This window comes from Ruegeria sp. CDSB086 (assembly GCF_059611065.1).
In genome coordinates, this window is sequence record NZ_JBXWOV010000001.1 from 620,876 (window position 1) to 677,686 (window position 56,811).

The window sequence follows — 56,811 nt, forward strand, 5'->3', positions numbered from 1 at the left end:
TTGCCTTCACCATCGACCACCAGCAGTTTTTCGATCCGGCGGGCTTTCATAAGGCTCTTGGCCTCTTCCAGATCTGCAGGTTCCTGCAGCATCGCCAGATTGTCCGATGTCATCATCACGTGAACCGGCGTCTCGTCCGAGGTCGCAAAGCGCATGTCGCGATTGGTCAGGATACCCACGACGCGACCGCTTTCATCGACGACCGGAAAGCCGGTAAAGTTATAGCGCTGCACCAGCGCCTTCGCGTCCGCCAGCGTCTGGTTCACGCTCAGCGTGACCGGGTTGTATACGATACCCGACTCAAACCGCTTCACGCGACGAATCTCTCGGGCTTGCTCTTCGACCGTCAGGTTCTTGTGAACAACGCCGATACCGCCTGCCTGCGCCATTGCGATGGCCATGCGCGCCTCGGTCACCGTGTCCATGGCCGAGCTGAGCAGCGGGATGTTCATCGTAATTTCACGCGTTACACGCGTGGCCGTATCCGCCGTCGCCGGCAGCACCGACGAGGACGCCGGAACCAATAAAACATCGTCAAAGGTAAGTGCCTCACGAATCTGCATCTGTTAACCCCATGCAAAAGCCCGTTTGGCGGTGACCCTATTACATGGATTTAACCTAAGGAAAAGCCCCTGACCTAAACTAGTTTCCCTTCGCTGGCCGATACCGCGGCAAAAAACGACGCAAGACGTTCAAAACGTGCCGCTGAATGGCCTTTCCCTTTGCGCACAAACCCATATCTTGCCGGGCATACGTGCGAATACAAAAGGCAGGCCAAAAATGACCACCGACCCCCTTGTTGTCTTTACTCCGTCAGGCAAACGCGGGCACTTCCCCGTGGGTACCCCGGTTCTGACCGCTGCACGGCAGTTGGGTGTGGATCTGGATTCGGTCTGCGGCGGCCGTGGGATATGTTCGAAATGTCAGATCACGCCCAGCTATGGCGAGTTTCCTAAACACGGCGTAACCGCATCCGAGAACGCGCTGAGCGAATGGAACGCGGTCGAACAGCGTTATGATGACAAACGCGGCTTGAAATCGGGCCGTCGTCTGGGCTGTCAGGCGACAGTTCAGGGAGACATCGTGATCGATGTCCCACCCGAAAGCCAGGTCCACCGTCAGGTTGTTCGCAAGGCCGCCACCGCGCGGGCCATTACGATGGACCCGGCAACCCGGCTGTATTTCGTAGTGGTAGAAGAGCCCGACATGCACTCGCCAACAGGCGATCTGGAACGGCTGGAACGCGCGCTGCGCGAGCAGTGGAACATTGACGCCATCACCGCCGATCTTTCGCTGATGTCCAAGCTGCAGCCCGTCCTGCGCAAGGGCAAATGGGAGGTCACTGTTGCCCTCCAAAAAGGCCACAAGGATGAAGCGGCGCGCGTGGTCGAAATCTGGCCCGGATTGCATGAACATGGGCTTTATGGTCTGGCCATCGACCTCGGCTCGACCACAATTGCGGCGCACCTGACCGATCTGGAGACCGGCGAGGTCAAAGCGTCCTCGGGCCTGATGAACCCGCAGATCCGCTTTGGCGAAGACCTTATGAGCCGCGTTTCATACTCGATGATGAACCCCGGTGGTGATCAGGAGATGACCAGGGCCGTACGAGAGGCGATAAACGATTTGACCACCTCAATTTCTGAGGAAGCCGGGATTAGTTCCGAGCTGATCGTTGAAACCGTTTTCGTCTGTAACCCGGTGATGCACCACCTGTTGCTGGGTCTGGATCCCGTCGAGCTGGGACAGGCGCCTTTTGCCTTGGCGACATCAGAAAGCATGTCCCTGCCCGCGCGCGAGATGGATTTGACCAAGATGAATCCCCGCGCACAGGTCTACATCTTGCCGTGCATTGCGGGCCACGTCGGCGCCGACTGCGCCGCGGTGGCACTGTCGGAGGAACCGGGAAAGTCCGAAGACCTTGTGCTTATCGTGGACGTGGGCACCAACGCTGAAATCCTGCTGGGCAATACCAGCCGCGTCTTGGCGTGTTCCTCACCCACCGGCCCGGCATTCGAAGGCGCGCAGATCAGTTCCGGCCAGCGTGCCGCGCCCGGGGCGATTGAGCGCATCGAAATCGACCCTGTCACCAAGGAACCGCGCTTTCGCGTGATCGGGTCCGAAAAATGGTCCGACGAGGAAGGCTTCGATCAAGAGATTGCCACAAGCGGCATCACCGGCATCTGCGGCTCGGGCATTATCGAAGCGGTCGCCGAAATGCGCATCGCCGGATTGCTGGACGAAAGCGGCCTGATCGGGTCTGCAGATCAGACCGGCACGCCCCGTTGTGTACCCGAAGGTCGCACCCACGCCTATCTGATCCACGACGCCAGCGCCGAGGGCGGTCCGCGCATCACGGTCACGCAGGGCGATATCCGCGCCATCCAACTGGCCAAATCCGCGCTCTATGCCGGTGCACGCCTGTTGATGGATGAAATGAACGTCGACACGGTGGATCGCGTTGTGCTGGCCGGGGCGTTCGGCGCGCATATTTCGACCAAGCACGCGATGGTTCTGGGTATGATCCCCGATGCGCCCTTGAACAAAGTCTCAAGTGCAGGCAACGCGGCTGGCACCGGTGCGCGGATTGCCTTGTGCAACATTGGTGCCCGGTCCGAGATTGAGCGTGTCGTGCGTGAGATCACCAAGGTCGAAACGGCCATTGAGCCGAAATTTCAGGACCATTTCGTTGCCGCCAATGCCATCCCGCACAAGACGGATCCGTTCCCGGAATTGTCGCAAGTGGTCACTCTGCCCTCGCCCTCCTTCAATGCCGGTGGTGGAGAAGAAGGCTCTGGTCGCAGACGGCGCAGGCGGTCATAGTCACCCCTGACATAAGGGAGGCGACATGCAGATCGCAAACGAGGAACAGGCGGAATATTGGGGGAAATCCCCGTCTGGAGCAAAATGGCTGACCTATGAGGACCAGCTGGATCAACTGATGGCCCCGGTCCTTGATCTGGTGCTAGAACGTGCCGGATTAAAACCCGGCATGCGTGTTCTGGATATCGGCTGTGGTACGGGTGCAAGCGCGATCGCCGCCGCACATTCCGTGGGGCCAGAAGGCCACGTTCTGGCTGCAGATGTCTCGCAGCCATTTCTGGACCGCGCATCGGCACGGGCATCCGATGCCGGATCGCAAAACATCACCTTCCAGTTCGCCGACGCCCAGACCTACGCCTTTGAAGCAGCGGACCGAGACACCATGATCTCGCGATTTGGGGTCATGTTTTTTGAGGATACGGTTGCCGCCTTTACCAACATGACCCGCGCGCTAAAGCCCGGCGGCACGATGACCTTTGCCGCCTGGGGGCCATTGCCCGGAAACCCATGGTTCAGAATGCCCCATATCGCGGCCTCGGAACGGCTGGGCACGCCGCCCAAGGTCGACCGGAATGCACCGGGCCCCTTGGCGTTTCATGATCGTGAGCGTGTTACCGGGTTGCTGGAAAAGGCAGGTCTAAGCAATATTCGCGCCGATTCTGTTAACCTTATGTTGGACTTTCAAGGCTCTTTGCTGGATTGCGCCGCCTTGTGTACCCGTGTTGGCCCCGCCGCCCGTGTTATTACCCATTTCGACGGTAAACCCGAAGACGTGACTGCGATCCAACACGCCGTCGCCGAAGCGTTTCACCCCTTTGCCAAAAATGGTGCGGTGCACATCCCGGCTGATATCAACCTATTTCAGGCGCGTCGCCCGGAGTAAATGACCACAGACGTAACCACGCCCAAAGCGCTGATTTCTAAGCTTTTCCGATGACAAACTGAGTTCTGGAGCGGGTAGCGGGAATCGAACCCGCGCGTTCAGCTTGGGAAGCTGACAGGCTACCATTACATCATACCCGCCGCGTTTTTCACCGATATCACCAGAGGCTTATCGACTTCAAGAACCCATCATCGGAAAAGCGGCATCGCCTTGTTCCGTCCTGACACACCCCAACCTTCGAACAGGACAACGCACCTGGCTCCGTGAAATAGAAAAATCTTCTGCCTCAACGCCAGTTGCGCTTGCAGATCGACCAGATCCTCGAAATTTTCTTTTTTCCCAAACGCTTGCTTAAGTCAGCGTCTGCCTGTGTTGGGCGATGATGTTGGCTCATCTTCGTACGTGACGACTATCGCGATATCGCCACTAATCTAGCGATCTTGTCAGGTTCCGGCGGCGATCAGCACCAATACGAAAAAAGGCCGGACACATGGTCCGGCCTTTTTTCTCTAGAAGTGATTGGATCATGCGCGACGACGACGCCCGCCACCACGACGGCCACCAACAGCGCCCGCTGCGCCGGCCTCTTCCGGGGATTTGTTGAACCGAATCCACTCGCCACCATGCGGGTCATTATTGGTCAGCAGATTGGCGGCACGGATGGCCTCCATTTCCTTACCGGCGCGCGGCTTGGTCGAGCCCAGACCGAATAGCTGACAGAAAGTTTCGTCGTCCATGTCCGCAGGCAGAATGATCCCCTTGGCTTCGACCTCGGCCTTTTTCTCGGCCAGCTTTTTGGGACCCACAGGCAGCGCCACCGGGTTCATGATTGCCGACGTCATGCCTGCGCCCATTGCCATCGGGAGGAACGCATTGTTGATCCCGTGGCGGTTTGGCAGACCAAAGGAAACGTTCGAAGCACCACAAGTCGTGTTTACGCCCAGTTCTTCGCGCAGGCGACGGACCAGCGCAAAAACCTGCTGACCCGCGGTTGCCATCGCGCCGATGGGCATCACCAGCGGGTCAACAACGATGTCATGCGCAGGGATACCGAAATCGGCGGCCCGCTCAACAATCTTCTTGGCCACTTCGAAGCGCACATCGGGATCTTCGGAAATACCGGTGTCATCGTTCGAGATCGCAACAACCGGCACGTTGTATTTTTTGACCAGCGGCAGAACCAGTTCCAGACGATCTTCTTCACCGGTGACCGAGTTCAGCAACGGGCGGCCCTCGGCAGCTTCAAGACCAGCTTCCAAAGCGCCGGGAACGGACGAGTCGACACATAGCGGTACGTCAACCAGACCCTGCACCAGCTCGACGATCTTGCGCATCAGTGGCGGTTCGGTCTCGTTCGGGTTGGGGTTCGAATTGTAGACAACGCCTGCGTTGATATCCAGAACGGTTGCGCCAGCGGCAACCTGCGCCAACGCGTCTTTCTCGACGGTCGAGAAATCGCCGGCTTCCAACTCGGCCGCCAGTTTCTTACGGCCCGTCGGATTGATCCGCTCACCGATCACGCAGAACGGTTCGTCAAAGCCCAGAACGGCAGTTTTTGTTTTTGATTCTACGACTGTACGCGTCATGTCCGTTCCTTAGGAGTTTGCAGGCTTTGCCGAAGCGCCGCCGTTATTGATGGCCCAGTTGGCGTTGGTCTTGATGCCGCCAAGCGGGAAGAAGTGTACATTGGTGATGTTGAAATCCGGGTTGGCCGCTTTGTGGTTGGCCAGCTCGGTGATCACATCGGTCGGCTCATAGGGCAGCAGCAGCTTGGACACATCCATCGCACGCTTTTGCAGGACCTTCAGCGACGGACCAACACCGCAGGCGATGGCAAACTTGATCAGTGTCTGCAGCTTGGCCGGACCAGCGATACCAATATGGATCGGAATATCGATACCAGCTTCTTTCAAACTGTCGGCCCATTCGATGATCGGTTTGGCTTCAAACGCAAACTGTGTTGCCAGCGCCATTTCGGCATCCGTGGTCTCGCTGAATTTCTGCTTCCAGCGCAGCGCGTCGTCGACATTCTTCGTCGAGCCGTCGGGGTCGATATCCTTGTTGCCCTCAGGGTGACCCGCGACGTGCAGGCGCTTGAAGCCCGCCTTGTCAAACAAACCACTTTCCAGCAACTGCATCGAGCTGTCGTAATCGCCGTGCGGGTTGGTAACACCACCGGCCAGCAGCAATGCCTGATCAACGCCCGCCTCGCCCTGATACATGGAAATCCAGTTTTCCAGCGTGGCGGCGTCCTTGATGATCCGCGCAGGGAAGTGCGGCATCACCGGATAACCTTCGTCAGCGATCCGCTTGGCGGTCTTGACCATATCCTCGATCGGCGTGCCTTCGATATGGGCAATGTACACACGCGTGCCTTCGGGCAGCAACGCGCGGAAATCTTCGACCTTTTCGGCGGTGCGCGGCATCACCTCAATCGAATAGCCTTGCAAAAAGGCTTCGACGGTCGGGTTTACAGGGCCGTTTTCGACCGCATCACGTTTCTTGAAGTTCAGCAAAGCCATTGCGGCCTCCCATAGATGTCTCGGGCTCATGCCCAACCGTCATTGGCGATCAGGGCTTTGATGCGGTCCTGATCGTATTCCGTTTCCAAACGCGTGGCTTCGGCCTCGGCAATCTCGGACGGGTCGCCGTCGACTGCGAAGGGGGCCGCCTTGCGCCATTCGGCCAGATAGGCATCGCTGTCCTTGGCGTTCACCTTCATGGCCGCGCGGTCGATGGCTTGTTCGAACCGTTCCTCTAATTGCCGCTTTGCGCCACGACGGCCTTTGCCGACGATGACTTGGGCGGGAATATCGCGCCAGTAAACAATGGTGACGTCAGGCATTGCGTTTGATTCCTCCTAACCAGATGGACCGGTTTTAAACGTCTATGTGGGGGCAAGTCGGTCGATTTTCGACACACGGCGCATTTCCAGCGACGTTTTTGCCCGCGATGGGATACCGGGGTTGTAACGAAGACTGAACCAAACGCGCATATCAAAATTCTCATCACTTTAATGAGCGTCTTGCACGACGCAATCGCCCGACCTATGGTCGGGGTAACACGAAAATCGGAGGGCGTTTAATATGGCGCCCAAGCGTCCCAAAGGTGCGGGCGCGTTCCCGAAGGCGGTCGAAAGCCCCGCGCCGGCAAGACCCGATCCAGATGCGTTGTATGCGGCGCTGGATTTGGGAACCAATAGTTGCCGCATGTTGATAGCCCAGCCTAAGGGCAGCGGCTTCCATGTGGTCGACAGCTTTTCCAAATCCGTGCAGTTGGGCGCGGGTTTGGAACGGACCGGACGTTTGTCTCGGTCTTCGATGGCGCGCACCATTCAGGCACTGCGCATCTGTCAGCAAAAGCTGAAACGCAACAAGGTCAGGCGCATGCGTCTGGTCGCGACCGAGGCGTGCAGGCGTGCCAAAAACTCACGCGAATTTATCCGGCAGGTAAAACGCGAAACCGGACTGACGCTTGAGATCATCCAGCCCGAGGAAGAGGCGCGCTTGGCCGTGATCTCCTGCGCGCCGTTGGTGTCCACCAAGACCGATCAATTGCTGGTCGTGGATATTGGTGGCGGATCAACCGAACTGGTTTGGATCGACATCTCATCCGTACCGCGCCGGGACCGCCCCGCCGCGATCATGCGGTTGCACCATGGGTTTCACACGACTGACAGCCCCTTCCCTGCGGCAAAAGTCGTCGACTGGATCAGCGTACCCCTGGGTGTTGCAACCCTGCGCGATCAGTTCAACGACGTCGAAGATGACTCCGCTCGCTTTGCCCTGATGAGCTGGTTTTTTGAAGAAAACCTTGCCGATTTCGCGCCTTACAAGGACGAGCAAGCCCGCCTCGGGTTCCAGATCGTCGGTACCAGTGGCACGGTTACAACCGTTGCGGCCTCGCACCTTGGGCTCAAGCGCTACGACCGGACCAAGGTCGATGGTTTGCGCATGACCAGCGATCAGATTGACAAAGTCATACGAGGGTATCTAGAACTCGGCCCTCAGGGTCGGCGCCGGGATCCGCGTATCGGCGATGACCGGCAGGCCCTGATTATGTCCGGCTCGGCCATTTTGCAGGCGCTGTTAAGATGCTGGCCCACCGACCGCCTTTCCGTGGCGGACCGGGGGCTGCGCGAAGGCTTGCTCTATGCGCAGATGAGCGCGGACGGCGTACTGGAAGACGGACCGTTCTGATGGCGAAGACACCAAGTGGCAAAAACAATTCGGGGCGCGGGCAGCGTGACCTGAAGGTCAAGGTAAAGACTGCACGCGGGCGTAAGCTCAGCTCGACCCGTTGGCTCGAGCGGCAGTTGAACGACCCCTATGTGAAACGTGCGCAGGTCGAAGGGTACCGTGGGCGCGCAGCGTTTAAGATATTGGAGCTGGACGAAAAGTACCGGTTCCTCGTGCCGGGTGCACGTGTCGTCGACCTGGGCTGTGCGCCGGGTGGATGGTTGCAAGTCGCGGTCAAACGAGTGAATGCGCTGGGCGAACGTTCCGGCAAACGGATAGGCACAGTTCTGGGTGTCGACCTGCAAGAGGTCGAACCGGTCGCAGGTGCCGAGGCACATGTGCTGGACTTCATGGAAGACGATGCCGACGACAAGGTCAAAGAGTGGCTGGGCGGCAAGGCTGACGTGGTGATGTCCGACATGGCCGCGTCGTCATCTGGGCACAAGCAAACCGACCACATGCGCATCATGGCTCTGTGCGAAACGGCGGCCTATTTCGCCTTTGACGTACTGGAAGAAGGCGGCACGTTTGTTGCCAAGGTTCTGGCCGGTGGCGCCGAAGGCGATCTGCAAAAGCTGCTGAAGCAGAAATTCGACAAAGTTGCGAATGTGAAACCACCCGCGTCGCGTTCGGACAGTTCCGAGAAGTTCGTTGTCGCAACCGGGTTCCGGGGCTAGATCAGTCGTCCAGCGAAATCCGATCCTCTGTCAGCACCTGTTCGCGCAGTGAAGCGGCGGCAATACCTTGTATCAACAACGCTTGGCCGTGATTGATGTATTCCGGTGGTCGGGCCCGCAATTCCTCGATCCGTTGCGACAAAGCCAGTGGCTTTTTGAGCTTGGACGTGTGGACCGGTTTGAGAAACATGTGTCACCTATAAGCTGGGGCAATTCTTGCCTCAGCTTGATCGGTAACTATGAAATTTGCCGGGAAAATGACGGAAACCGGGCCAAGCCGTGCCGTTTCAGCGGCCCAGTTGTTCCTTCAACTGCAATAGGTTCGGGTCCTCTGGGATGATCTCTAATCCCTGGGCCAGAACATCGCGTGCGGCCTGAGGTCCACGATTGATCTGCGCCAGTTGCACCAGCATTGGCCAGGCTTCGGCGCGTTGCGGGTCAAGGGTAACCACCTCTTGAAACGCCCGCTCAGCCGCTAGCGCGTTGCGGAACGTCAGGGCCATCCCGCCAAGCACGAGATGCGTTTCAGGAAAATCCAGACGGTTGGAAATCGCCGACTGCCACTCGGACATGCCCCGCCCCGACAATTGCTGCTGTTCCGCAGTCAGGGCCTGCGGCGGAATGTTCAGAAACTCCTTTGCTGCCGAAATGCGGACATTCCGTAACGGGTCGGACAGCAGCGGCTCAAGCCGTTGAACTTGATCGGGCAAACTGGCCTGACGCTGCAGCGGAGCCGCATTTGCCCGAACCAAAGCGTCTTCGTCCACCAACAGCTCTGCAGTTCTGGCCGCCACATCTGCGGACCCAAAAGATTGCAGCAGATAGGCAGCCGTGGCGCGCACAATGCCGGGTTGATTAGGGTCGGTTGCGATGTCCAGAAGTTCCTCCGGCCCATCCGCACGACCAAGCGTTGCTGCCTGAAAGGCCGATCCAAAATGCGGTTCTCGATGCGCGCTGTCAGGAAACCAGCCTTCGATCTGTTGGGCCGCCCATGCCTGATCCTGATCCGAATGGCAATCGGTGCAGGCGTCCTGCCCAAGCCCCAAATCGGGACGAGGTACACGGAAACTGTGATCGCGCCTGCCGTCGACGCCCATATAAACACGCTCGATCATGTGGCAGGACTTGCACTGCGCACCCTCGCTATTCTCTGGGTGATTGTGATGTTCCGGCGCGTCGTACTCTTTGGCAGCAAGAGTTGGAAACTTGGGATTCGCGGCAGGCGAGTGACACTGCGTACACACCCCGTTTCCATCTGCCCTCAGACTCGCGCTATGCGGCTCGTGACAATCCATGCAACCCACGCCGCGGTCATACATCTTGGATTGCAGGAACGAGCCGTACACATAGACTTCATCCAAAATCTGACCGTCCGGGTGGTACAATCCCGGACGCAGGACCGCCAGATTGTAGGCGTCATGATAGGGCGTTCCGGGCAGCGGGTTGCCATCTCCATGCGCCTCACGACGAGAATGACACCCGGCGCATTGCTGAATCTCGGCCTCGGTCTGGCCCTTACCCCAATCCATCAAGAACCCGGTATCGCCCAGACCCTGCGGCAGGCTTTGCCCCCCGACCCACTCGATATGCGCAGAACCCGGGCCATGGCAGCTTTCGCACCCTACCCCGATCTCGGCCTGTACCGAGTCGTACGTTCTGGTTTCAGCGTTGTACTGTTTCTCAAAACCGGTCGCGTGACATTCCGCACACCGTGCATTCCAGTTCTTGTAGGGTCCGGTCCAGTGCAACCCGTCATCTGGGGGTAAATCCTGATCGGGATAGAGGTGAAACCACTGCTTGTTCTCGGTATCCCAAACAACATCGAAACTCTGCAACCGGCCGGGTTCTGTTTCGAACAAGTATTGCTGCAACGGCTCAATGCCGACGACGGAATGTACGCCGTATTCGGTGGTCACTCCGTCTTTTTCCGTGACTTTTGCGCTCAGCGCGCCTTCGGTGTCGGTGAATTCAACGGACATCCCGTCATGGTCGAACCGCGTTCCGTCAAAATCGGCAACAACAGCCCCGTCTTCAACCTCGGTCCAAGCCAGCGCGTGGTGGGAATTAGACCATGCCGCCGCCTCGTCCTTGTGACATTCAGCACATTGATCCGACCCGACATAGGCCGGAGCCTGGCCAAAGGCGGCCACAGGAACAAACAGCCCTACACACAACGCCAGAAATTTCACTGAGAACCCCGATCCTGATTGTCTTCCAGATCCATCAAAGCGCCGTTGTACTCGGCGCCAAGGATCAGAATTGCAGCGCACAGGTACAAAAAGATCAGCGCTGCCATGACGCCAGCCAAACCTGCATACGTGGCGCTGTAGCTGGCGAATTGCGCGATGTAGATCGAGAACCCCCACCCGCCGGCCGCCCACAAGGCCAACGTCAGAACAACGCCAGGCAGAATTTGCATCAGCTTGTGCCGCCGCGTGGGCAGAATTAGATGCGCTAACAGGACAGTGCCAGCCGGAACCGCAACCGTGAAGGTCCAGCGCAACCTGTCCACCGACAACCAGTCCGACACGTTCACATCAGTCTTTTCGCTTACCAATTGAGTGTATGCGGGCAAAACAACTTCGACCGCGGCAATGGCCAAAATGGCAACGCCACCAACGATCACGAGCCCCAGGCACAGCAATCGGGTTTTCCAGAACGGCCAGACGTCCCTGTCGTGATATGCTTGGTTCATGGCCGCGCGAACCGCCAGGACACCGTTTGAGGCAAAGAAGATCGCTAACAGACCACCCAGCGTTATAACGCCCGAGCCGGATTCCTGCAGGACGGCCCGCAATTCAGCCACGATTGGCCCCGCGACGTCTTTGGGCCACGCCCCGAACACAAGCTCGATCAGTTCATCGGTGACATAGCCCTGGGACAACGACCCCGCCAAAGCCACTGTGAACAACACAAATGGAAACAAGGCCATCATCAGAGACATGGCGACGTGGCTGCTCATCACGAACCCGTTTTTGTTGTTGAACCGCACTACGGCCAGCCACAGGGCTTGAACCGGTCTACCAACGAAAGGAATCACACGTGCGCTCATGCGCTCAGCCTAACCCGCCTCTCCTTTGCTCTGAAATGGCAAATCCCTTCAGAACGTAAATTATCTCGCCCAAATATTTGGGCACATTGCAGAATCTCGCCCAGCGGTGCAGGATCATCTTCCAGAGCGACCACCAATCGTTGTAACGTGCCACGCGGCATCACAGGCGGGCTAAGCAATGACTTTGGAACCTGATCAGAACACGGGCAGCCCGCGACTGAGGCTATCGGTTGTCCGGGACACGACAATTGTTGCCACATTGATTGTGCTGGGACTTTACGCGGGCTCAGCATTCTTGATCCCGCTGACTATGGCTTTGTTAATCAATGTTTTGATTATCGCGCTGAGCGACCGGGTAATCTCGATGGCCCGGGTGCCCGTCTGGCTGGCCAACATCGCCGCAGTCACAGTTGTTTTGGCTGGCTTGTTCGTGATCATGTACATCCTTGGCAGTCAGGCGACGCAGTTCGCCCGATCCATCAGCACGTATGAAACCCAATTCGACGGCGCCGTGAACCGGGTCACGGGGCTGGTTGGCAATGACGTCACCACGTTTATCCGTGACAATCTGGTCAGTATCGACATGTCCTATGTCGCGCGTGTGTTGCTCAGCAGTGCAACATCGTTGCTGAACCAGTTTTTCCTGATCAGCCTGTACGTGGCCTTCCTGATGGCCGAGCGTCTGGCGTTTCGCAAAAAGATACAACTGGCGGCGGGCAATCCCGAAACCGGGGCGGAATTCACCACAATTCTGGATGCGATCACCGACAGCCTGCAGCGCTATGTCGGGGTAAAAACCTTCATCAGCCTGGTCACGGCGGGCATCAGTTACTCGGTCTTCAAGGCGCTTGGGCTTGAATACGCCGAAACATGGGCCGTGCTGACTTTTGCGCTGAACTTCATCCCGTCTATCGGTTCGATCATCGCCGTAATCTTTCCGGCCATGATTGCCCTCGTTCAATATGAAACGATCGGGCCTTTCCTGATCATCGTGTTCGGTTGCGGCACCATCCAGTTTCTGATCGGCAATTTTGTTGACCCTGCCTTGCTGGGCCGGTCGCTGAACATGTCTACGTTTCTGGTGATCCTCGCGCTAACGTTCTGGACAACCGTTTGGGGGCTGATCGGTGCATTCCTGAGTGTTCCTTTGACTGTCTGCATTCTGATCATCTTCAGCCACATTCCTGCCCTTAGGCCAGTGGCTATTCTGATGTCTCTTGATGGCCGCCTTGGTGATGACAACGCACCCGCACGGACCCAATAATCTGTGCAAAACCCGATCTTCATAGGGTCCGAGATCTATCGCCATTCGACCTATGGTTCAAAACACCCGCTGGCTATCCCGCGCGTCTCCACCGTCATGGACCTGTGCCGCGCGCTGGGCTGGATCAATTCGGAAAATTACAGGGTCAGCCCCCGCGCAAAACCCGGCGCGCTGCACCGCTTTCACACGCCGGACTACATAGATGCGCTGCAGGCCGCGGAAAGAGCTCAAAGCGTCTCGGATGATGTACGCTCGACCTATGCGCTGGGCACGCTGTCCAACCCGGTATTCCCAGAGATGTACAGACGCCCCGCCACTGCGGCCGGAGGATCAATGTTGGGCGCTGAACTGATCCGCGATGGCGGCATCGTTTACAACCCTGCGGGCGGAACACATCACGGCCTGCCCGACCGTGCCAATGGGTTTTGTTATCTGAACGACCCGGTTTTGGCGATCCTGACACTGTTGCGAATGGGCCTGGACCGGATTGTCTACGTCGATATCGACGCCCATCACTGCGACGGGGTCGAGGCCGCCTTTCAGGGTTTGGAAACGGTTCGGATGATTTCCATTCATGAAGGCCGACGGTGGCCGTTCACCGGCAAGCTTGATGATGATGCAGGCGGCGCGGCGTTTAACCTTCCGGTGTCCAGAAACCTCAACGATGATGAATTTGGCGCCATTCTCGACCAGCTGATCCTGCCCGCGGCTGAGGCCTTCAAACCGCAAGCCCTTGTCCTGCAATGCGGCGCCGATGCGGTTGCCGAGGACCCGCTGTCGCGCCTGGCGCTGTCCAACAATTCTCACTGGAAAGCCGTCGCCGCACTGAAAGGTCTTGCGCCCCGCGTTCTGGTCCTGGGCGGAGGCGGTTATAACCCGTGGTCAGTTGGCCGCTTGTGGACTGGTGTTTGGGCCACCTTGAACGACTTCGACATCCCCGAAATGCTGGAGGCGGACGCGCAAGCCATCCTCGACGCATTGACCTGGAACCGGGCAGCTGGCCGAAATCCTCCGATTCACTGGCTTCGAACGCTGCGCGACGCGCCAAATCACGGACCTATCCGACCAGAACTGAAGGAAGATTTGCGCCGACTGACCGCGCGGATTTCACAGTAGATCGGCGAAATAAAGGCTGCTAACATACCGCTGTTACGACACATTTTCTAATTTCCGCACAAAATCACAAAGTCAGTTTGGAAAATTGACGTCGATTGGACCCACCAAATGAATGCACTTAATCAGATAAATGATCTCAAAGCCCGAATGGGACAATCCATTATCGGACAGACTGACGTGATCGACCGCCTTCTGATCGGGATGTTGGCCAACGGAAACTTGCTGATCGAAGGGCTTCCCGGTTTGGCCAAGACCCGCGCGGTCAAGGCAATGGCCCGCAACCTGGATGCACGTTTCAGCCGGATTCAGTTCACTCCGGATCTGCTGCCATCGGACGTCACCGGGACCGAGGTGTTTCAGCAGACCGATGACGGTGGCACATTCCGGTTCGAGCCAGGCCCCATCTTCGCCAATATCGTTCTCGCGGACGAGATCAACCGCGCCCCCGCCAAAGTTCAGGCTGCGTTGCTTGAAGCGATGGAGGAACGGCAGGTAACGGTCTCGGGAACCACGCATAAAATGGAACCGCTGTTTATTGTGATGGCAACCCAGAACCCGATTGAACAGGAAGGCACCTATCCCTTGCCCGAAGCGCAAATGGACCGGTTCCTGATGCATGTTCAAATCACTTACCCCCCAGTCGAGGATGAGGTTGAGGTGATCCGTCTGGTTCGGGGCGAGGAAATCGCGGCGGGTAAAGGCGCAACCAATGAAGCGCCGCCGACAATCCCGCAGGACGCCGTATTCGCCGCGCGTTCTGAAATCGGTCAGATCCACGTATCCGACGCAATGGACCGCTACATGGCCGATCTGGTGCAAGCCACGCGAACGCCCGGCGCGCTCAGTGAAGAACTGGCCGGTTGGATCGACATCGGTGCCAGCCCGCGCGCCTCGCTTGCCTTGGACAAATGCGGTCGCGCGCATGCTTGGATGAACCAGCGCGATTATGTCGACCCGGCAGATATTCGCGCCATCGCACATGATGTATTCCGCCACCGCATCACCCTGAGCTTCGAGGCACAAGGCAGCGCCAAATCTGCGGATGATGTGATTTCGGAAATCCTGCAGCTTGTTGCGCTGCCCTGAAACCAAAGGAACGCCGCGTGTCCCAGACCGCCGCATATCCCGACGACCCACGCATACACGTTGATGCGGACCACCTGTTAAAGCTGGGCCCAAAGTCCCGCGCGATCAGCCTGCTGCCCCGCCAACCTGTCCGTTCGATCCTAAACGGCCGGCATGCCTCACGCTTGCGCGGGCGCGGTCTGAACTTTGAGGAACTGCGAAATTACTTGCCCGGGGATGATATCCGCACGATCGACTGGAAAGTGACCGCGCGCACCGGAGAGCCCCATGTTAGGGTCTATACCGAGGAACGCGACCGCCCCGCCCTTTTGCTAGTGGACCAGCGCGTTTCGATGTTTTTCGGCACACAAGTCTACATGAAATCGGTCATCGCGGCCGAAGCCGCGGCGATCGCGGCGCACCGCGTGCTGGGGCAAGGTGACCGCGTCGGCGGGATCGTCTTTGGCGATACTGATGTGGCCGAGCACCGACCCCAACGCCGACCCGCTGCACTGACGCAGTTCCTGTCATCGGTGGGCGCGCTGAATTCAAACCTACGTGCAACGCTGCGGGATGAACCAACCGTGGCGTTGGATGATGTTCTGAAACAGGCCGCGCGGATCGCGCATACCAATACTTTGGTGTGTGTCTTTTCCGATTTCGATGGGCTGAACGAGGTGTCAGAGAAACTACTTAGCAGACTTTCCGCCTCGAATGATCTGATATTGTTCAATATTTCCGACCCCAGCTCTCGCGAACTTGCCCCGAACCTTCGGCTTACGGTGTCCGATGGCGACCGTCAGATTGAACTCGACAGCTCGGACCCCGACTTGTCGAACCGAATAAGAACAACGCTGGAAGATCGCCTTGCCCAGCTACAGACGTGGTCGCGCCGCTATGGATTTCCCGTAGTACCGCTGACCACGGCGGAACCAACGCTCGACCAGTTGCTCAAGCTATTTGGTCATCCCGGAGGCCGAAGATGAGCGTCGATGTCGAAGGCAAATCACTGGTTGACCTGCTGGACATGCTGGAACCTGCCCCGGTGCCCGAGCCTATTTCCATGGTGCCCCAAACCTGGGGGTGGAGTGTTTTGGCCTTAATCCTTGCTGGGCTTATCATCCTTGGCGTTTATGCCTTTCTTCGCCACCGACAGTTTAATGCATACCGACGTGAAGCGTTGATCGAATTGGCCGCGTCAGACAACAACGCTGCAAAGATAGCCGAAATACTCCGCCGCACGGCTCTGGTCGCGTATCCACGTCAGAAAGTCGCTGCATTGCATGGAAAAGAATGGACCAACTTACTAAACCAAACCTCTGATAATGTTACCTTTACTGATGGCGCTGGCCGCCAACTTGTGGAAGCACCATACAGAGATGCAAAAGCCGATCCTGATCTGGAAATCCTCGCGCGAAATTGGATCAAATCCCATAAGCGGGAAAGGACAGCCTGATGTTCTCCTTTGCCGCGCCTTGGGTTTTCCTCCTGCTCCCGTTGCCATTTTTAGTGTATCGGCTTGCCCCACCGTATCGCGAAAAAAGCAGCTCGATCCGCATCCCATTCTTTCGCCATGTCGCACAGGCCGCTGGAGTTGAACCCAAGTCAGGATCCGTCATTCCCCGCCGAGCACGGTTTCAGGCCGCCACGATCGCATTGATCTGGCTTCTTTTGGTAGCAGCCATGGCCCGCCCCGAAAAACTTGGTGAACCATTGGTTATCGAAAAGTCGGCGCGCGACGTGGTGCTTGCCTTGGACATTTCAGGATCAATGGACCAGCGGGACTTCACAACAACGGACGGCGCTCCAAAGCAACGACTGGCCGCGGTTAAGGATGTGCTGCGTCAATTTATTGCCGAACGCCAAGGCGACCGGATGGCTTTGATCATCTTTGGTACTCGGGCCTTTGTTCAAGCCCCTTTCACCGAAGATCTGAACAGTTTGAATGGGTTCCTGGATCAAACTCAAGTTGGCATGGCCGGTCCCAATACCGCGTTGGGGGATGCAATTGGTCTGGGCATACGCACCTTTGACTCCAGCGAGGTCGACCAGCGCCTGATGATCGTTTTAAGCGACGGGGCGGATACGTCCAGCCGCATGACGCCGGTAAACGCCGCAGCAATCGCGGCCGAGAAAGGCGTCGTCATCTACACGATCGGCGTTGGTGATCCAGACGCCTCGGGCGAGGACCGGGTGGATCTGGATGCCTTGAAGGACATTGCAGACCGTACGGGCGGCGAATACTTTTTTGCAGACGACGAAGAGGCATTGGCTGACACATACGCACGCATTGACGAACTCAATCCCCGCGTCGTGGAAACACAAAGCTATAGACCACGTGAAAGCCTTGCACATTACCCGCTTGCGTTGGCATTGCTGACAATGCTCGTCACTATGACCGGTCAACTTGTAATCCAGCGGCGCCGAGGTGCAGCATGAGCGACGCGTTGGCGGATTTCCATTTCTTGCGAGCCTCTTGGCTGCTGTTCCTCATCCCTATTGCGATACTCTGGTGGGTGATGCGGCCCAAACCCAATTCGCACTCCCAATCCATAACCGGCATCGCGCCGCACCTTGCCGCCGCCCTGACCCTGGGGGCAGAAAACAAGAAGCGTGTGTACCCGATAGACGTCGCGATGATCGCAGCAATCTTTGTCACCTTAGCCGCGGCCGGACCGACATGGTCACGGGCCCCGAACCCTTTGGTCGCGGACACGGCACCGCTGGTAATAGCACTGAAGGTCACGGACAGTATGGAGGACCCGGACCTGCCACCATCCCGGCTGGATCGGGCCAAGTTCAAAGTGACTGATCTTATCAATGCGCGTGTCGGAGCACAGACGGCGTTGATTGCCTACGCCGGAACCCCACACCGCGTTGCGCCCCTGACCGAGGATGCCAACATCCTGCGCCCGCTTTTGGAGGGCCTCGCGCCAGCAGTCATGCCAAAACAAGGGGATGCAGCCGCAGACGCACTGACCCTTGCCGAAACGATCCTGAACGACAGTGATACACCCGGCGCAGTTTTGTTTGTTCTGGACGATCTGGACCCGTCTCAACTCTCTGCTTTTGAGAACACAACCGTGCCCGTGTTTTTTCTGACAATGCTGCCGAACGGTCAAAACATCGCTCAGTTAAGTGATCTGAGGACCGCGACGGTTGTTCCATTCTCTAACGATGAACGTGATATCAATCGCTTAGAGCGTCAAATTCAATCAGCTTATACTGCGGCGCTGGACGACGATGATCGATTGGACTGGCAGGACAGAGGGTGGTTATTGGCTTGGCCCGCCGCGTTTTTGTCGTTGCTTTGGTTCCGGCGCGGTTGGGTGATCCGTTTGTTGTTGCTGGCAGTGACTTTTGCGGCTCCATCAGGACCCGCAAAAGCCGATGGTTGGCGAGATTGGTTCCTGACCCCGGATCAACAGGGACAGATTGCGATGAACCAGAAACGCTACGTTCAGGCGGCAGAGCTGTTTGGAGACCCATATCACAAGGGGTATGCACAGCTGAAGGCAGGTCAGTACCCCGAAGCCGCGGCAGTCTTTGCCGAACTGGACACGCCTGAGGCCGCCTTTTCCGAGGGAATGGCACGCATTCGAAACCGCGAGTACAGGCCGGCCATAGCAGCGTTTGAAACAGCTTTGGAGCGTCGACCAGACTGGTCCGAAGCGCAGCACAACCTGGAAGTTTCCAAAGCCATCCTCGACTTCGTTGAAACAACCCGGGAGCAGTCGGACACAGGCGAAGAAGCGGGCATCGGGGCCGATGACACAGTCTTTGACAATGAAGCCGGGCGCGGCGAGGACACGACCATTCAGGCCCCGACCGAAGGTGCGCAGGCTATGTCTGCCGATCAGTGGGTCAGCACGATCGACACAGATATGCAGGACTTTCTGCGAAATCGCTTCCTGTTGGAAAATCAGGAGCAGCAGCAATGAGATACCTCATATTCCTCATGCTGTTTTTCCCGCTACAACTGGGCGCGCAGACAGGTGTTCAACCGCAGGTCACAGCCGAGGCACCGACCGATCCGGTTACTGTCGGGCAACCGGCCATCGTACGGATAAAAGTACTTGTCCCCACTTTCATGCCGTCCCCGCCGGTTTTTCCGTCGCTCGAACAAGAAAACATGCTTGTTCGCCTGCCTGAGCGTGCTTCCGGCCCAATCAGCGAAACTGTGGATGGCGAGACCTGGTCCGGTGTTCAACGCAGCTACCGTCTGTATCCGCTTCAGGCTGGGCCGATTGAATTCGGCAAGCAAGAGGTTGTGGTGACCTTTGCCGATCCCGAAACGAATGCTCCAACGACGGTCAGTGTTCCCTTGCCCGAAATGGCCTTGAACGCCGTTGTACCAGAGGGCGCTCGCGATCTGGACCCGCTGATCCTGGCCACGGGGTTCACGGTCGACCAGCAGATCGACGGATCAACCGAAATGGAAAACGGGGCTGCAATCACTCGACGCCTGACTGCCAAAATTGTCGGCACGACGCCCCTTCTGGTGCCTGAATTGATCCCCGGCATACAGGACCCGCTTCTGAGCGCCTATCCGAAAGAGCCGCGTTTTACCGAAAGCGAAGACCGGGGTGTTCTGTCTGGCCAGCGCGTTGATGAGATCGTCTATCTTGCGCAACAAGGTGGCCAGACCCAACTGCAGCCTATCACGATCCGGTGGTACAATCTGGACACCAATCAGGTTGAGAAAATTGATATCGACGCGGTTGATCTAACGCTTGCTCCACCGAAGTGGCAGCCGCCGGATGCGGATACGATTTTCAGGTTGCTTGCCTTGGCGGCCGGTTTGACACTAGCTCTTTGGGCATTTGTACGGTTTCTTGGTCCGCGTGTCACAAGTTGGAAACAGGCGCGGCGCGACAGATATCAAATATCTTCGGACTTTGCGCTGGATGCATTGAGGAAAGCCTTGCAAGCCAATGATATCTCAATGTCTTATTCTGCCTTGGAGTTGTGGAAACTGCGCAGCGATACCCCCGACATGGCAATTGGCCTGGAAGAGCAACTGGCTAGGATCGGGGCCGCAAGATACTCATCCCGCACCGGCTCAAAACCCGAGGCTTGGGCAGCGGCATTGTCCGAACTCAAGGTTATGAAACAGACGGAACACCGCGCTCGGAACCAGCTACCGCCGCTTAACCCGTAGGGTCAGCACTGGCAGGCGGCGATCAACTTGCGCCTATCCTTAAGCCGTACGCGGCCATACCCAAGCTCGATCAATCCCAGCTCTACCAAGTTGTGCAATTTACGGTGTAGCGTAGGCAGCGATACGGCCACCATTTCGGCCAGTTCATCCTGTGACACGACGATCCACCCATCGGATTTTGAGGCCCCTTCATCCAGGTGCAAAAGGCGGAGAACCAACCGTTTTTCCGCCCCGGTCACTGCCAGATTTGCCATGATGCGCAACGCAGTTTGCATGTTCTCATGCGATAAAGCATAGAAATCACGAACATATTCGGGATTGTCACGAACAAGTCGGTCCAGCCGCCGCGACGGAAAAAACAATGCCCGCGTTTTCTGTGTCGCAACAACACTTACCAGTCGGTTGGACTCGGCTAACAACGCAAGATCACCGATCCAGAACCCGCCACCCTGTCTGTGGACAACGAAGTCCTGTCCATCATCCGCAGGTGCAGTGATTTGAACGGAACCCTCTAGAACCGCAAAGACCCCGTTGGCGGGATCTCCGTAGTTATACAGCGCCTCACCCTCATCGAAAGATTTTGCGACCGCACATGCAAGCAAATCCGATTGAAAGCTTGCGCCTCGCGCCCCGAACCACCCTGAGGCAAGCAGTACCTGTCGGTCACGCGGATTTTCAAACATTAGTATTCATCAATCTCATCATATGATAGGTTTCCGAGCATTGTCATAGCCTAAGGTAAGGCTATTCGATTCTCGACGTAATGTGAATTTTTCCTACCGGGAATCAATACGTTGTTGGCGGAAAAGATAATCGCCGCCATCAATTACTTTTAGATCAACGGATCATTAAGATCCGGCCAATTCAGGAGTAGACCATGTCACCACCCCTATTGATTGCAGATAGTTGGCGCGGCACATTGCGCAAATTCGCCGTAGCTTCCGTCGCGGTTGCGCTGGCCCTGCCCGCCTGGGCCCAGGATCAAAAGCCCAATATTCTTGTGATCTGGGGCGACGACATCGGACAATCCAATATCTCGGCCTATACGATGGGCTTGATGGGATACCAAACCCCGAACATCGACCGCGTCGCGAAAGAAGGCATGATCTTTACCGACTATTATGGTGAACAATCCTGCACCGCCGGTCGTTCATCTTACATTATGGGCCAGTCTGTTTTCCGCACGGGCCTGTCAAAAGTTGGCCTGCCGGGCGCTGATCTGGGTATGCAGGTCGAAGACCCGACTATTCCCGGATTGCTGAAGGACCACGGCTATGTGACCGGTCAGTTTGGTAAGAACCACCTTGGCGACAAAGATGAGCATTTACCGACAAACCACGGTTTTGATGAATTTTTCGGAAATCTCTACCACCTGAACGCCGAAGAAGAACCGGAGAATGAAGACTATCCGGGCGATGCGGTTCTGGCCGATGGTCGTACCTTCCGTGAAGCCTATGGCCCGCGGGGCGTGATTAAATCCAAAGCGGACGGAACCATCGAAGACACCGGCCCGTTGACCAAGAAGCGCATGGAAACCGTTGACGATGAAACCGTCGCAGCCGCGATAGACTTCATCAAGCGGGCCAATGAACAAGGCCAGCCCTTCTATGTCTGGTGGAACGGCACGCGCATGCACTTCCGTACCCACGTCAAAGATGAAATGCGCCAACAGGCCAACGAGATCTTTGGAGGCGTTGCTGACGAATACACCGCTGGCATGATCGAACATGACATGCATGTCGGGCAACTGCTGGACCTTCTGGACGAGCTTGGCATCGCGGACAACACCATCGTGCATTACTCGACCGACAATGGTCCGCATATGAACACATGGCCGGATGCTGCTGCGACGCCGTTCTGGGGTGAAAAGAACACCAACTGGGAAGGCGGCTGGCGCGTTCCGTCAATGGTTCGCTGGCCTGGTCAGATCGAAGCGGGCTCGATCACCAATGAGATCGTGCACCACATGGACTGGCTGCCGACATACCTGGCGGTTGCTGGCGACCCGGACATCAAGGAAAAGCTGAAAACTGGCTATAGCTCGTCCGGTATGGGCCGTGACTACAAGGTGCATCTGGATGGATATAACATCCTGCCCATGCTGACCGGCGAAACAACCGAAAGCCCACGCGCCGAGATTTTCTATTTCTCGGATGATGGTGACCTGACGGCTCTGCGCTATGACGACTGGAAGCTGATCTTCCTTGAGCAGAAAGCATGGGCAACCCTGCGCGCTTGGATCGAGCCCTGGACCGAGCTGCGTATTCCTCTGATCGTGAACCTGCGTCGTGACCCTTATGAGCGCGCCTATCGCACCTCCAACACATATTATGACTGGTTGTTGGATCGGGCGTATTTCCTGGTTCCTGCTCAGGAATACGTGGGCAACTTCCTGGCAACCTTCCAGGAATTCCCGCCGCGCCAGAAAGCGGCAAGCTTCAACCTGGATCAGGTCATGGACAAGCTGACGACGCCAACAAACAACTAAGTCGTATCTAAAATCCAATCGGGCCGCCCTTTAAAAGGCGGCCCTTTTCATCTTGAAATTGAACGAGAAATTCATGCGACATTTAATTCTAAGCGCCCTGCTGTCCTGTGTCCCTCTGTCTCTGCTTGCTGACCCTCTGCCCAGTTGGACTGAGACCGAAAGCAAAGAAAGGATCATCGAGTTTGTCGCCGCCGTGACCGACCCGCAGCGCCCTGAATATGTGACGCCAGCAGAAAGGATCGCCGTTTTCGACAATGACGGCACGCTTTGGGCCGAACAACCTGTGTATTTTCAATTGATCTTTGCTATGGATCGGCTGGCTCAGATGGCTAAGGATGACCCTTCGATCCTGACTACGCCCGTTTTGCAGGCCGCTGCGACAGGCGATCTGAAGACGGTCGCGGAAGGTGGTCATGATGCCTTGATCGAGGTGTTGAATGCCTCTCATTCCGGCGTCACGGTCGACGAGTTCCAAAGCGCCGTCGCCGACTGGCTGGAAACCGCCCGGCACCCGGAAACCGAACTGCCCTATGACCAGATGACCTATCAGCCGATGGTCGAGTTACTGCGGTATTTGCGAGACGAAGGGTTCAAGACCTACATTGTCTCCGGCGGTGGAGTGCACTTTATGCGCGTCTTCGCCGAAGACGCCTATGGCATTCCGCCCGAACAGATTCTGGGTACATACATGGACACCACTTATGACAGCGCGGACGGTGGACCGGTCATTACCAAAGCTGATGGCATCGCTTTTGTGGACGACAAGGAAGGCAAACCGATCAACATCGAGCGCACGATCGGCAGACGCCCGATTCTGGCCGGGGGGAATTCGGATGGCGATTTTGCCATGTTGGAATGGACCACCACAGGCGATGGCCCACGGTTGGGTGTTCTGATTCACCATACCGATGCAGAACGTGAATGGGCCTATGACCGGGAAAGCCCAATCGGCAAACTGGTCGATGGATTGGACAAAGGGCCAGACATGGGTTGGGTGATTGTAGATATGGCGCAAGACTGGTCACGCATCTACACTGGGGCAAACTGAACCACCACGGAGCCCGATAACCCCATGTGGACACTGCTTGTTTCCGCCTTCGTCTTTGCGCTTTACACAACAGCAGTTTTCTTTTCTGTACGCGCGGCCCAAACCGCGCGGACACCTCAGGGCGCGGTCGGGTGGGTGGTCTTTCTGATCTCGGCCCCGATGTTTGGCGTGCCGCTTTACCTGTTTTTGGGACACCATAGATTTCGGGGCTACCGTATCGCGCGCAAGGAAAGCCAGCGCGTGGTTCAGGGGATCAAGACTTTCGCCGACTACTCAACGCCCGATGCCGACAAATTGCTTATCAACCCCAAACCGTTCGAGGCGCTGGCGCATATGCCCGTGTCGCGCGGCAACGGGGCAGAGCTGCTAGTGGATGGGCAAGCCACCTTTGATGCGATTTTTGAGGCCATCGACGCAGCCAAGACTTACGTTCTGATCCAGTTCTACATCGTACGCGCCGATGCGTTGGGTCAGAAACTGAAAGACAAGCTGATCGAAGCAGCCAAACGCGGTGTCAGCGTCCGGTTCATGATGGATGCCGTCGGCAGTTACGCCCTACCCAAGGACTACATCGAAGAGATGCGCGAGGCCGGTATCGCCGTTTCGGATCCGCATGAACAACGCGGACCAAAATTCCGTTTCCAGTTGAACTACCGCAACCACCGCAAAACCGTTGTTATCGATGGCGAAACGGGATTCATCGGTGGTCACAACATCGGGGTCGAGTATTTGGGCCAGGACCCGCATTTCGGACATTGGCGCGACACCCATGTCAGGTTGACCGGTCACATTGTCCGGCAATTGCAGTTGATCTTTATCGAAGACTGGCATTGGGCGCATGAAGAAGATCTGATCGACCAGTTGGATTGGGCTGGGTCCGAGGCGGACCAGGACATCAATGCGCTGCTAGTCGCGACAGGCCCCGGCGATGAAACCGAAACCGGGTCGATGATGTTCTTCGCCGCCATCACAGAGGCGCGGAACCGGATCTGGATCGCGTCACCCTATTTCGTACCCGACATCGATATCATGACCGCCCTGAAACACGCGGCTTTGCGCGGTGTCGATGTGCGCATTCTTGTTCCTGATGTCATTGATCACCGCCTGCCGTGGCTGGCGGCTTTTGCCTATTTTGATGAAGTTCGCGCCTGCGGTGCACAAGTCCTGCGCTACACAGACGGCTTCATGCATCAAAAGGTCTTCGTTGTGGATGACTCACTGGCCGCAGTAGGCACGACCAATCTGGACAATCGATCATTTCGGTTAAATTTCGAGGCAATGGCCCTGTTCTTTGATCCCCAGACCACAGCCGCAGTCGATGCGATGCTGCAAAAAGACTTTGCCAAAAGCTATGAGCTGACGCGCTATCTGGAACAGCAACCAGTGCACATACGCCTCGGCGCTCCGCTGGCGCGATTATTCTCACCCATCCTTTAGGCCATGAACCTTTCCTGAAACACCCGGGTCATAAGGGCGACCATGTAGGCCGTGGACAACCCAAAGGCCAACAGGCCTGTAACTGCAGCAAAGGTACCGAAAATCCGCAGATCTTCACCCAAGACGATGTCGCCGTAGCCAAGCGTTGTGAATGAGACCAGCGAGAAATAAAGCGCCGTATTCCAGTCGGGCAATACATCGCCGAAAACCCAGACGATGGCCCAAATCCAGACCTGAATGGTGTGGGTCGCGACGATAAAGGCCAGCGCGGTTGCAATTGGACCGGCCGTTGCCAAAATGGCGCCTCTGGCTTCCCAACGCTCGATCAGCCTGTTGATGGCCAGCGTGCACAGAGTCAGAAGAAAGATTTCGACCAGAAAGCAAAGCCCGAGAAACGTGCTGCCCCAAAGGATCTGCTGTGACAAGGTCATGTTTTCGCATCCTGAATAGTACCGACGACAGATCGCCTCACAATGACCTGCACTTCCGGCTGAGACAACCCGATCACCCATGTTCATAGTGCGGCGAAAGGAACCTATGGCGCGTCAACGCTGGACAGTTGGCGAAACTGTTGCAAATCCTTGTAAAAATGAGGGCGAACATGCTTGTGAAATTTGACAAGGTTCAAAAATCCTATCCCGGTGGTCGGCCGGTCCTGCGCGACGTGTCATTGTCGCTGGATCGCGGCCAAACGCTAGCCCTGACCGGCGAAAGCGGCAGCGGTAAAAGCACCCTGCTGAACCTTGCTGCTGCATTGGACACTGTGGACAGAGGGAAAATCACACTGGACGGCGTAGCCCTGTCGCAACTGGATGATCCGGGCCGGGCCGCCCTGCGCCGCACGTCCTTATCGCTGGTGTTTCAGCAATTTAACTTGATCCCATCTTTGACAGCAGGTCAAAACCTGTCGTTTCATGCCCGGTTGGCCGGATGCCACGACCCCGATTGGTGCGCCCATCTGGCCCAGCGGCTGGGCCTTTCCGATCTGCTTGATCGATATCCCGAGAACCTGTCGGGCGGACAACAACAGCGCGTTGCCATCGGTCGTGCCATGGCCGCCCGGCCCAAATTGCTACTGGCGGATGAACCTACGGGAAACCTGGACGAAACAGCCAGCGCCACCGTTCTTGACCTCATGTTGGCTCTTGTTGCGGATACCGGGGCCGCGCTGCTTTTGGTCACCCATTCGCACGAGATTGCGGCCCGTTTGGATCGGCGTGTGCATCTGTCTGGCGGGCTTATCGCATGACGCTGACCGTCATTCAGGCGCTGGCCTCTCATTGGCGGGCACACCGGCTGCAACTGGCGACCCTGCTGATCGGCCTGGCCCTTGCAACCGGGCTCTGGTCAGCGGTGCAGGCCATCAATGCCGAGGCTCGTGCCAGCTATGACCGGGCCGCTGATCAACTGGCGCTAGGTCGGTTTGACGAATTGCACAACCCCGCCGGTCCAATCCCCCTGTCGCGTTACGTCGAGCTGAGGCGCGCGGGCTGGCAGGTTGCTGCGGTACTGGAAGGCCCATTGCGGGTTCAGGGTCAGACATTGCGGGTCCTTGGCGTAGATATGGTGGCCTATCCCGCCCTGCCCGCCGTCACGCAGATGGAACAAAGCGGCACGCCACCCAACCCTGCCGATATGTTGACCGCGCCGGGGCGACTGCTGACGACCCCGGTTTTGGAGCCGCTATTGGCCGGCCAGACCGGTTTGCCTCCGATCCTGATTAGCGATGCCTTACCGCCCGATCTGATCCTGACTGACATCGGTGTGGCCGAGACGTTACTGAAGAAGCCGGGAGAGATTTCGCACCTGATCATTTTACCGGATCAGCCCGGTTCAATTCCACCGCTGTCGACTATTGCCCCCGAACTGGAGCGGGTCCCGGCACAGGAACAACTGGATACCGCACAACTGACCGACAGTTTTCACCTGAACCTGTCCGCCTTTGGCCTGCTGTCCTTTGCGGTGGGTCTGTTCATCGTGCACGGAACCGTGGGCCTGGCCTTTGCCCAGCGGCGCGGCATGATCCGAACCCTGCGCGCTTTGGGCGTTTCGATGCGGCGGCTGGTTTGGCTGATCATGGCTGAGCTTTCCGTACTGGCGATTGTCGGCGGTATACTCGGTTTGGTGCTTGGATTTTTCCTCGCAGGCGCGCTGTTGCCGGATGTGGCTGCAAGTTTGCGCGGACTTTACGGTGCACCTGTCAGCGGCCAGATCTCATTGCAACCTCAATGGGCACTGTCCGGGTTGGCGATGGCCTTGGGCGGCACTTTTCTGGCCAGCGGACACGCCTTGTATCGCCTGTCGCGAATGCCAATCCTAAGCGGCGCAGGCTTGCAGGCCTGGCGCAGCGCGGCCTCGGGTAGCTGGGTCGTCGCCCTTGCCGGTGTCGCCGCTACTGTCGGGGGCATTCTAGCCATGCTGTTGTTCGGAGGGTTAGTGGCCGGTTTCGTCTTGGTCGCCGGGATGCTGGTCGGATCCGCGTTGGTATTGCCCTATGCCTTGTCGCGCGTCCTGATCCTGTTTCAGCGTTCAGCGAAAGGGCCAATAGCCCAATGGGTCTGGTCGGACATGCGCGCCCAACTGCCGGGCTTATCTTTGGCGCTGATGGCCCTGTTGCTGGCGCTTGCCGCGAATATCGGCGTAGGCACGATGGTTTCCAGCTTTCGGTTGACCTTTACCGGCTGGCTGGACCAGCGCCTTACATCCGAGCTCTACGTCACCGCTGCCACCGATCAGCAGGGTAAGGACATCGCAGAATGGCTGAACCCGCAGGTAGATGCCATCTTGCCGATCCGAAGCGTTGAACTGGCGAAATCGTCGGGGCCTCTGTTTCTCTATGGTATCATCGACGATCAGACTTATCGTGAGAAATGGCCGCTTATCAGCACCTCGGAACGTGTTTGGGACCGGGTCCACGACGGAACCGCTGTGCTGATTAACGAACAACTTGCCCGCCGGGAAAACCTTTGGCCTGGCGACTCTTTGGCCATCACACCCGCCGACACGATGACCATCGCAGGTGTCTATTCGGACTATGGCAACCCAACCGGTCAGGCCATCGTTTCTATGGCCCAACTTGATCAGATCGCGCCCGGCGCTGAGGCGCGCCGATTTGGCATTCGTGTCGCGCCTTATCGGGCCACGGATCTGGCACAGGCCTTGCGCGAGCAGTTCGACCTGCCCCGCCGAGCAGTCGTCCAGCAAGCTGCAATGAAGGCGCAATCCATGCAGGTGTTCGAAAAGACCTTCGTTGTTACCTCAGCCTTGAACATCCTGACGCTAGGGGTTGCAGGGTTCGCCATTCTGACCAGCCTGCTGACGTTGTGGACGCAGCGCCTGCCGCAAATTGCGCCCGTCTGGGCGCTCGGGCTGACACGTGCAGAACTGGCCCGGCTTGAACTTTTGCGCAGCGTGCTGCTGGCCGCTTTGACCGCCTTGCTGGCTCTGCCGCTGGGGTTGGCTTTGGCGTGGACCTTGCTGACTGTCATCAACGTCGAGGCGTTTGGCTGGAGGCTGCCGATGTACCTGTTCCCTGTCGACTGGGTTTATCTGTTGGGTTTGACCCTGCTTGCGGCAACCGTTGCCGCGGCCCTGCCTGCCGCCCGTTTGCTGCGCCTGCCGCCTGCGGATCTACTGAAGGTGTTTGCCAATGAACGTTAGGATATGGCTGATAGTCTTGCTGCTGGCCGTGCCGGGCATTGCCCGCGCACAGGGATACGCAGGCCTGGGCGGTTCGGCTGAAGGGTTCACTGTGCCCCAGCCGGAGTATGCGTTTCAATTCCCGCAGGATCATGGCCCCCACCCGGACTACCGGATCGAGTGGTGGTATCTGACAGCAAACCTGAAAGGTGAAGACGGGCGCGATTACGGTATCCAGTGGACCCTGTTTCGGTCGGCACTGAAACCGCATGAGGTCGAGGGGTGGCAAAGCCCACAGATATGGATGGGCCATGCTGCGGTGACCACGCCCGACAAACACTATTTCGCGGAGCGTCTGTCGCGCGGCGGCATCGGTCAGGCAGGGGTTACGGCAGCGCCATTCGAGGCTTGGATCGACGAATGGCACATGCGCGGGTCAGACCCAAACGCGGTCAGCCTCTCTGCGAACGGTGCGGATTTCGGCTATGACCTAAAGCTCGAAGCCAACGGGCCGTTCGTTTTTCACGGCGAGGACGGATATTCGGTGAAATCCGGCGACGGGCAAGCCAGCTATTACTATTCCCAGCCGTTTTACGAGGTACAAGGCGTTTTGCGGCTGCCAGATGGCGACGTGGCGGTCACCGGGCAAGGCTGGCTGGACCGCGAATGGTCATCACAACCTTTGGCCGCAGATCAAAGCGGCTGGGATTGGTTCTCGCTCAGCTTTGACAATGGCGACAAGATGATGGCTTTTCGGTTACGCGGCGACCGAGGTGATTTCACAGCTGCTACGTGGATCACCGCCAATGGTACGACGACCGCGATCCCCGATGGTTCGGTCACGTTCGAGCCGCTGACGACCGCGCCCGTTGCTGGCCGCGACGTACCTGTCAGATGGCGCGTCACATTGCCTGACCGGGATCTGGACGTCGAGGTATCAGCGCTGACACCCGACGCGTGGATGGCCACCCGGTTTGAATACTGGGAAGGTCCCGTCCAGATCAGCGGCAGCCATTCCGGACGGGGGTATCTTGAGATGACAGGGTACTGATCCGCCCAATTTTCTTAGCGCACCACGTAGACAGAGACGTCTGAATGCCGCACGACCCGTGCAGCATTCGGACCCAGCAGATAATCTTTCAGGTCGGGTTTGTGCGCACCGATCACGATCAGATCGCTACCAGCACTGTCCGCAGTTTTCAGGATTTCCTGATAGGCAGTACCCGTCGCGACCACGTGGCGGATCTTTTCATTCCGATCCGCCCCCAGTGTGGACACACACATCTCGGCCAGTTTGGTATGTGCCTCTTCCAGCGCCTTGTCGTGAAAATCACTTTCGAAAAAGCCAGACACCCAACTTTCTCCGAAATCCGGCAGGACCGTCACCACATCCAGTTGAGCACCTTCCTGATCGGCCAGCTTCGCAGCTTTCTTCAGGACATGCGTATCAAGATCGCCGTTGCTGATATCGACGGCACAGAGAACAGCGTTTGTCATGCGGTCACCTCTTGTCTGGCGGCGCGGCCGCGCTGAAGGAAAGCGATCAGTCCCAGCAAGAGCATTGCCGGAATGTAGATCAACTGTTTCGGTGGCTGGCTAGCCGGCAAGCTGACCGAGGTCAGGCGCACTGCCTCATCCCCGTAGTAGTCGAAGATATCCAAATCATCCGCGACAGGTGTCCCGAACAATGGCTCTTCGAGTTTGACCAACCCGTCTTCTTCAAGCAGCAGCAAGCCCATCGCGTCGACACGCGCTTGCCCGCCCTCTTCGCTGCCAACGGGAACAACAACCGTCGTGTCCGTCATCTCAAGCGTGTCAAAGTCTGGCCCGCTGATGACCATGCGCACCTCGGTACCCGGAGGTGTTTCGCCGATGGTCTCCACAAACGCAGCAGGCTCGACCGAAGTAAACGGCGGCGCGATGCGGTTCATGAAGAAGTCGGGCCTGAACAGCGCGAACGCCACAAGGATCAACGCGATGCTTTCATAGATGCGGCTGCGGGTCAGGAAGTAACCCATTGTGCCGGCTGTGAAGACGAGGATGGCGATTGTCGCAAATATCGCCACGGTTATGCCTTCGACCCACGTCACATCGATCAGCAGCAGGTCCGTGTTGAAGATGAACACGAACGGCAAGGCCACGGTGCGCAGGCTGTAAAAGAACGCAATGAAACCGGTTTTGATTGCGTCACCACCGGATACTGCAGCGGCCGCAAAGCTCGCCAATCCAACCGGCGGGGTCACGTCAGCCATGATCCCAAAGTAAAAGACGAACAGGTGCACTGCGATCAACGGAACGATAAGTCCGCTTTGCGCACCCAGCTCAACAACCACACCAGCCATCAGCGAACTGACCACAATATAGTTTGCGGTGGTCGGCAGGCCCATGCCCAGGATCAGGCTCAGCAGGCCGACCATAATCAGCATCAGGATTAGGTTGCCGCCTGACAGGAACTCAACCAGGTCGGCCATCACTTGTCCGACACCAGTCAGCGTCACAGTGCCCACGATGACGCCGGCTGTTGCCGTTGCCAGCGCGATACCAATCATGTTCCGCGCGCCGTCGATCATGCCCTGCCAAAGGTCAGCGACACCATCAATGAACGTGTTGTAGACGTTGCTTTGCCCGCGGAATATCGCCTTGAGCGGCTTCTGCGTCAGCAGGATCACGAAGAGCAGCGTCGTGGCCCAGAAAGCCGACAGACCCGGTGACTTCTGCTCGATCATCAAGAAGTAGACCAGCACGATAATCGGCAACAGGTAGTGCAGCCCAGCTTTGTAGATGTCGGCAATGATCGGCAAGGTCACTTCCTTGGCGTTTGGATCGTCCGGCTCAAGATCCGGCACCTGAGCGGCCAGATACAGCAGTGCCACATAGATGGCACAGATGATCAGGCTGAGGACCAGCCCAGCCGATGACGGCACCCAGTTTGTCACCGCTTCGACCGGGAATTGAGAACCGTAGCACAGCCCGGCAAAGACCAGGAAGAAGGACAACATACCGACAACTGTGCGCGCCAGCTTTACGTCGCGGTCGCCCAGCGTGGGCATGTTCCGCTTCACGGCCTCAAGGTGCACGATGTAGACCAGCGCGATGTATGAAATCGCGGCAGGCAGGAAGGCGTGGGTGATCACCTCGACATAAGAAATGCCAACATATTCCACCATCAAGAAGGCCGCAGCCCCCATCACTGGCGGCATGATCTGTCCGTTCACGGATGAGGCAACCTCGACCGATCCGGCCTGTTCGCTGCTAAACCCAACGCGTTTCATCAGCGGTATGGTGAATGTACCGGTTGTCACAACGTTGGCGATGGACGAACCCGAGATCAGGCCGGTCGCGGCCGAACCGACAACAGCGGCTTTGGCTGGGCCACCGCGCAGGTGCCCCAAGGCACCGAAAGCCATCTTGATAAAGTAGTTCCCTGCCCCGGCCTTATCCAGCAAGGCCCCGAACAGAACGAACAGGAAAACGAATTTGGTCGAAACCCCAAGCGCGATGCCAAACACGCCCTCGGACGTGATCCACATATGGCTCATCGCCTTTTTCAGGCTTGCGCCTTTCCAGCGAATAACCTCGGGAACCCAATCAGAGGATCCGAAAAACACATATACCAGAAAGATCGTCGCAATGATCGCCATTGCGGGGCCAAGCGCACGACGCGCGGCCTCGAACAACAACAGCAGACCAACCAGGGCGACCCATTTGTCAGTGTCATCCGCAAGACCGCCTGCATCGACGATCTTGTTGTAAAAGAAATAGCCATACAGCGCGACAAACGCGCCCAGCAGCCCCATGATCCAATCCTGAACCGGGATATAGTTGCGCGGGCTTGATTTCAGCGCCGGATAGGCTGCAAAGGCCAGAAACAACGCAAAGGCCAGGTGAAACTGCCGCGCGTTGTTCACAACGCTGCCGGGCAGCACATAGTTCGCAAGTGGCGAGGCCAGAACGACCTGAAAGATCGACCAGATCGCGGCCACCACGGCCAGGAATATCCCGACATTACCGACCGGATTACGTCCACCCGCATCGGATGAGGCCACAAGATCCTGTAGCTCTTCTTCGGATAGCGGACGATTGGATTGTGTGTCGGAACTCATGAAATGTCTCCCCGTCGCGGCCATTTTGGCCTTCTGAACCACCCGATTTGTTCGGGTTTTGGTTGCAGGGCGCCCGTTGGGCACCCTGCCTTAGGTCTGGCTTACTGAACCCAGCCTTTTTCTTTATAGTACTTCTCAGCACCCGGATGCAGCGGAGCCGAAAGGCCATCTGCAATCATCTCTTCGGGCTTGAGGTTGGCAAATGCAGGGTGCAGCTTTTTGAAATCGTCGAAGTTCTCGAAGACCGAGCTGACAACCGCATAAACCGCGTCATCCGACACGTCTGCCGAGGTCACGAACGTCGCGCCCACACCAAAGGTCGAGGTGTCGCCATCCGAACCACGGTACATGCCACCGGGGATTGTCGCAGTACGGTAGAACGAGTTGTCGTCTACCAGTTTGCTGACGGCGTCGCCGCTGACGTTCACCAGAACCGAGTCACAGGCTGTAGTCGCTTCCTGGATCGAGCCCGACGGGTGACCAACGGTGTAAACCATCGCGTCGATCTGGTTGTCACACAGAGCCGCCGACTGTTCTGCCGCTTTCAGCTCGGTCGCCAGTTCGAAATCGTCGGTGGTCCAACCCATTTCGCCCAGCAGGACTTCCATCGTGCCGCGCTGACCGGAACCGGGGTTACCGATGTTGACGCGCTTGCCCTTCAGGTCCTCGAAGTTGGTGATGCCGGAATCGGCACGTGCAACAACGGTGAACGGTTCGGGGTGTACCGAGAAGACGGCGCGCAGGTTTTCGAAGGGGCCAGCCTCTTCGAATTTCGAGCTGCCGTTATAGGCGTGGTACTGCCAGTCGGACTGGGCAACACCAAACTCCAGCTCGCCTTCGCGAATGGTGTTGATGTTGTAGACCGAACCACCGGTCGACTCGACCGAGCAACGAACGCCGTGCTCTTTGCGGCCTTTGTTCACCAGACGGCAGATCGCGCCACCAGTCGGATAGTACACGCCGGTCACACCGCCGGTACCAATAGTGATAAACTCTTCTGCATAAGCGGCCGGAGCCATAAGAGCTGCGGTAACGACCGCGCCCAGGCTAAGCTTGCTGCTATTTTTCATTTTTGAGAACTCCCAACTCTTATTGTGGATGAGAGACAGTTCAGCGGCCCCCATCCAGGGACCTTGCCGGTACGGCAAGCGAACCCGTCTTGCAACGGGTCAAGCATCTGAAATTTAAGTCTCCCAACGCCTTTGACGTTTCATTCAGACACTCCGCTTGTCAACCCCTGCGCGGGGTATGAAGGCCCCGATCCGCAGATGTGAGGAGATTTCCGAAAGTTTCCCCCTTTAACGGGGCGGTTTTGCACAGATCGGCATCACTGGGCCGGATCATGAAAAACCGCGCCAGCTAAATATCCAAAAACACTTTGAAAGTTTGGATTCCGCAACCTAGGCTTGGCCAAACGACCCGATGTTTCATGAATTTACGCGGAAGGGTTCTGGACAGTGGACGGCAAATCACCCAGTCCGATGCTTGTGATCGCCCTAGCCCTTAGTGCGGCCATCGCAATCTGGGGCATTGCTGACCCGCAAGGCCTGGGTCGCATTGCTGCATCGGCGGTTGAGACGCAATTCAACAGCCGCGGCTGGTTCATCATGCTTGAGGTCAGCGGGCTTTTGTTTGTGGTCCTCTTTCTGGCCCTGTCACGGTTTGGAGATATCCGCCTTGGCCCTGACACAGCCGAACCAGAGTTTTCAACGACCGCGTGGATCGCGATGCTATTCGCCGCAGGGATGGGTGTCGGTCTACTGTTCTATGGCGCAGCCGAGCCGCTGACCCACTACGAAGTGCTGCGTCAATACAATAGCGACGCAGAAGCGGCCAGTTATGCGATGTTCGTGACCTACTTGAACTGGGGATTCCACGCCTGGGCGATTTACGGAATCGTCGGATTGGTCATCGCCTACTTTGCCTATCGCCGAAATCGCACTTTGTTACTAAGTGCCCCAGTCACCGACGCACTTGGTGAAGCAGGATGGACAAAAGCGCTGGGGTGGGTTTTCGACTTGCTCTCGATCGTCGCAATTGCCGTCGGGTTGGCGGGCTCAATGGCAATGGGGGTATTTCAGATCCAAACCGGATTGGCAGGCCTGTTGGGTATAGAAACCCCAGGCGTGCTGACTCTGCCCGTTTTTGCCGCGCTTTGTATTGCGTTCATCATACCGTTGCGTCGCGATCTGGGCGACGGAATGGCCCTGTTGTCCAACGCAGCAATGCTGATCGCCGTCGGGATGATGGTCTATCTTCTGGTGCTGGGCCCAACCTCTTATCTGATGGATGGCATCGTTTCCGGATTCGGACGCTATCTGTTCGGTGTCCTACCAGCAGGATTCTCGACCGCAGAATTCTTCGACGACCTGTTGGTCGACTGGTTCCACGGCTGGACGCTGAACTATATGATCTGGTGGCTGGCTTGGTCACCCTTCGTGGGCATTTTCATCGCCCGGATTTCCCGCGGACGCACGATCCGAGAGTTTCTGATCGGAGTCGTCGTCACCCCTACACTGTTCTCGATCCTGTGGTTCGGCGTTTTTGGCGGCTTGGGTTTTTTCGATGCTTTGCGTCAGGACGGAGCCTTATCAGCCGTCAACGCAGAGAACCTCGACGCAACAACATTTGCGTTGCTTGAGCGCTTCCCGCTGGACGGCATCACTAGAATAGCAACAATCCTGGCCGCGTTCCTGTTTGTGGTTACCAGCGTCGTAAGCGCCGGATTCACCCTTGCGATGATAGGGACCGGAGGCGACGACAACCCCTCCCCCCGAATTCGTACGATTTGGGGCATTATCCTTGGCGCGTTAGGGATGGCGATGATTCTGGTGGGCGATATCTCTCTGGTAAGGTCCATAATAGCGCTGTCAGCCATCGCCTTCGTGTTTATCGTGCCAATTCTTGTTGTCTGTCTGTTCAAACGGCTGGTGCAGGAGGACCGATCATGAGTGGCCAACTGATCGACACCGCACTGAACCTCAGCGTTTTTGCCTATATCGGGTTTCTGGCGTGGCTGATCCTGCGACGCAGTAAATGAGCGCAGAAACTTAGAACAGATTCGCCCTGAACATCCCATGCCTGTTCGCTTTTTCCAGGGTTTACGGGAAAACTCGCTCTGAGAAACTGCCCGCGCACACCGCGGCACTTAATTTGTCGCCAAGCTTTCCAAGGACCGTCACAATCCCGACGTTTTCGATACCCCGGTCAAAAGTGGCAACATGAGCATTCGAAACGCCAAAAAAGAAAAAACAGAGAGCAGGTTACCCTAACTCTCTGTTTTTACCTTGGTACCCAAGGCCGGACTCGAACCGGCACGTCCGTTAGGACGGGGGATTTTGAATCCCCTGCGTCTACCATTCCGCCACTTGGGCCACGAACACTGGATTAGCGCTCATAATCGGGAAGGTCCAGAGGCAAAAAACAACCGATATTCAGTTTGTTTTCTTCAGGCACGGTTGACGACCCATCAGGCGCATGGTTTGGCTGACGCAACAAGAGAACGGGATTTTAGCATCTGATGTTGCGATCGCTCTATGACTGGACCATTCGTCTGGCCGAACACCCGCACGCGCTTTGGGCTCTGGCCATTGTGGCATTTGTCGAAAGCTCGTTCTTTCCGATTCCCCCGGACGTTCTGATGATTCCCATGATTCTTGCGCGCCCGTCGCGCGCCTGGCTGATCGCGACGGTCGCCCTGGTGGCGTCGGTGCTGGGAGGCATGCTGGGTTATGCGATCGGCGCGTTCTTCTATGAAAGCATCGGCCAACCCATCCTCGAATCCATGGGTAAGGCGCATGCCATGGAAGAGTTCAACACCAAGTTCAACGATTTCGGATTCTGGGCCGTGCTGGGCGCAGGGATTACCCCATTCCCGTACAAAGTCATCACCATCATGTCCGGGTGGACAGGCATGCCGCTGGGCACATTCATCGCCACGTCGATTTTGGCCCGCGCGCTCAGGTTCTTTATTGTTGCCGGACTGCTTTGGGGCTTTGGTGAACCCATTCGCAACTTCATCGAAAAGCGTCTGGGGCTTATGTTCACTCTGTTTGTCATCCTGCTGTTCGGTGGATTCTTAGCGGTGAAGTTCTTATGACACGCAAAAAACTGTTGATCCTGATAGCGGCTGGCGGTTCTGCTGCACTCTTGCTGGGCGCGTGGGCGTTTCAACACCTGGGCGGTATGGCCCCGTGCAAAATGTGCATCTGGCAACGCTATCCCCACGGCGCGGCTGTTCTGATTGGCGTGTTGGCCTTTGCCTTTCCAGGCATTCGCCCCCTGCCCCTTTTGGGTGCAGTTGCTGCGATGGTGACTGCCGGGATTGGCATGTACCACGCAGGTGTCGAGCAGAAATGGTGGGAAGGTCCAACCAGCTGCACGTCGGGTGATATTGGCGGGTTGTCCGCTGAAGAATTGATGGATCAGATCATGTCCGCGCCACTTGTGCGCTGTGATGATATCCCGTGGGAGATGTTCGGCCTGTCGATGGCCGGGTGGAACGCTCTGCTATCTGCTGGCCTGGTTTTGGTCTGGCTGGCCGCGTTCCGTGCGAAATAAGCGTTACTACGCGTCCAGTTCGGCATCCCAATACAGAAAGTCGATCCAACTGTCATGCAGGTGGTTCGGGGGGAACTTGCGTCCGATGTTTCGCAGTGCCTCGGCATCTGGCTGACGCGGCGGTTTGCGCAGCGACATGCCCGCCTGCCGCAGCGACTTCGATCCCTTCCTCAGGTTGCAGGGGCTGCACGCCGCCACAACGTTCTGCCAACTGGTCACACCCCCGGCAGCCCGCGGAACAACATGGTCAAAGGTCAGGTTGTCCCGGCTTCCACAATACTGGCAGCGGAACTCGTCCCTTAAAAATAAATTAAAGCGCGTGAAGGCCACGCGCTTTCTGGGTTTTACATAGTCTTTGAGGACAACGACCGACGGTATTCGGATCTCGGTACTGGGGCTTCGGACGACCTCGTCGTATTCGGCCACGATATCCACCCTGTCCAGCCAGGCCGCCTTGATCGCTTCTTGCCAGGGCCACAGGGACAGTGGGTAATAGGATAAGGGGCGATAATCGGCGTTCAAAACCAATGCCGGATGGTGCTTTAGGGCACCCGGTTCCCTGACAAATTCGGTCCTGAATTCTCCGTCCATATCGGAATCGCTCCTCGCTCTGCTCTGCCCGTTATTGACACCAGAGCGGGGAACACCCGCCCCGGCCTTAACTTAACTATATATCGTGTTAAAACTCTGACAAGCCCTGAGTTTCCACAACATCTCGGGTATTGAGTATGCCTGCTCCGTAACAAAGACGTGACAGTTATCCACAGGTTGCGTTCTCTGCCTCTGGCAGGCTATGGCGGGATCATGAGCTGGTTCATACGATTCAACAAACCCTTCGATGTGTTGCCGCAGTTTACCGACCGCGCAAATGCAGAGACACCGCGCAGCACTTTGTCGGATTTCATCGACCTGCCCGGTGTGTATCCGGCTGGGCGGCTGGATCGCGACAGCGAGGGTCTGATGCTGCTGACTGACAACGGCCGGCTGCAGGCGCAAATATCGGACCCCAAGCACAAGATGCCCAAAACCTATTGGGTTCAGGTGGAAGGTTCACCCGATGCTGCCGCCCTGAAGGCTCTGCGCGACGGGATTGATCTGAAGGACGGACCGACGCGCCCGGCCAAGGCCCGGTTGATGGATGAGCCCGAAGACCTATGGCCACGAAACCCACCTATCCGCGTACGCCAAACAGTACCAGACAGCTGGATTGAACTGACCTTGCGCGAAGGCCGCAACCGGCAGGTTCGACGCATGACGGCAGCGGTCGGTCATCCCACCCTGCGCCTGATTCGCGCCCGGATCGGGGACTATACGCTAGAGGGATTGGCGCCCGGTCAATGGGACAGCCTGACAGCTCCTGCATTGGATTCCGCACCGAAGCGTAAACGGGACCGCCGACCGCGCAGGTGACAAAAACGTCCTTTTGTGATAGGGTTAAGGCATGAAAGTCACCCGAAGCACACCATCCCCAGAGGGGATCCTTGAGGCCGCGCTTTATGTTGGTGATCTGGACGCGGCTGAACGATTCTATGGTGAAATACTGGCGTTAGAGTGTATTCAACGCGTCGCGAACCGGCATGCGTTTTTCCGCGTCGGCGGATCGGTGTTGTTGCTGTTCAACGCTGATGAGACGGCAAAACCGCCGGAAAATCCGAACCTGCCCGTCCCGCCGCATGGCGCACGCGGGCCCGGTCACGTCTGCATGACTTTATCGCGGACAGAGATAGACGAAATGCGCAAGCATCTGCTGGAGTGGAACATCCCCATAGACGCCGAGTTCGATTGGCCAAGCGGGGCACGATCGCTGTATGTTCGGGACCCCGCCGGGAACTCGGTAGAATTCGCTGAAGCTCACCTGTGGGACTGAGACCCTAGCGCAGCGGTTGCTTTTCTCCCCCGACAATCCGGTAGATGTCGCTCGAAACAACGCCCACTTCGCCCAGAACAGCCTGAAACTCGGCCATATGCGGGGCATCAAAATGCGCCTCGAGCGCGGTCTGATCCTGCCATTCTTCATAAACGCGGAACTTGTTGGATTGCCCGAGTATCTGGCTGAATTCATAGATCAGGCAGCCGGGCTCTTTCACAGTCTCGGCGACCATTTTCTGCGCTGCCTCAATGGCTTTGACGACGCCATCTGTCGACACTTCAACCGTTCCGGTGACAATCAGCATGTCGTATCCTTTTTTAATTCAAACCGTTTCGAAATCCTGTCGACCGGCGTTCCGTCTTGCAGAGAAACAGCATAAGTGACCGAGTAGTCGCGGAAACCCATCTTTTCGTAATAGCTAAGTCCCTGCCGGTTGTCGGCCCGGATCGTCGCGTTGAGCGCGCTGAACCCAAGGGCCGCGGCATAGGTCGCGGTTTCAGAGAACAACGCCCGCCCTGCCCCTTTCAACACCGGCTCTCGCCGGGTGAAAGTCGCTATATCCGCGCAATCTTCCGGCAGGTTCTCATTCGTGCCAAGCCATTGAAACCCGGCCACCTCGCCCTGTTCATCAAGGGCAACGTGGCAACAGATTTTGTCTGCACCATTCAGGTAGACTTGGGCAAACAGCGCCTCAGAAAACGGTGTTTCAAACGCGGTCGTCCCGCCGATGGCTATGATTTCGTTGAGAATTTGGCAGGCAACTGCCACGTCCTCAGGCATCATGGGACGGACCGCGATCATCGCTACAGGCTCAGCTTGTCGCGCATAAAGGCCAGCGCGACGCTAAGACCGTCCGGGGCAATCCCGTGGCCGGTGCCTTTCATGACATGCGCATATACTTCTTTGAAATCTGCAGCCTGCAGTGCTTCGGCAGCTTCGGGCAGAGATTGCGGTGGAACCACATCGTCGGCATCACCATGCACCAAAAGGATCGGCATTCGGCTGACAGTTTCGTCGGGCAGCAGGTCCGGTTCCAACAACCGGCCAGAGAACGCCACGACCCCAGCCACCGGATCTTCGCGGCGCGGCGCGACGTACAGGCTCATCATCGTACCTTGCGAGAACCCAAACAGAACCACCTGCTCGGGCAGCACATCCTCATCCACCATCAGGGCATCAAGGAAGGCGTTGAAATCGTCGGCGGCCATTTCCATGCCACGGCGTGCTTCTTCTTCGGACGACCCGTCAATCCACGGGATCGGAAACCACTGATATCCGTTGGGCATTCCGGGGATCTGTTCCGGCGCATCGGGTGACACAAACAACGTGTCGGGCAGATGTTCCCCCAGCGGATCGGCCAACCCCAGCAAATCGGCCCCGTTGGCGCCATAGCCGTGCACGAACACCACGACCGAGCGTGTGTCGCCCGAAACCGGCTCTTTTCGGAGCGCATTCAAAACCCGTGTCATCTGATCCCTTCTCGTTCTTTTGCCACCCGGTAATAGGCCCACAAAACCCGCGCCGCAACCGACCGCCAAGGCGACCAGGCTTCGGCCATCTGGCGCAGCTGTTTGTCGGTCGGCCGATCGGGCAAATCAAAGAGGATGCGCGCAGCTTCTTGCAGCGCCAGATCGCCCGGCGCGATCACGTCAGCGCGGCCAAGCGAAAACATGGCGTAGATCTCGGCGGTCCAGACGCCAATACCCGACACCTCGGTCAGGATCGCCACCACGTCATCGTTTGAAACGTCCCGCAAGGCTTTGTAGTCAATGCGCGCCTCAGCCAAAGCGCGGGCGTAGCGAATTTTTTGCCGGCTCAACCCAACTGCACGCAGATCATCGTCGGTGGCCCACATGATTTTGCGCGGACCGGTCAGTTTCGCATCCTTCAACCGGTTCCAGATCGCATTGGCCGAGGCCACACTCACTTGCTGGCTGACTATGGCGCTAAGCAGTTGCGCAAACCCGTCCGGGCGACGGCGCAAGGGCAACGGACCGGTCTGTTCCATCGCATAGGCCATGCGCGGGCAGCTTTCGGCCAGCCACGTCGCGCCTTCTTCCACACAGTCGGGTGTTTCTATGATCCGTCCAACGGACATGTGCTCTCCGGCCTCGATGATCGACTGCACGTTAGGCTGCTTTGCCGCAGATGCAACCCGCTTGTGCACAATCGTTTTCGACATTACGCATGTGCTCATGACGATGACCGCCACCCCCTCCGACAACAGTCAGGCCAAACGGAATGTCGCCGTTCTGGTGGCCGCGCAGGCCTTGCTTGGCGCACAGATGCCGATGATCTTTATCGTCGGTGGGCTGGCCGGCCAATCATTGGCAACCAATCCCTGCCTGGCGACTCTGCCCATATCTTTGATCGTGCTTGGATCAATGCTGGCGGCGACACCGATCTCGGCCATCATGCAACGCTGGGGGCGGCGCGCTGGATTTCTGGTGGGGGCAACGGCGGGCGCTTGCGGTGGGCTTGTCGGCGCCTATGGCTTGTTTCTGGGGTCATTCCCGGTGTTTCTTGCTGGCAGCCTGCTGACCGGCATCTACATGAGCGCGCACGGTTTCTACCGCTTTGCCGCCGCTGACACCGCATCGGACGATTTCCGTCCCAAAGCGATTTCCTATGTTATGGCGGGCGGTCTGGCTGCAGCAATCATCGGGCCTCAGATCGTCAAACTGACCTCGACCGCGTATGTCATCCCTTTTCTCGGTACGTATATCGCTGTCATCGCAGTGAACGTCATTGGCTCGGCCCTGTTCTTATTCCTCGACATTCCGACCCCGCCCAAGCCTGCGGCTGATGCCCCCAAAGGACGGTCCCGAATCGAGCTTCTGAAGACGCCGCGCATCGCGGTTGCGATCATCTGCGCCATGGTGTCCTACGCGCTGATGAACCTTGTGATGACGTCGACACCGCTGGCCGTCGTGGGCTGCGGGTTCAGCGCCAATGACGCGGCGGATGTCGTCACCAGCCACGTGTTGGCGATGTACATTCCCAGCTTTTTCACCGGACAATTGATTGCCCGCTTTGGGGTCGAACGGATTGTGGCACTGGGCCTTCTCATACTAGCTGCGGCCGGAGTGGTGGCTTTGCAGGGCGTTGAACTGGGTAATTTCTTTGTCGCGCTGATCCTGCTGGGCATCGGCTGGAACTTTGGGTTTATCGGCGCAACCACCATGTTGGCTGAATCGCACGACGTCAGCGAGCGCGGACGCATGCAGGGGTTGAACGACCTGCTGGTGTTTGGTGGCGTTACGTTTGCCTCGCTGGCTTCCGGCGGGCTAATGAATTGTTCCGGCGGCTCTCCAATCGAAGGTTGGACCGCGGTGAACGTCGCGATGATCCCCCTTCTGACTTTGGCGGGCGGCGCGCTTTTGTGGCTGACGATGCGGCCCCGAACGGCCTAATCGTTAAGGTTCAGTATCGGTGCAAAGGCACCTAATTTCTGTGCCTCGGCGATCCCCTCATCAATGTGCTTGCGGTAGATATCCCACATCTGCCGCCTCAGGGTGCGGCCTTCGTCTGTAATGCGAAGAACCTTCCCCCGCCCGTCCACAGCTGCAGCATGGCGTGTCAGCAATCCGTCTTCCGCCATCCGTGCGACCTGCCGGGAAAAGCTGGACTGATCAAACAGAAGTTGCTGCTCTAGTTGCTTGGGGCGCAGACCGTCCGGCGATCTCTCTAACTCCCACAGAACATCATACCAGTGCAGTCGTGGATATCCGGCTGCCACCAGCGCGCGCTCAGCCCGGGAAAAGATCCGGGTGCGTGTCTGGTTCAGTGCGATCCAAGCCGCCTCTCGTTCTTCAAATCCGCTCATCACGCCTCCGCGAGGATTGTGGTTTTTCTTTGCTCATAATTTTAGATGCATTTACATGTTAATCATCAACCCTGCAAATCAGAGAAATGTCATGAAGCTGTTTACCGCATCTGCCCTCGTCTTGGCACTGGCCACACCAGTCCTTGCCGAAACCTATCACTTTGATCAAAGTCACACCGAAATCCGTTTCTACTACAACCACGCGGGACTGACCGAACAATCCGGCGAATGGACCGCCGTATCCGGCACCGTCGAGTTTGATCCCGAAAATGTCACCGCAACCAGCGCGGATATCACAATCGACGCCTCAAGTGTCGAAACCGGTTGGGGGCCGCTCAACGATCACCTCAAAAGCGGTGACTTCTTCGATGTCGAAGCTTACCCAAACATCAAATTCATCTCGACCTCGGCGGTGCAAACCGGTGCAAGCACCCTGCAAATGATTGGAGATTTGACAATCAAGGATCAGACCAAGCCCGCAACGCTTGAGATCGACCTGACCTTCATGGGCGAACACCCTCTGGCCGGATTTTTCGATTATTACAAAGGTGACTGGGTTGCTGTCGAAGCCGCTGGCCAACTTTTGCGCAGCGAGTATGGCGTCGGGATGTTTGCCCCGGGAACGTCGGACTTGGTGCAACTGAAAATCTCGGCCGAAATGCGCGCCGGCGGCTGGGAGTAATTACCAGCGCCCCGTCGCCGCCTGCACCATCAATGACAGGCGGCGGCGGATTTCACCCGGACCGAGTGTACCGGCAGCGACCCTGTCCGGGCGCGCTATGGCCTGCTTCAGAACCAATTCGGTTTGCCAACCGGCATGCAGCGCAGCGGCGGCTTTTACCGAAACCGAGCGCCGCTGAGTACGGGCCCGTTTCAACCGCCCGTACGCTTTTTCGGCCAGACGCTGAACACCCGCAGGCGTGCCATCCAGCAGCGGAATTCGCCCGCGCGCTTCAAGGTCCGGGATGGCGCGCAACCAATTCGCGACCCCAACGGCATAGCCAAAGTCCCGCATGACTTCCTCATCCGCCGACCCCAGCGCTTGTGCCGCTACCACCGTGAGCGTGCCCGCGCTGTGGTTTATGTACGCGTCGAAATGATCTTCGTCCTCGAACGGGTCGCGATAGATATCCCAACGCCTTACGGCCACATATTCATCCATCATCGACGCAAGATGAGGGGACAAGACACGCGACAGCGGCGTAACGATCTCATGCCGGCGAACAGTCGGACCTTCGGCAATTTCTTGCAACGCATCACGCCACCATTGCAGGCGCATCTCGGCAATCATCGGTTCTTGCGTGACCCAGGGTGCCCGGGCGACTTCGATGTTCAGCGCATAGATCGGAAACAACACCGCACGTGCGGAAACCGAGGCCGCCATGGCCGCCATGAACCGGTCGGGATCCACCCGATGCAACAGCGCGGCACAGGCCTTGACGTCATCGTCAAATGGAGCACTCACTCGGCGACTGCCGACTGTGGGCCGCAATCACGCACCAGTTTCCATTGGATCGCATCCAGCAACGCCTCGAACGAGGCATCGACTATGTTCGCGCTGACGCCAACGGTGGACCACCGGAGACCCTGCCCATCTTCACTGTCGATGATAACGCGGGTTACAGCCTCGGTGCCGCCCTGCGTGATACGTACCTTGAAGTCGACCAGGTGCATATCGTCCAGAATCCTCGAATACTGCCCCAAATCCTTGGCCAGCGCCTTGGCCAGCGCGTTCACCGGACCCCGGTCACCGCCGGACCCATCCAGAGACTCGCTGACCGACAGCTTCTTTTCGCCGTCGACCTTCACCACGACAACGGCTTCGGACAAGCTGACCATCTTGTTGTACTTATTCTTGCGCCGCTCAACGGTGACCTTGTACCGCTTTACCTCAAAGAATTCAGGCAGTTGACCCAGTTCGTCCCGCGCCAGAAGCTCAAAGCTGGCCTGCGCGGTGTCGTAGGAATAACCTTCTGCCTCGCGCAGCTTGATCCGTTCGAGGATGCGGCCCAAGGCCGGGTCACCGGGTTCGACCGACAAACCGGCCTCGATCAAGCGCTGGCGCAGGTTCGACTGCCCCGCCTGGTTCGACATCGGAATGATCCGTGTGTTCCCAACCGACGCCGGATCCACATGTTCATAGGTCGTTGGGTCCTTAAGGATCGCGCTGGCATGCAGCCCAGCCTTGTGCGCAAATGCGGACGCCCCGACATAGGCCGATTGTTTGCTGGGCACCCGGTTCAGGATCTCGTCCAGCATGCGGCTGACGCGGGTCAGACCCGCCAGCGCCTCGACACTGACGCCGATGTCAAAGTTCGATGCATAAGGTTCTTTCAGAAGCAGCGTCGGGATCAATGAGGTCAGGTTCGCATTTCCGCAACGCTCTCCCAATCCGTTCAAGGTTCCCTGAACCTGCCGCGCGCCCGCATCGACAGCCGCCAAAGAACAGGCCACCGCGTTTTCCGTATCGTTGTGGGTATGGATACCCAGCCGGTCCCCCGGCAGGCCCGCCGCGACCATCTCGGACACAATCCGAGACACTTCCGCAGGCAAAGCCCCCCCATTGGTGTCACACAAAACAACCCAGCGCGCACCGGCATCCATCGCGGCCCGACAAACCTCAAGCGCATAGGTTGGATTGTCCTTGTAGCCATCAAAGAAATGCTCGGCATCAAACAGCGCCTCGCGCCCCTGCGCTACGATATGTGCAACAGAGGCACGGACGTTCTCGACATTCTCCTCAAGCGAGATGCCAAGCGCATGGTTCACGTGGTAATCGTGCGACTTACCCACCAGACAGACCGCCCGCGTACCCGCGTTCATCACCGCCGCTAGAACATCGTCATTCTCTGCCGACCGGCCCGATCGCTTAGTCATCCCAAAGGCCGTCAAGCAAGCTGACGTCTTGGGAGCCGCATCGAAAAACGCGCTGTCCGTCGGGTTCGCCCCCGGCCAGCCGCCCTCGATATAGTCTACGCCCAACTCGTCCAGAGCCTGCGCGATCTGCACCTTCTCAGCGGTCGAGAACTGCACACCCTGTGTCTGCTGCCCGTCGCGCAGGGTGGTGTCGTAGAGGTAGAGGCGTTCTTTGGTCATCATACGCCCTCCAGCTTGGCCGCATCGAACCCTGTGCCCGGAACCAGTTCGACCCCATCCTTGCTCATTCGTACTTCCAGACCAGCGGCCAGGTAAGCTGCCTTTAGGCGATCGACTTCCGAGAAGTCTTTGCTCTGCATTGCACTCGCCCGCGCATCAGACAATCTGTCTGCATGAGATGAAAGATCCACCGAAGCCGTATCAGCCCAAGCACCCATTTCTTGCGACAACAGACCAAGTAGCTGAGCACCCGCCAGCAACGAGGCCGCATCACCATCCGCCGCCAAACGGTGCAACTCCGCCAAAGCACCCGCCGTGTTCAAGTCATCGCTTAGCGCAGCAACGACTGCGGGTGCAGCGCTGGCGGCGGGCTCGATGCCCGCTGTCTGCGCCCGCCACTTGCGCAGCGTCGCCTCAGCCTCACGGGCCTTTTTCTCAGTCCAGTCCATCGGCTTGCGATAATGCGTCTGCAGGAAGACAAACCGGATCACCTCGCCCGGCACGCCCTGCTCAAGAAGATCATGCACCGTGAAAAAGTTGCCCAGTGATTTGGACATCTTCTTGCCTTCAACCTGCAACATCTCATTGTGCAACCAGTACCGCGCGAACTCACCGTGCGGATGGGCGCATTTGCTCTGGGCGATCTCGTTTTCATGGTGCGGGAACATCAGGTCGTTTCCGCCACCGTGAATATCAAAGCTCTCGCCCAGCAGCTCATAGCTCATGGCCGAGCATTCGATGTGCCACCCCGGACGACCGCGACCCCAAGGCGAGTCCCACCCCGGCAACTCATCGGTCGAGGGCTTCCACAGCACGAAATCCATCGGGTTCCGCTTGTAAGGCGCAACCTCAACCCGGGCACCGGCGATCATGTCATCCACGGACCGACCAGACAAAGCGCCGTAGTGCTCCTTCCAGCTGTCAACCGCGAACAGAACGTGCCCTTCGGCCGCGTAGGCGTGACCCTTCGCGATCAAATCCTCAATCATCGCAACCATTTGCGCGATGTACTGAGTCGCACGCGGCATCTCGTCGGGCTCAAGCGCGCCCAACGCGCCCATGTCGTGCAGATACCAGCCGATGGTTTCATCTGACCGCTCCTGCACCAACTGCTCCAGCGTGCCCTCAGCGCCCGCTTTCTGGCGTGCCAGCGCGGTCGCGTTGATCTTGTCATCCACGTCGGTGAAATTGCGTACATAGGTCACGTGATCCGCGCCGTAGACATGGCGCAGCAACCGATAGAGCACGTCGAAAACCACTACGGGCCGCGCGTTGCCCAGATGGGCGCGATCATAAACCGTGGGTCCGCAGACATACATCCGCACGTTATCGGCACTGATCGGAACGAAATCCTCTTTCGTCCGTGTCCGTGTGTTGTGCAGTTTGATCGTCGTCATCGGTCGGCTCCTAAAGACAGCATATGCTTGCGCTTGGCGCGGGCTTAGCAACTTGTCTCAGGGATGAAAACGAAAGAAACCGGCCCGCTTGATAAATCAGCAGGTAATGCAGCAGATAATGATGCAGGTCATACGGTTCATGTCCTTCCCCTAGCATGGACAACGCGTTCAGCCAAGACTTGAGTTCAATCTCAAGGTGGCGCACCCTTTCAACCATGAGCCGAGAATTCGTCAATTCAATCTGCCGCACGTTTCCAGGCGCTGACCTTTCCGACCCTTGGGGCGGAGGCCATGATGCCTGGAAGGTTGGCGGTAAGATGTTTGCCTGCATCGGCACTGCCAACGATGGCGTGTCCGTCAAAACGCCTGATATCGAGACAGCTCAGATGCTGATCGAAGCAGGCGTCGGTACCAAAGCCCCCTATTTTCATCGCAGCTGGATCCGCCTGCCGTTTGACTGTGACGAGGATGAGATGCGTCATCGGCTGGCCACATCTTACGATCTGGTGCGATCTTCCCTGACGAAAAAAGTACAGTCCACTCTGCCCCCACGAAGCTGATTGACATTTTCCAATGCCTCTGGCCCATTCTGCGCTGAAGACAAGATCGGAGCGTGCCATGAAACTGTCGCAGCGTATCACTCATCTGACCGGAGGTGGCAGTGATGGGTGGGATGTATTTTACCGCGCGCGCCGGATGATCAGCGAAGGGCACGTCATTACTGAACTCACCATTGGTGAGCATGACATTCGCACGCACCCGACCATTCTGGATGCCATGGATCTATCGGCACGTCAGGGAAACACTGGCTACGCTGTGGTGCCCGGGTCGGATTTGCTGCGCGATACCGTTGCGGCGCGCATTCAGGCCCGCACTGGTCAGAAGACCTCGCGCAACAACGTGCTGATCACCCCGGGCGGCCAATCTGCCCTGTTCGCTGCCCACGTGGCGGTGTGCGATCCCGGTGATGTCGGTCTGTATCTCGATCCCTACTACGCGACTTACCCCGGCACGATCCGGGGCGCCGGTGCGACAGCCCGCGCCATCCAGACCACCGCCGAGGATGCATTCCAGCCGCGCGCGCAGCAGATCGATGCGGCGGCAGATGGTGCGGTTTCGCTGTTGATCAACAGCCCGAACAACCCCACTGGCGTCGTATATTCCCGCGAGACGCTGAACAGTATCGCAGGTGTTTGCCGTGACCGCGACCTGTGGCTGATCTCGGATGAGGTTTATGACACGCAGGTCTGGGAAGGTGAGCATATCTCACCACGTACCCTGCCCGGAATGGCCGAGCGTACTTTGGTCGTTGGTTCGATGTCCAAGTCACACGCGATGACCGGGTCCCGATGCGGTTGGGTGGTCGCCCCCGAGGAGGTGATCGCCCATCTCATCAATCTGGCAACGCACACAACTTACGGCGTGCCCGGGTTCATTCAGGACGCCGCCAGTTTTGCCTTGAGCGCGGGTCATGATCTTGAAGAGGAAATCGCCGCTCCGTTCCGGCGTCGTCGCGCGTTGGCGGTCGAGATTATGGCTCAACAAAACATCGTCGGCCTGGTGCCCGCGCAGGGTGCGATGTACCTGATGCTGGACATTCGGGCCACCGGGATGAGCGGCGAGGACTTTGCCAACGCGCTGCTGGACACTTACGCAATTGCTGTCATGCCGGGTGAAAGTTTTGGCGAAGCGGCGGCAGGTCACGTGCGCGTTGCTATGACAATTGACGACGACCGCTTTGCTGCAGCACTCAGAACGATTTGCGATTTCGCCGCCGCCCTGGCGGAAAGTCACGCGGCGGAATAGACGGATTTAAAACCGGAAGGTTGTACGCAAGTTGAACACGTTGGCGTCAATATCGCCCTGACTTCGTGTGACGTCGTTAAAATCCTGACGCAAAGCCTCACCGCTGATGACGAAACTGTCGCCGATGGGATAGGCAATTCCGATGCCGTACACTGCAGCGGTGTCATTTTCCGGTGACGCATCCAATCGGGCCGCGCCCACGACGACATAGCCCAAGGCCGGTCCGAAATCATAACCACCGCGCAACTTAAGGCGGGTCAGACTGTCCACGCTGCCTTCACCCTGCCCCAGATCCAGAGAAAGTCGATTGTATTCCAGCTCACCGCCAAGAACGAAATTCCCGAAGTCATGGTCATAACCGACAAGCGGGCCAAAAGTCGTGTCGTTTCCGCCAGAGTTATTTGGGCCACCTACATCCGCATAGCCAAAGCTGAAGCCCGCATACGCCCCCGTCCAATCCTCTGCATATACCGGTGCAATGCCGATTGTCAGGCAGGTGGTCATGAGGGCCATCAGGGCTTTCATCAACCTCTCCAAAATTCCTTGCAGCGCGCCCACCAAACGATGGGCTTCATCACATAAAACTTGGTCTGCAATCGTTAAAAATCCATTGAGATCACGGACCACTCTTAAATAAGTGATAGAAGCCTAACAGATTTTCCCACATTCGGGAAAAAACTTTACCCCACGGCAAGAACGTGATGCCGACAAGGCACAACGCTTCGTTTTTGGCCCCTCAGGTCGCAAACAGGACAGATTGTGCGCCCTCGTATTGAGAGAGTTCGCATCACCAATTGAGGACCCGCATGCAAAGTGACGTTTGGAAGATTCGCCTGATCAGCCGTACCATTGGTGCGGATCGCGGGCGTGCCGCGCGTGGGCGGCCGGTTGTGGTCTGAGTACACTCACCCTGAACGTACTTTTTCGACCGGACCTTAAATTATGAACGAACAAACCCGAAATTCATCGCGCAGCGGCGGTCGTGCCGCGCGCCGTGCGGCCCGTGCCACAGCGCTGCCCGAACATCTGCGCCCGATCCGCCCCGGCATGGAGGGCGGCATGCTGAAGGTGCTAACCCCGGCGCAGATCGAGCGTATCCACCAAGCCGCGCTGACCGCGCTGGAAACCATTGGTCTGGCGGACGCCCCACAGAGCGGGATCGACTATCTTGTCGGCGCTGGCTGTATCTTGGGTGACGACGGGCGTATCCGCTTCCCCCGCGCCTTGGTCGAAGACACAATCGCCAAGGCCAATCGCTCGGTCACATTGCATTCAAGAGATGGCAACTCCGATCTGGAACTGTCGGGCAACCGCGTCCACTTTGGTACTGCCGGCGCGGCTGTCAGCATGGTTGATGTTCACGGGCAGGAATACCGGGATTCGACACTTCAAGACCTGCACGACGCGTCCCGAATCTGTGAACAACTTGAAAACATTCACTTTGTTCAGCGCCCGATGGTGTGCCGCGACATCGCCGACAACCTCGAGATGGATTTGAACACGGTCTACGCCACCACGTCAGGAACGTTCAAACATATCGGCACGTCCTTCACCGAACCCAGCCATGTTGCCCCCGCGATCGAGATGCTGCACATGATCGCTGGTGGCGAGGATAAGTGGCGTGAACGGCCCTTTATGTCGAACTCGAACTGCTTTGTTGTTCCGCCGATGAAATTCGCAACCGAAAGCTGCGAAGTCATGGAGGAATGCATCAAAGCGGGCATGCCCGTTCTGCTGCTATCGGCCGGAATGGCCGGCGCCACCGCGCCTTCGACAATCGCTGGTGCTATTGCGCAGGCCACCGCCGAATGCCTGGCCGGGTTGGTTTATGTAAACGCCGTAAGTCCAGGCGCTCCCGCGATTTTTGGCACTTGGCCTTTTGGCCTTGATCTGCGTACAGGTGCGATGTCCATCGGGTCTGGCGAACAAGCACTCCTGACAGCGGGCTGCGCCCAAATGCACCACTTCTACGACCTGCCGGGCGGCGCGGCCGCCGGTGCATCGGATGCGAAACTGCCCGACATGCAAGCCGGGTGGGAGCAGATGTGCTCGAACGTCATGGCCGGGCTTTCGGGTTTGAACATGGTGTATGAGTCCGCAGGCATGCATGCCTCGCTGCTGGGATTCTGCCATGAAAGCCTGATCCTCAGCGATGATTTAATCGGGCAAGCGCAACGCTGTGTTCGCGGCATCGAAGTGACGGACGAAACGCTGGCACTGGATCAGATGGCCGAAGTCTGTATCGGAGGACCCGGTCACTATCTGGGAACCGATGCAACGCTGAGCCGCATGCAGGCGGACTATGTCTACCCGACTTTTGGCGACCGGTCGTCTCCGAAGGAATGGGTTGAAATTGGCAAGCCCGATTTGATCGAAAAGGCGGTGAAGCGGAAAGAAGAGATTCTCTCGACGCCGTCTCCGGCCAGATTCGATCCGCTTTTGGATGCCGAACTGCGCGGCAGGTTTAACATTTATTTGCCGGCGTAACCCATTGAAATATGGCGGCCCGTGGGGGTACGGGCCGCCGATGCCTTCGCGGGATTAACCGTTGCTGGGCGGTAGCAACCCTGCTTCCTGCGCGATGGCAATTTCATCTGCGTCCAGCGACCCGTCGCCGTTGGCGTCCATCGCCGAGAAACCATCGGCGTCAACCTCGGGCAGAACGGCCTGAACTTCTTCTATGGTCAGAACTCCATCGCCGTTGGTGTCCGCCGAGGACTGCGCAGCAGCCATCGCCGGCAGGCCCAATACGAATGCGGAAATGATTGCCAGGTTTTGCGGTTTCATTGTGATGCCTCCTAAGTGGATTTTGTGTGTGTTTTCGTCCGGACAGGCACCACAGACACCAAACCGATGAACGTCGTCACCCCAACCCGGCAACACGCGCTGTTTCGCGCCATTCTCCGCGTGTTTGTCCGAGTCGCGTCTGCAATCAACCGCTGGGCGAAACGTACAATCCTCGTTTCGGCGGTTCTTGCCCGATGCGCCTGTGCCGTTCCGGCAAGGCCCTGCCTAAATCACCGACTCGGGGGGCAAAAAGAAAGGGGGCCGAAGCCCCCTGTCAGTTTCGCCATCCAGGCTCCATTCGTTGACCGCCCGGTGTTTTGTTTGCCTGCGGCCTGGACGTCGCATGGAACGAGCGCACCCGTCCCGTGAGAGAGTGGGAAAGAGCAAATATTCCGCCCCACCCTGTTCCCGGTCGACACGGGCATGTCGACCGAGTGGACCAAGGCGTATTTGGTAAGTCTCAACGCCTTGTTCCGTGTTCGTCGGGATCGGACATCCGAGGGGAAACCCTGATCCCTACACCCCGCCTGACGGGGCGTTTTCCTTAGCTACACCCGCTGGTCGCTCCGCAGGTGTTGCACTTCATGCAGGTGCCATTGCGCACCAGCGTGTAATTTCCGCATTCGCCGCAAGGATCGCCCTCGTACCCCTGCATCTTGGCCTTGGTCCGTGCGTCCATGCCCGTGGCAACGGCAGTTTCCGCAACCGGAGCTTCGAATTGCGCAGCCGGTTCTGCCATGCCGTTCACTTCCGGTTGGCCGCCGTTGAACACCACCAGATCCTGCGGCAGACGTTTGCGCAGATAACCGGTCGAGCTGATTTGTTTTAACACTTCCAAGGACTTGGACGCGGCGCTGTCACTGATTTCGGATACGTTGGACAGACCATCTTCTTCGCCTCGACCCAGATCATCAAATGTGGCACCTTCGGGTTTCACATGGGCAAGATCGGTACGGTCCAGATAGGACACCGCCAATTCGCGGAAGATGTAATCCAGGATCGAGGTCGCGTTCTTGATCGAGTCGTTGCCCTGCACCATTCCCGCCGGTTCAAACTTGGTGAAGGTAAAGGCGTCGACGAACTCTTCCAGCGGCACGCCGTATTGCAGGCCAACCGACACTGCGATGGCAAAGTTGTTCATCATCGCCCGGAAGCCAGCGCCCTCCTTATGCATGTCGATGAAGATTTCGCCAAGCTTGCCGTCTTCGAACTCACCCGTCCGCAGATAGACCTTGTGGCCGCCCACGATCGCTTTCTGGGTATAGCCCTTGCGGCGATGCGGCAGTTTCTCACGATGGCTGCGGATGATTTCCTTGACGACAACCTTCTCAATGACCTTTTCGGCGAGAACGACGGCTTTTTCATGGGCAGTACCGCTCTCCAGCACCTCTGCCGCCTCGTCGTCATCCTCGACCAGCGCTGCTGCCAGAGGCTGCGACAGTTTCGAGCCGTCACGGTATAGCGCATTGGCCTTCACACCGAGCGACCAGCTGAGTTCATAGGCTTTCTGGCAATCCTCGATGGTCGCGTCATTCGGCATGTTGATCGTTTTGCTGATCGCACCCGAGATGAAGCTTTGGGCCGCGGCCATCATGGTGATGTGGCTATCAACCCCAAGGAAACGCTTACCTTTCTTGCCGCACGGGTTGGCGCAGTCAAAGATCGAATAATGCTCTTCCTTCAAGTGCGGCGCGCCTTCCAGCGTCATGGTTCCGCAGACATGGTCATTGGCTGCGTCGATATCCGCCTTGGTAAAGCCCAGATGGCGCAGCAGATCGAAGGTCGGATCATTTAGCTTGGTCGCCGGGATGCCCAGAACGCCGGTGCAGAAATCCTCGCCCAGTGTCCACTGGTTGAAAACGAACCGGATATCAAAGGCGCTTTCCAGCGCGGCATCCACCTTGGCCAGCTCATTTGGGCCAAACCCGTGACCGGTCAGCGAGGTGTGGTTGATCCCCGGCGCGTTGCCGATGGTGCCGTGACCAACCGCATAGCCCACGATCTCTTCAATCTGAGACGAGGAATAGCCCTGCTTTTCCAGCGCCGACGGCACCGAGCGGTTGATGATCTTGAAGTAACCGCCACCCGCGAGCTTTTTGAACTTCACCAGAGCAAAGTCGGGCTCGATCCCGGTCGTGTCACAATCCATCACCAGACCAATGGTGCCGGTGGGCGCGATCACCGTGGCTTGCGCGTTACGATAGCCGTTCTTTTCGCCAAGGCTCAGCGCCTCGTCCCAAGCCGACATCGCCAGATCGACCAGACGCTTGTCTGGGCAGTTGCCATGGTCCAGAGGCACCGGCTTCACGGCCAGTTTCTCATACCCATCGGTCACACCTTGCGAGGCACGGCGGTGGTTACGGATGACGCGCAGCATGTTGTCTGCGTTGCGCTCATAGCCCTTGAAGGGTCCAAGCTCTCCGGCAATCTCGGCCGAGGTGGCATAGGCCACGCCGGTCATGATCGCGGTCAGCGCGCCACAGATCGCCCGACCCTCATCCGAGTCGTAGCTGTAACCCATGTTCATCAGCAGACCGCCGATGTTGGCATAGCCCAGACCCAAGGTGCGGAAATCATAGGACAGTTGCGCGATTTCTTTGGATGGGAACTGCGCCATCGTGACTGAGATTTCCAGCGTCAGGGTCCACAGGCGCGAGGCGTGCATGTAGTCTTCCGCCTGGAACTCACCATCCTTGAGGAAGGTCAGCAGGTTCATCGACGCCAGGTTACAAGCCGTGTCATCAAGGAACATGTATTCCGAGCACGGGTTCGAACCGCGAATCTCACCATCTTTGGGGCATGTGTGCCATTCATTGACGGTGTCGTGGAACTGAATGCCGGGATCGGCACAGGCCCATGCGGCGTGGCCGACTTTTTCCCAAAGGTCGCGTGCCTTGACTGTCTTGGCAACTTTGCCATCGGTGCGGTTGATCAGTTCCCAATCGGCATCTTTCTCAACTGCGGTCAGAAATGCATTGGTCACGCGGATCGAGTTGTTCGAGTTCTGACCCGAGACTGAGCTATAGGCTTCCGAATCCCAGTCCGTATCGTAAGTCGGGAACTCAATGCTGTCGTGACCCTGCTTGGCATAGTCCAGAACGCGCTTGATGTAAGTTTCTGGGATCGCGACCTTTTTGGCTTCGCGAACCGCGTCCTTCAGGGCGTCATTCTTCTTGGGATCATACGCGTCGTCTTGCGCGCCGTCCCATGTGCGGATGGCCTCGAAAATGCCGTTCAGCATCTTCTCGTGCATCTTCGATCCGGCTACGATCGAGGCCACCTTCTGCTCTTCGATCACCTTCCACTCGATGAATTTCTCGATGTCAGGGTGATCAGCATCGACGATTACCATCTTTGCTGCTCGACGGGTTGTTCCGCCTGATTTGATCGCGCCAGCGGCGCGGTCGCCGATCTTGAGAAAGCCCATAAGGCCTGAAGACTTGCCGCCACCCGACAGCGCCTCGCCTTCTGCGCGCAGATGGCTAAAGTTAGTCCCGGTACCCGAGCCGTATTTGAACAGGCGCGCCTCGCGCACCCACAGATCCATGATGCCGCCTTCGTTCACTAGATCATCGTCGACAGACTGGATGAAGCACGCGTGCGGCTGCGGATGTTCATACGCGGATTTCGATTTGGTCAGCTTGCCGGTCTTGTAGTCGACGTAGTGGTGACCTTGCGCGGGACCGTCGATTCCATATGCCCAGTGCAGACCGGTGTTGAACCACTGTGGGCTGTTCGGCGCGGCGCGCTGGGTCGCCAGCATATAGCGCATTTCATCAAAGTAGGCGCGCGCATCCTCTTCCGTCGAGAAGTAACCTCCCTTCCAGCCCCAATAGGCCCAGGCGCCCGCCAGGCGGTCAAAAACCTGCTTTGAAGACGTCTCACCATCGAACTCCGCGTCATCGGCCGGGACCGAGCGCCACAGAAATTCGGGGACGTCTTTCTCTTTTACTTTCTTCAGCTTAGTCGGCACGCCCGCCTTACGGAAATACTTCTGCGCGATGACGTCGCTGGCAACCTGGCTCCAACGCGTGGGCACTTCGATGTTGTCTAGGCGAAAAACGATGGTGCCATCGGGGTTTCGGATCTCAGACGTCGCTGAGACAAAGTCCAGTTCCGCATAAGCGTCCTGCCCCGGTTTCGTAAATTTCCTGTCAATCTTCATGTCCGCACGCCCTAGATTCAATCAACTTGTCTTTCAGCGTCAGGTCCTCAAGACGCGGACCGATCGCCATGCCGTATAAAATTGGGCGCAATAGACCAGCCGCTGCATTCTGCAGCGCAAAACCGATCAAACGGTTGCACGTTACTATGATGTGCTTTCCGACCCTCGCCCTGTGCCCTATTCTAGTTTTGATACCAGATTTTGTGGCAACCCTTCCGGCCCATACAACTTGGCGTATCGACCCATAGATCGTCAACGCCATTTTTAAGTCATTTTTGATATCTTTTGTGTTGACCCATTTCTGACAACT

Annotated in this window: 52 protein-coding genes and 2 tRNA genes (1 of these 54 running past the window's edge); 28 read left to right on the forward strand and 26 right to left on the reverse strand. The window is 57.6% G+C overall.

Going from position 1 to position 56,811, the window contains the following annotated elements:
- A protein-coding gene (gene guaB / locus AC2FIO_RS03080; RefSeq protein ID WP_058271691.1) for an IMP dehydrogenase crosses the window boundary here: on the reverse strand, positions 1–563 show its 5' portion. Its footprint begins 886 nt before the window's first position; the window shows 563 of its 1,449 coding nt (coding positions 1–563); the start codon lies at positions 561–563; the stop codon falls past the left edge of the window.
- A 217-nt stretch (positions 564–780) separates the two neighbouring features.
- On the opposite strand from guaB, the gene AC2FIO_RS03085 reads away from it, so the two are divergent.
- Positions 781–2,823: an ASKHA domain-containing protein gene (locus AC2FIO_RS03085; protein WP_496695551.1), complete on the forward strand. Its 2,043-nt coding sequence runs from the start codon at positions 781–783 to the stop codon at positions 2,821–2,823.
- A gap of 25 nt (positions 2,824–2,848) precedes the next feature.
- Positions 2,849–3,706: a class I SAM-dependent methyltransferase gene (locus AC2FIO_RS03090; RefSeq protein ID WP_496695553.1), complete on the forward strand. Its 858-nt coding sequence runs from the start codon at positions 2,849–2,851 to the stop codon at positions 3,704–3,706.
- Positions 3,707–3,772: 66 nt separating this feature from the next.
- Here the strand turns inward: AC2FIO_RS03090 and AC2FIO_RS03095 are convergent.
- The 4 genes from AC2FIO_RS03095 to AC2FIO_RS03110 form a co-directional block, all read right to left on the reverse strand.
- Positions 3,773–3,846, reverse strand: a tRNA-Gly gene (locus AC2FIO_RS03095).
- A gap of 384 nt (positions 3,847–4,230) precedes the next feature.
- Positions 4,231–5,292: a methyltetrahydrofolate cobalamin methyltransferase gene (locus AC2FIO_RS03100; RefSeq protein ID WP_058277989.1), complete on the reverse strand. Its 1,062-nt coding sequence runs from the start codon at positions 5,290–5,292 to the stop codon at positions 4,231–4,233.
- Positions 5,293–5,301: 9 nt separating this feature from the next.
- Complete coding sequence (locus AC2FIO_RS03105; RefSeq protein WP_496695555.1) at positions 5,302–6,228, reverse strand: methylenetetrahydrofolate reductase; 927 nt, start codon at positions 6,226–6,228, stop codon at positions 5,302–5,304.
- A 26-nt stretch (positions 6,229–6,254) separates the two neighbouring features.
- A complete protein-coding gene (locus AC2FIO_RS03110; RefSeq protein WP_058271696.1) occupies positions 6,255–6,551 on the reverse strand; it encodes a virulence factor in 297 nt (98 codons plus the stop codon).
- A gap of 241 nt (positions 6,552–6,792) precedes the next feature.
- On the opposite strand from AC2FIO_RS03110, the gene AC2FIO_RS03115 reads away from it, so the two are divergent.
- The gene (locus tag AC2FIO_RS03115) at positions 6,793–7,905 is read left to right on the forward strand and encodes a Ppx/GppA phosphatase family protein (RefSeq protein ID WP_109311858.1); all 1,113 of its coding nucleotides are present in this window, start codon (positions 6,793–6,795) and stop codon (positions 7,903–7,905) included.
- Entirely contained in the window at positions 7,905–8,621 is a 717-nt protein-coding gene (locus AC2FIO_RS03120) for an RlmE family RNA methyltransferase (RefSeq protein WP_058271698.1), read from the forward strand. Before AC2FIO_RS03115 ends, AC2FIO_RS03120 begins: the two co-directional genes overlap by 1 nt.
- A 1-nt stretch (position 8,622) precedes the next feature.
- Here AC2FIO_RS03120 and AC2FIO_RS03125 read toward each other — a convergent pair whose 3' ends face one another.
- The 3 genes from AC2FIO_RS03125 to AC2FIO_RS03135 form a co-directional block, all read right to left on the reverse strand.
- Positions 8,623–8,811 carry a hypothetical protein gene (locus AC2FIO_RS03125; RefSeq protein WP_058271699.1) on the reverse strand — a complete coding sequence of 63 codons (189 nt, stop codon included), beginning with the start codon at positions 8,809–8,811 and terminating at the stop codon, positions 8,623–8,625.
- Between the two features lie 97 nt (positions 8,812–8,908).
- A complete protein-coding gene (locus tag AC2FIO_RS03130; RefSeq protein WP_496695558.1) occupies positions 8,909–10,810 on the reverse strand; it encodes a multiheme c-type cytochrome in 1,902 nt (633 codons plus the stop codon).
- Complete coding sequence (locus AC2FIO_RS03135) at positions 10,807–11,673, reverse strand: YihY/virulence factor BrkB family protein (protein ID WP_282168272.1); 867 nt, start codon at positions 11,671–11,673, stop codon at positions 10,807–10,809. Before AC2FIO_RS03135 ends, AC2FIO_RS03130 begins: the two co-directional genes overlap by 4 nt.
- Positions 11,674–11,851: 178 nt before the next feature.
- On the opposite strand from AC2FIO_RS03135, the gene AC2FIO_RS03140 reads away from it, so the two are divergent.
- The 8 genes from AC2FIO_RS03140 to AC2FIO_RS03175 all read left to right on the forward strand — a co-directional run bounded on the left by AC2FIO_RS03140 (position 11,852) and on the right by AC2FIO_RS03175 (position 20,279).
- Positions 11,852–12,937: an AI-2E family transporter gene (locus AC2FIO_RS03140; RefSeq protein WP_282168271.1), complete on the forward strand. Its 1,086-nt coding sequence runs from the start codon at positions 11,852–11,854 to the stop codon at positions 12,935–12,937.
- 3 nt (positions 12,938–12,940) lie between these two features.
- Positions 12,941–14,053, forward strand: coding sequence for an acetoin utilization protein AcuC (locus AC2FIO_RS03145; RefSeq protein WP_496695561.1), 1,113 nt, complete (start codon positions 12,941–12,943; stop codon positions 14,051–14,053).
- 108 nt (positions 14,054–14,161) lie between these two features.
- Positions 14,162–15,139 carry an AAA family ATPase gene (locus AC2FIO_RS03150; protein WP_109311855.1) on the forward strand — a complete coding sequence of 326 codons (978 nt, stop codon included), beginning with the start codon at positions 14,162–14,164 and terminating at the stop codon, positions 15,137–15,139.
- Between the two features lie 17 nt (positions 15,140–15,156).
- Complete coding sequence (locus AC2FIO_RS03155) at positions 15,157–16,104, forward strand: DUF58 domain-containing protein (RefSeq protein WP_496695564.1); 948 nt, start codon at positions 15,157–15,159, stop codon at positions 16,102–16,104.
- A complete protein-coding gene (locus AC2FIO_RS03160; RefSeq protein ID WP_496695566.1) occupies positions 16,101–16,574 on the forward strand; it encodes a DUF4381 domain-containing protein in 474 nt (157 codons plus the stop codon). The genes AC2FIO_RS03155 and AC2FIO_RS03160 overlap by 4 nt, the downstream gene beginning before the upstream one ends.
- A 53-nt stretch (positions 16,575–16,627) precedes the next feature.
- Positions 16,628–17,557, forward strand: coding sequence for a VWA domain-containing protein (locus tag AC2FIO_RS03165; RefSeq protein WP_496695568.1), 930 nt, complete (start codon positions 16,628–16,630; stop codon positions 17,555–17,557).
- A complete protein-coding gene (locus tag AC2FIO_RS03170; RefSeq protein ID WP_496695570.1) occupies positions 17,554–19,059 on the forward strand; it encodes a VWA domain-containing protein in 1,506 nt (501 codons plus the stop codon). The genes AC2FIO_RS03165 and AC2FIO_RS03170 overlap by 4 nt, the downstream gene beginning before the upstream one ends.
- Positions 19,056–20,279: a hypothetical protein gene (locus AC2FIO_RS03175; protein WP_496695571.1), complete on the forward strand. Its 1,224-nt coding sequence runs from the start codon at positions 19,056–19,058 to the stop codon at positions 20,277–20,279. Before AC2FIO_RS03170 ends, AC2FIO_RS03175 begins: the two co-directional genes overlap by 4 nt.
- A 2-nt stretch (positions 20,280–20,281) precedes the next feature.
- Here the strand turns inward: AC2FIO_RS03175 and AC2FIO_RS03180 are convergent, their stop codons facing one another.
- Positions 20,282–20,962 (reverse strand): Crp/Fnr family transcriptional regulator, encoded by a 681-nt coding sequence (locus tag AC2FIO_RS03180; protein ID WP_282168263.1) that lies wholly within the window; start codon positions 20,960–20,962, stop codon positions 20,282–20,284.
- A gap of 194 nt (positions 20,963–21,156) precedes the next feature.
- Here AC2FIO_RS03180 and AC2FIO_RS03185 point away from each other — a divergent pair, with 194 nt between their 5' ends.
- The 3 genes from AC2FIO_RS03185 to cls all read left to right on the forward strand — a co-directional run bounded on the left by AC2FIO_RS03185 (position 21,157) and on the right by cls (position 25,252).
- Positions 21,157–22,767 carry an arylsulfatase gene (locus AC2FIO_RS03185; protein ID WP_282168262.1) on the forward strand — a complete coding sequence of 537 codons (1,611 nt, stop codon included), beginning with the start codon at positions 21,157–21,159 and terminating at the stop codon, positions 22,765–22,767.
- Between the two features lie 73 nt (positions 22,768–22,840).
- Positions 22,841–23,815, forward strand: coding sequence for an HAD family hydrolase (locus tag AC2FIO_RS03190; RefSeq protein ID WP_496695574.1), 975 nt, complete (start codon positions 22,841–22,843; stop codon positions 23,813–23,815).
- A gap of 24 nt (positions 23,816–23,839) precedes the next feature.
- On the forward strand, positions 23,840–25,252 hold the full coding sequence (gene cls / locus AC2FIO_RS03195; RefSeq protein ID WP_472723822.1) for a cardiolipin synthase: 1,413 nt from the start codon (positions 23,840–23,842) through the stop codon (positions 25,250–25,252).
- Here cls and AC2FIO_RS03200 read toward each other — a convergent pair.
- Positions 25,249–25,683, reverse strand: coding sequence for an ion channel (locus AC2FIO_RS03200; RefSeq protein ID WP_058278005.1), 435 nt, complete (start codon positions 25,681–25,683; stop codon positions 25,249–25,251). The genes cls and AC2FIO_RS03200 overlap by 4 nt on opposite strands.
- A gap of 170 nt (positions 25,684–25,853) precedes the next feature.
- Here AC2FIO_RS03200 and AC2FIO_RS03205 point away from each other — a divergent pair, with 170 nt between their 5' ends.
- Genes AC2FIO_RS03205 through AC2FIO_RS03215 form a run of 3 tightly spaced genes read left to right on the forward strand, consistent with a single transcriptional unit; the run spans position 25,854 to position 29,942 of the window.
- The gene (locus AC2FIO_RS03205) at positions 25,854–26,501 is read left to right on the forward strand and encodes an ABC transporter ATP-binding protein (RefSeq protein ID WP_282168259.1); all 648 of its coding nucleotides are present in this window, start codon (positions 25,854–25,856) and stop codon (positions 26,499–26,501) included.
- Positions 26,498–28,912 carry an FtsX-like permease family protein gene (locus AC2FIO_RS03210; protein ID WP_496695577.1) on the forward strand — a complete coding sequence of 805 codons (2,415 nt, stop codon included), beginning with the start codon at positions 26,498–26,500 and terminating at the stop codon, positions 28,910–28,912. The genes AC2FIO_RS03205 and AC2FIO_RS03210 overlap by 4 nt, the downstream gene beginning before the upstream one ends.
- On the forward strand, positions 28,902–29,942 hold the full coding sequence (locus AC2FIO_RS03215; protein WP_496695579.1) for a lipocalin-like domain-containing protein: 1,041 nt from the start codon (positions 28,902–28,904) through the stop codon (positions 29,940–29,942). Before AC2FIO_RS03210 ends, AC2FIO_RS03215 begins: the two co-directional genes overlap by 11 nt.
- 14 nt (positions 29,943–29,956) lie before the next feature.
- Here the strand turns inward: AC2FIO_RS03215 and AC2FIO_RS03220 are convergent, their stop codons facing one another.
- From AC2FIO_RS03220 to AC2FIO_RS03230, 3 genes are all read right to left on the reverse strand, one after another.
- Positions 29,957–30,388, reverse strand: a complete 432-nt coding sequence (locus AC2FIO_RS03220) for a universal stress protein (protein ID WP_058271716.1) — start codon at positions 30,386–30,388, stop codon at positions 29,957–29,959.
- Positions 30,385–32,994 (reverse strand): TRAP transporter permease, encoded by a 2,610-nt coding sequence (locus tag AC2FIO_RS03225; RefSeq protein ID WP_282151271.1) that lies wholly within the window; start codon positions 32,992–32,994, stop codon positions 30,385–30,387. The genes AC2FIO_RS03220 and AC2FIO_RS03225 overlap by 4 nt, the downstream gene beginning before the upstream one ends.
- Before the next feature lie 101 nt (positions 32,995–33,095).
- A complete protein-coding gene (locus tag AC2FIO_RS03230) occupies positions 33,096–34,064 on the reverse strand; it encodes a TAXI family TRAP transporter solute-binding subunit (RefSeq protein ID WP_058271718.1) in 969 nt (322 codons plus the stop codon).
- A 411-nt stretch (positions 34,065–34,475) separates the two neighbouring features.
- Here AC2FIO_RS03230 and AC2FIO_RS03235 point away from each other — a divergent pair, with 411 nt between their 5' ends.
- Positions 34,476–35,945: a BCCT family transporter gene (locus AC2FIO_RS03235; protein ID WP_058271719.1), complete on the forward strand. Its 1,470-nt coding sequence runs from the start codon at positions 34,476–34,478 to the stop codon at positions 35,943–35,945.
- A 337-nt stretch (positions 35,946–36,282) separates the two neighbouring features.
- Here the strand turns inward: AC2FIO_RS03235 and AC2FIO_RS03240 are convergent.
- Positions 36,283–36,368 (reverse strand) — tRNA-Leu (locus AC2FIO_RS03240).
- Positions 36,369–36,514: 146 nt separating this feature from the next.
- On the opposite strand from AC2FIO_RS03240, the gene AC2FIO_RS03245 reads away from it, so the two are divergent.
- Positions 36,515–37,093 (forward strand): YqaA family protein, encoded by a 579-nt coding sequence (locus AC2FIO_RS03245; protein ID WP_058271720.1) that lies wholly within the window; start codon positions 36,515–36,517, stop codon positions 37,091–37,093.
- Positions 37,090–37,554 carry a disulfide bond formation protein B gene (locus tag AC2FIO_RS03250; RefSeq protein ID WP_058278011.1) on the forward strand — a complete coding sequence of 155 codons (465 nt, stop codon included), beginning with the start codon at positions 37,090–37,092 and terminating at the stop codon, positions 37,552–37,554. Before AC2FIO_RS03245 ends, AC2FIO_RS03250 begins: the two co-directional genes overlap by 4 nt.
- Positions 37,555–37,560: 6 nt before the next feature.
- Here the strand turns inward: AC2FIO_RS03250 and AC2FIO_RS03255 are convergent, their stop codons facing one another.
- Positions 37,561–38,145, reverse strand: a complete 585-nt coding sequence (locus AC2FIO_RS03255; RefSeq protein WP_058278012.1) for an HNH endonuclease — start codon at positions 38,143–38,145, stop codon at positions 37,561–37,563.
- 213 nt (positions 38,146–38,358) lie between these two features.
- Here AC2FIO_RS03255 and AC2FIO_RS03260 point away from each other — a divergent pair, with 213 nt between their 5' ends.
- Together AC2FIO_RS03260 and AC2FIO_RS03265 are read left to right on the forward strand one after the other, a co-directional pair.
- On the forward strand, positions 38,359–38,964 hold the full coding sequence (locus AC2FIO_RS03260) for an rRNA large subunit pseudouridine synthase E (RefSeq protein ID WP_282168253.1): 606 nt from the start codon (positions 38,359–38,361) through the stop codon (positions 38,962–38,964).
- Positions 38,965–38,995: 31 nt separating this feature from the next.
- Positions 38,996–39,421 (forward strand): VOC family protein, encoded by a 426-nt coding sequence (locus AC2FIO_RS03265; RefSeq protein ID WP_282168252.1) that lies wholly within the window; start codon positions 38,996–38,998, stop codon positions 39,419–39,421.
- Positions 39,422–39,425: 4 nt separating this feature from the next.
- On the opposite strand, the gene AC2FIO_RS03270 is transcribed toward AC2FIO_RS03265, so the two are convergent.
- The 4 genes from AC2FIO_RS03270 to AC2FIO_RS03285 are packed head-to-tail and all read right to left on the reverse strand — an operon-like array spanning position 39,426 to position 41,522.
- Positions 39,426–39,728 (reverse strand): putative quinol monooxygenase, encoded by a 303-nt coding sequence (locus tag AC2FIO_RS03270; protein WP_282168251.1) that lies wholly within the window; start codon positions 39,726–39,728, stop codon positions 39,426–39,428.
- Complete coding sequence (locus AC2FIO_RS03275) at positions 39,722–40,225, reverse strand: GNAT family N-acetyltransferase (RefSeq protein ID WP_282168250.1); 504 nt, start codon at positions 40,223–40,225, stop codon at positions 39,722–39,724. Before AC2FIO_RS03275 ends, AC2FIO_RS03270 begins: the two co-directional genes overlap by 7 nt.
- 2 nt (positions 40,226–40,227) lie before the next feature.
- Entirely contained in the window at positions 40,228–40,893 is a 666-nt protein-coding gene (locus AC2FIO_RS03280; protein WP_496695586.1) for an alpha/beta hydrolase, read from the reverse strand.
- Entirely contained in the window at positions 40,890–41,522 is a 633-nt protein-coding gene (locus AC2FIO_RS03285; protein WP_109311898.1) for a DNA-3-methyladenine glycosylase family protein, read from the reverse strand. Before AC2FIO_RS03285 ends, AC2FIO_RS03280 begins: the two co-directional genes overlap by 4 nt.
- Positions 41,523–41,619: 97 nt before the next feature.
- Between AC2FIO_RS03285 and AC2FIO_RS03290 the strand changes: the two genes are divergently transcribed.
- A complete protein-coding gene (locus AC2FIO_RS03290; protein WP_109311834.1) occupies positions 41,620–42,837 on the forward strand; it encodes an MFS transporter in 1,218 nt (405 codons plus the stop codon).
- Here AC2FIO_RS03290 and AC2FIO_RS03295 read toward each other — a convergent pair.
- Positions 42,834–43,250 carry a MarR family winged helix-turn-helix transcriptional regulator gene (locus AC2FIO_RS03295; protein ID WP_282168249.1) on the reverse strand — a complete coding sequence of 139 codons (417 nt, stop codon included), beginning with the start codon at positions 43,248–43,250 and terminating at the stop codon, positions 42,834–42,836. The two genes, AC2FIO_RS03290 and AC2FIO_RS03295, sit on opposite strands and share 4 nt — an antisense overlap.
- 91 nt (positions 43,251–43,341) lie before the next feature.
- On the opposite strand from AC2FIO_RS03295, the gene AC2FIO_RS03300 reads away from it, so the two are divergent.
- Positions 43,342–43,932, forward strand: a complete 591-nt coding sequence (locus AC2FIO_RS03300; protein WP_496695589.1) for a YceI family protein — start codon at positions 43,342–43,344, stop codon at positions 43,930–43,932.
- Here AC2FIO_RS03300 and AC2FIO_RS03305 read toward each other — a convergent pair whose 3' ends face one another.
- From AC2FIO_RS03305 to cysS, 3 genes are read right to left on the reverse strand one after another with little or no spacing between them, the layout of a single operon-like run.
- Positions 43,933–44,715 (reverse strand): squalene/phytoene synthase family protein, encoded by a 783-nt coding sequence (locus AC2FIO_RS03305; protein WP_282151281.1) that lies wholly within the window; start codon positions 44,713–44,715, stop codon positions 43,933–43,935.
- Positions 44,712–46,346: a citramalate synthase gene (gene cimA, locus AC2FIO_RS03310; RefSeq protein WP_496695592.1), complete on the reverse strand. Its 1,635-nt coding sequence runs from the start codon at positions 46,344–46,346 to the stop codon at positions 44,712–44,714. The genes AC2FIO_RS03305 and cimA overlap by 4 nt, the downstream gene beginning before the upstream one ends.
- Positions 46,346–47,743: a cysteine--tRNA ligase gene (cysS, locus tag AC2FIO_RS03315; protein ID WP_496695593.1), complete on the reverse strand. Its 1,398-nt coding sequence runs from the start codon at positions 47,741–47,743 to the stop codon at positions 46,346–46,348. Before cysS ends, cimA begins: the two co-directional genes overlap by 1 nt.
- A gap of 215 nt (positions 47,744–47,958) precedes the next feature.
- On the opposite strand from cysS, the gene AC2FIO_RS03320 reads away from it, so the two are divergent.
- Entirely contained in the window at positions 47,959–48,303 is a 345-nt protein-coding gene (locus AC2FIO_RS03320) for an MmcQ/YjbR family DNA-binding protein (RefSeq protein ID WP_472723838.1), read from the forward strand.
- Positions 48,304–48,361: 58 nt separating this feature from the next.
- Positions 48,362–49,549 carry a pyridoxal phosphate-dependent aminotransferase gene (locus AC2FIO_RS03325; protein WP_282168243.1) on the forward strand — a complete coding sequence of 396 codons (1,188 nt, stop codon included), beginning with the start codon at positions 48,362–48,364 and terminating at the stop codon, positions 49,547–49,549.
- Between the two features lie 6 nt (positions 49,550–49,555).
- Here the strand turns inward: AC2FIO_RS03325 and AC2FIO_RS03330 are convergent, their stop codons facing one another.
- A complete protein-coding gene (locus tag AC2FIO_RS03330) occupies positions 49,556–50,074 on the reverse strand; it encodes an outer membrane protein (RefSeq protein WP_282168242.1) in 519 nt (172 codons plus the stop codon).
- A gap of 417 nt (positions 50,075–50,491) precedes the next feature.
- Between AC2FIO_RS03330 and AC2FIO_RS03335 the strand changes: the two genes are divergently transcribed.
- Positions 50,492–52,036 (forward strand): trimethylamine methyltransferase family protein, encoded by a 1,545-nt coding sequence (locus tag AC2FIO_RS03335; protein ID WP_058278025.1) that lies wholly within the window; start codon positions 50,492–50,494, stop codon positions 52,034–52,036.
- A 54-nt stretch (positions 52,037–52,090) separates the two neighbouring features.
- Here AC2FIO_RS03335 and AC2FIO_RS03340 read toward each other — a convergent pair whose 3' ends face one another.
- On the reverse strand, positions 52,091–52,336 hold the full coding sequence (locus AC2FIO_RS03340) for an EF-hand domain-containing protein (protein WP_108859061.1): 246 nt from the start codon (positions 52,334–52,336) through the stop codon (positions 52,091–52,093).
- Positions 52,337–52,880: 544 nt separating this feature from the next.
- Positions 52,881–56,501 carry a vitamin B12-dependent ribonucleotide reductase gene (locus tag AC2FIO_RS03345; protein ID WP_496695597.1) on the reverse strand — a complete coding sequence of 1,207 codons (3,621 nt, stop codon included), beginning with the start codon at positions 56,499–56,501 and terminating at the stop codon, positions 52,881–52,883.
- Positions 56,502–56,811 lie beyond the last annotated feature (310 nt).

Coding starts and splice junctions, on each gene's coding strand:
- AC2FIO_RS03085 (WP_496695551.1), top strand. CDS start 781: ATGACCACCGACCCCCTTGTTGTCTTTACTCCGTCAGGCAAACGCGGG.
- AC2FIO_RS03090 (WP_496695553.1), top strand. CDS start 2,849: ATGCAGATCGCAAACGAGGAACAGGCGGAATATTGGGGGAAATCCCCG.
- AC2FIO_RS03100 (WP_058277989.1), bottom strand. CDS start 5,292: ATGACGCGTACAGTCGTAGAATCAAAAACAAAAACTGCCGTTCTGGGC.
- AC2FIO_RS03105 (WP_496695555.1), bottom strand. CDS start 6,228: ATGGCTTTGCTGAACTTCAAGAAACGTGATGCGGTCGAAAACGGCCCT.
- AC2FIO_RS03110 (WP_058271696.1), bottom strand. CDS start 6,551: ATGCCTGACGTCACCATTGTTTACTGGCGCGATATTCCCGCCCAAGTC.
- AC2FIO_RS03115 (WP_109311858.1), top strand. CDS start 6,793: ATGGCGCCCAAGCGTCCCAAAGGTGCGGGCGCGTTCCCGAAGGCGGTC.
- AC2FIO_RS03120 (WP_058271698.1), top strand. CDS start 7,905: ATGGCGAAGACACCAAGTGGCAAAAACAATTCGGGGCGCGGGCAGCGT.
- AC2FIO_RS03125 (WP_058271699.1), bottom strand. CDS start 8,811: ATGTTTCTCAAACCGGTCCACACGTCCAAGCTCAAAAAGCCACTGGCT.
- AC2FIO_RS03135 (WP_282168272.1), bottom strand. CDS start 11,673: ATGAGCGCACGTGTGATTCCTTTCGTTGGTAGACCGGTTCAAGCCCTG.
- AC2FIO_RS03140 (WP_282168271.1), top strand. CDS start 11,852: ATGACTTTGGAACCTGATCAGAACACGGGCAGCCCGCGACTGAGGCTA.
- AC2FIO_RS03150 (WP_109311855.1), top strand. CDS start 14,162: ATGAATGCACTTAATCAGATAAATGATCTCAAAGCCCGAATGGGACAA.
- AC2FIO_RS03160 (WP_496695566.1), top strand. CDS start 16,101: ATGAGCGTCGATGTCGAAGGCAAATCACTGGTTGACCTGCTGGACATG.
- AC2FIO_RS03170 (WP_496695570.1), top strand. CDS start 17,554: ATGAGCGACGCGTTGGCGGATTTCCATTTCTTGCGAGCCTCTTGGCTG.
- AC2FIO_RS03175 (WP_496695571.1), top strand. CDS start 19,056: ATGAGATACCTCATATTCCTCATGCTGTTTTTCCCGCTACAACTGGGC.
- AC2FIO_RS03180 (WP_282168263.1), bottom strand. CDS start 20,962: ATGTTTGAAAATCCGCGTGACCGACAGGTACTGCTTGCCTCAGGGTGG.
- AC2FIO_RS03185 (WP_282168262.1), top strand. CDS start 21,157: ATGTCACCACCCCTATTGATTGCAGATAGTTGGCGCGGCACATTGCGC.
- AC2FIO_RS03190 (WP_496695574.1), top strand. CDS start 22,841: ATGCGACATTTAATTCTAAGCGCCCTGCTGTCCTGTGTCCCTCTGTCT.
- cls (WP_472723822.1), top strand. CDS start 23,840: ATGTGGACACTGCTTGTTTCCGCCTTCGTCTTTGCGCTTTACACAACA.
- AC2FIO_RS03200 (WP_058278005.1), bottom strand. CDS start 25,683: ATGACCTTGTCACAGCAGATCCTTTGGGGCAGCACGTTTCTCGGGCTT.
- AC2FIO_RS03205 (WP_282168259.1), top strand. CDS start 25,854: ATGCTTGTGAAATTTGACAAGGTTCAAAAATCCTATCCCGGTGGTCGG.
- AC2FIO_RS03210 (WP_496695577.1), top strand. CDS start 26,498: ATGACGCTGACCGTCATTCAGGCGCTGGCCTCTCATTGGCGGGCACAC.
- AC2FIO_RS03215 (WP_496695579.1), top strand. CDS start 28,902: ATGAACGTTAGGATATGGCTGATAGTCTTGCTGCTGGCCGTGCCGGGC.
- AC2FIO_RS03220 (WP_058271716.1), bottom strand. CDS start 30,388: ATGACAAACGCTGTTCTCTGTGCCGTCGATATCAGCAACGGCGATCTT.
- AC2FIO_RS03225 (WP_282151271.1), bottom strand. CDS start 32,994: ATGAGTTCCGACACACAATCCAATCGTCCGCTATCCGAAGAAGAGCTA.
- AC2FIO_RS03230 (WP_058271718.1), bottom strand. CDS start 34,064: ATGAAAAATAGCAGCAAGCTTAGCCTGGGCGCGGTCGTTACCGCAGCT.
- AC2FIO_RS03235 (WP_058271719.1), top strand. CDS start 34,476: ATGCTTGTGATCGCCCTAGCCCTTAGTGCGGCCATCGCAATCTGGGGC.
- AC2FIO_RS03245 (WP_058271720.1), top strand. CDS start 36,515: ATGTTGCGATCGCTCTATGACTGGACCATTCGTCTGGCCGAACACCCG.
- AC2FIO_RS03250 (WP_058278011.1), top strand. CDS start 37,090: ATGACACGCAAAAAACTGTTGATCCTGATAGCGGCTGGCGGTTCTGCT.
- AC2FIO_RS03255 (WP_058278012.1), bottom strand. CDS start 38,145: ATGGACGGAGAATTCAGGACCGAATTTGTCAGGGAACCGGGTGCCCTA.
- AC2FIO_RS03260 (WP_282168253.1), top strand. CDS start 38,359: ATGAGCTGGTTCATACGATTCAACAAACCCTTCGATGTGTTGCCGCAG.
- AC2FIO_RS03265 (WP_282168252.1), top strand. CDS start 38,996: ATGAAAGTCACCCGAAGCACACCATCCCCAGAGGGGATCCTTGAGGCC.
- AC2FIO_RS03270 (WP_282168251.1), bottom strand. CDS start 39,728: ATGCTGATTGTCACCGGAACGGTTGAAGTGTCGACAGATGGCGTCGTC.
- AC2FIO_RS03275 (WP_282168250.1), bottom strand. CDS start 40,225: ATGATCGCGGTCCGTCCCATGATGCCTGAGGACGTGGCAGTTGCCTGC.
- AC2FIO_RS03280 (WP_496695586.1), bottom strand. CDS start 40,893: ATGACACGGGTTTTGAATGCGCTCCGAAAAGAGCCGGTTTCGGGCGAC.
- AC2FIO_RS03285 (WP_109311898.1), bottom strand. CDS start 41,522: ATGTCCGTTGGACGGATCATAGAAACACCCGACTGTGTGGAAGAAGGC.
- AC2FIO_RS03290 (WP_109311834.1), top strand. CDS start 41,620: ATGACGATGACCGCCACCCCCTCCGACAACAGTCAGGCCAAACGGAAT.
- AC2FIO_RS03295 (WP_282168249.1), bottom strand. CDS start 43,250: ATGAGCGGATTTGAAGAACGAGAGGCGGCTTGGATCGCACTGAACCAG.
- AC2FIO_RS03300 (WP_496695589.1), top strand. CDS start 43,342: ATGAAGCTGTTTACCGCATCTGCCCTCGTCTTGGCACTGGCCACACCA.
- cimA (WP_496695592.1), bottom strand. CDS start 46,346: ATGACCAAAGAACGCCTCTACCTCTACGACACCACCCTGCGCGACGGG.
- cysS (WP_496695593.1), bottom strand. CDS start 47,743: ATGACGACGATCAAACTGCACAACACACGGACACGGACGAAAGAGGAT.
- AC2FIO_RS03320 (WP_472723838.1), top strand. CDS start 47,959: ATGAGCCGAGAATTCGTCAATTCAATCTGCCGCACGTTTCCAGGCGCT.
- AC2FIO_RS03325 (WP_282168243.1), top strand. CDS start 48,362: ATGAAACTGTCGCAGCGTATCACTCATCTGACCGGAGGTGGCAGTGAT.
- AC2FIO_RS03330 (WP_282168242.1), bottom strand. CDS start 50,074: ATGAAAGCCCTGATGGCCCTCATGACCACCTGCCTGACAATCGGCATT.
- AC2FIO_RS03335 (WP_058278025.1), top strand. CDS start 50,492: ATGAACGAACAAACCCGAAATTCATCGCGCAGCGGCGGTCGTGCCGCG.
- AC2FIO_RS03340 (WP_108859061.1), bottom strand. CDS start 52,336: ATGAAACCGCAAAACCTGGCAATCATTTCCGCATTCGTATTGGGCCTG.
- AC2FIO_RS03345 (WP_496695597.1), bottom strand. CDS start 56,501: ATGAAGATTGACAGGAAATTTACGAAACCGGGGCAGGACGCTTATGCG.